This window comes from Prevotella pallens ATCC 700821 (genome assembly GCF_000220255.1).
In the GTDB taxonomy this organism is placed as follows: domain Bacteria; phylum Bacteroidota; class Bacteroidia; order Bacteroidales; family Bacteroidaceae; genus Prevotella; species Prevotella pallens.
In genome coordinates this window covers 2,035,010-2,092,680 of record NZ_GL982513.1, presented here as the reverse complement: position 1 = coordinate 2,092,680, position 57,671 = coordinate 2,035,010, and the positions used below count along the sequence as shown (strand labels likewise).

Sequence of the window (57,671 nt, the reverse complement as noted above, 5' to 3'; positions counted from 1 at the left end):
AACTGTTATATTTCTATCTATTTATTAGGGTGGGAAACTTTAGTGATTTAATTATACCCAACAAAATGAGAGGAGAAGGTATAAGACTTGGTGGTAACATTAAAGAAATATGAAAATGGACAGAAATAGTAAGGATAGAAGACTAAAATGTATGATTTGCTCTTTATGTGTCATATTAATAATATTTAGCTGTGCAGATAAAAAGAATAGATATGGCATAAATTTTAACAACCAAAGAAGTATTATAAAGTTACCTCTATTAGATTCTTCTTGGAAATACTCCCCCTCCTATACATCTGAGGGGGGTACTTGGGTTAATCCGCAAAAAAAGGACGGAGTACCTTGTTATTTTCAAAAGCGCAATTTAATAAAGAACAATAGGTTAATTTGGGAAAGTGATATATATTTGGGAGGCAAAACTTATATGACGATAGATGGAAGTATACGAGAATCTTTGACTGTTACATACTATTTCGAAAAAAAGAAATGGGAATACGTCTATCATACAGCTAAAAGAAATTACAATAGTAGTAACTGCCCTTCTCAAATTAAAAAAATATATAATAGTATTGATGTCGTAATATCAAAAAGCGAGGCGGACTCTATACTCTTCTCTTGGGGTTTATGATTGAGTTGGAAATTAAACAATCAAGGAAAAAAGAAAATCTGTTCTTTAGCGATTGCTAATTTACAAAGAAAATTCAACAAACTGTTATATTTCTATCTATTTATTGGGGTGGAAAACTTTAGTAAAGTAAAATATATCGAGCCGCTAATAGCTAATTTATACTTAATTGGGTTTATAAACTAAATACGCATTAATATAAGGTGTAATTATCTTGTTAGAATAAAATAAATATTTAACTTTGCAGGCGTAACTATTAACAATTAGAGAGATGAAACTCTCTTAAAACGAAACAATTAATCATTAACGTATGTAGTGATGAACTTAGTAAGAAAAAAGCTACAGCATAGCCTCCACAACAAACAATGTTTTATAGCTACATTGTTTTGTTTCTACGACTACAATGCAGCTACTACTGCTGACGTTCGTATTGTGTACATTACTAATTTACTTAATTCTTACGTTGCTGAAATGTTTGGCTTATACATTATTAATAAGAAAATAAAAGTAGAAATGGAAATGAAGAGAATTTATGTAAAACCACATGTGGAGCAACACAGAGTTTTAACAGAGAAACTTTTAACTAAGGACAGCGACCAGGGCGACCACGCAGAATCTAAACCGCATGACAATACATTGTGGGAACAAGATGAAGAATGGACAAATAAATTTGAAAATAAGTCTAAGCGAGGAAAGAATATTAAATAGCTAATTGCTTTTACCTTACGGTATTGCTACACCGTTTAAACTACATTTATATACTGTTGAAATGGTGTTTCGTAAGTGTAAATTCCGTGCACGTATATATCTACGAACGATGAAAGCGAGTAGTGAGAAAATTATAGTGCACTTGTATTTCTATGTTTTGTTTGGCTCTTTATAGGTTACAATTTACGAAGAGCTACGATGCCTAACACTGACAGATGTTATTAAATAGAACAAGCTGAAACCAGCCATATAGTATGTTTATATTTGTATTTTAAATACTACTTGACAGATTATTTCTTTCTGTTTTGTTTTGTATAGTCTTTATCTTTATGTATCTTTGCTAACACATAAACAAATAGAGAACGCAAGCAACGATAGACTTTGACATATAATATAAAGGATATATATATTAGCTGTTTTGCTGTTTCTTTATTCGAACCAATACATTTAATTTAACTTCTATAATTAAGAATATATGAACGAAAACGCAAAAACTAAGTATCCTGGACCAGCAGGAATGATACCTGTAACAAGTGGAAAGGCTGATGATGCAAATATATATAATCGAAATTATCTTGACTCAATACATGTAGAAATGCGAGTTATCGACTCAGTAGAGCCGTCTCTAAAGACTACTATCTTTGGTAAAGAATTTAGTTCGCCTATTATGATGCCAGCCTTCTCGCATCTTAACAAAGCACAAAAGAACGAGAAAAAGCCTATGCAAGAGTATGCTTATGCAGCAAAAGAACTGAACACTGTGAATTGGGTTGGAATGGAACCTAACGACGAGTATGCAGATATTGCAGCAGTGGGAGCGCAGACGGTGAGAATTATTAAACCATTTGCCGACCATAACATTATTCTTGAACAGATAAAATTTGCCATTGAGCATGGTGCCATTGCTGTGGGTATTGATATTGACCACGTTCCAGGTACCAACGGACGATATGATATAGTTGATGGTATTCCACTCGGACCTGTAACTCTCTCCGACTTAAAGCAATATGTAAAGGCTGCTGGAAGTGTTCCTTTTGTTGCAAAAGGAGTGCTTTCTGTTCAGGACGCACTAAAATGTAAAGATGCGGGCTGTGCAGCCATTGTAGTATCGCACCATCATGGGCGTATTCCTTTTGGTGTGGCACCTCTGATGGTTTTACCAAAAATTAAACGAGCTTTGATAGGTTACGTTATGTCGGTATTTGTTGATTGCGGAATAGATACGGGTTACGATGCCTACAAAGCATTAGCATTAGGGGCTGATGCTGTATCGGTGGGCAGAGGAATTTTGACACCTTTGTTACAGCAAGGTGCAACAGGCGTTAAGGAGAAAATAACGAAAATGAACGAACAACTATCTGAACTGATGCTATATACTGGTGTGAAAGACACTAAATCTTTCGATGCGTCTGTACTATATTTGTAATTCTAAGTATAGCAAAATATAAACCAGTTGTTAGAGTGTAGCATTATTACATATAGGTTGTATAATTGCTTCTTATTAGCTTTCGTTTTATTGTTGGCAGTTTAATAGCTTTTCTAACTTGTTGTGGCTTGCAATGCCTGCATTATAGAGGAAAATAATCTGCTAACAATAAAACAAAAGTTATCAATTCGCTAATAAATCAATTTTGGTATAGGAGTCTCCATAGAAAAGAGTATAATTGTAATGTGTTTCATTACAATATACTTAAATATGAAATGGCATATTGTTCCTAAGACACTTATACTAATGCCTAAATTGGAATATTATAGTGTGAAACGAATAATATTCCTCATCTGAATAAATATTATTCAACTATTATAACACAGCATCATAAAGGATACAATTTGCTATGATGTCTAAAACGCAACTGACAGATATCTGAAACGATTGCGACAGATATCTGAAACGATCGCGACAGATATCTAAGACAAAAGCATTAAAAAACTGACAGGTTTCTCTATGCTTTTCGGTATTCTATTTTTACAAGTGCGTACCAGTAAATACTGCTGATAATAGCCTTATCTATTTTTTACTGAACCAATATACGCACTTGTAAAACTGCACCATATTTTGTTTGATGTATTCTAACTACAGTGCTTCGTTATTGTTTTATCACTTTCTTACCATTAACAATATATATACCTTTCGATAGCTTTTCATATTCGTTCGTAAGCTTAATACCATTTATAGTGTATACGTTTTGTGCTGCAACAGTGTGAATAGAAGACGTTGCAATAGCAGTTGGGTCTTTCGTAATAACAACCTTGCTGTTTACCATCTCTCCGTTGAGTGCTACACAATGTAGCGATGAATCGAATGTTGCTCCCACAGGTTGAGTAATGTTACAGCCTATTAATACAAGTTCGGCAAGGTCTCTAATAGAACCTCCTTCGTTACCTTCAGCTGTTACAGACGAGTTTTTTATAATTAATTTTTCAGACGTTCCATCGCCTCCCGCAATGCCGTATGCTTTACTTTTGGCGTTTATGGTACAATTATCTATAGTGAGTTCGGTATTAAAAACAAATATGCCACAATCCTTTTCACTCTCTGCGTTAAGTGTTCCTCCGCCTGTAATGGTTGTAGGAGTCATAAGTGTAATAGCCGCTTTTTGTGCTTTCAGGTTGTTAGTACCAATTATTTTTATAGTAATACCATCAATTTTAGAGTATATAGCGTTAATGTTTCCACCTGTGTTTATAGTGGCATCTTGCAGCGTAAGCACTTTGTTTGTAGGGTCGTAGCAAACTTTTCCACTTACACCATCGAGCTTTGAAAGGTCGTTGCAGTTAGCAGAAGTAACTTTATTGCCCGCAATAGCAAGACCGTATGCCACAATTTCTGCATATCCTTTTAAAGGTAAAAACATAGCAATAAACGCTGTTAGAACTGCAATAGTGTTTTTTTTCTTCCATAAAATAGTCTTCATTGTGTTTAGACCTCCCCTTTAAACCCATATTGTTGGTAATGCCGTGTCGGAGGTGTGGGCATTTGGTTTTATAAACGTACTATGATTCTTATGTCATAGTAGATGTTGGATATATGCTTTCGCAAAAATAACATCTTTGAATTATAAATACAAATGTAACGTAATGTTTTTCATAATCTTAAGATATATTCTTTAAACATTACAGAGGTATTACAATACATTATGATTGTATTTATCGGTTAATAGTAGAGATTAAAAAAAATCACGTTGCAGAAAAATGAAGCAACGTGATTTTAGCGGAGTATATTTAAAATGTAATTTCAGCCGAACCGAAGCAACGGTTGTGATCTTTATCGTAGATAACGCAGAACTGTCCAGGTGCAACACCATGTATTTTGTCTTCAGAGTGTACAATAGCTTCTGTTGGTTCGCCCTCGTTGTTAGTAGAAAGCAATTCCAAATATCCCTTGTGGAACTCAGGCGTATGCCTAATTTTGAAACAAATGGATATCTGTTCGGTAGCTTCAACATTATTGTTACCAACTTCTGAGCAAGGTGTTTCTGTGAGCCAATGCAAGCCGTGCACCCTAAAGTCTTTTTTGTATGCCGTTTCGGGATCGTAGCCATGACTAACAAACAACACATTGGTGGTTACATCTTTCTTCACAACAAACCATGGTCCACCACCAAAGCCCAACCCTTTGCGTTGTCCAATGGTATGAAACCACAACCCTTTGTGCTGTCCTATTATCTTTCCAGTTTCTAATTCAACAACATCGCCCACCTGTTCACCAAGATAGCGACGCACATATTCGTTATAGTCTATATTTCCTAAGAAACAAATGCCTTGCGAATCTTTCCGTTTAGCGTTAATAAGATGTTCGCGTTCGGCAATCTCGCGCACCTCATTCTTTTCGTAATGTCCTATAGGAAATAAAGCTTTACGTAATTGCCAATCGTATATTTGTGCTAAGAAGTCAGTCTGATCTTTTACTGGGTCAGGACTTGTACAGAGCCATTTCTTTCCGTTAATCCATTTGGTTTGTGCGTAATGTCCAGTGGCAATAAGGTCGTAGTTGTGTCCACACTTCTCATCGAATGCACCAAACTTTATAAGCCGATTGCACATAACATCAGGATTAGGCGTAAAACCAGCACGCACTTTCTCCATAGTATATTTAGTTACTTGTCCCCAATACTCCTTATGACAGTCTATAACATTGAACTTACAACCAAAACGTTGTGCCACAGCTGTAGCCATTTCTACGTCTTCCTCTGAATTGCAATCCCATTCTTCCTTCTCTTCAGGGCCAATGCGAATGTAGAAGCAGTCGGGAGTTAGTCCTAACCGTGCAAATTCGTAAACAACAACCGAACTATCGACACCACCCGAAAGCAGTACTGCAATGTGTTTATTCTTTATTTCATTATAATTCATAATACTGCAAAGTTATTGCTTTTCATTATCATTAACAGCATAGCTGGCAATCTTTTTACGACTACCTACTTTCATTTTATCAAATCCAACGCCATAAACACCGTTTACAGCACTCTGCGATACAAATGCTTCAGGATCTATCTCGTCGATAACACTGAATATATCGTGTGTTTCAGAGCGTCGTGCAAGAACGAAAAGCATACCCAACTCTCTACCAGTGTAGAAACCACGAGCATCAATAAGTGTACAGCCACGTTCCACTTTACTATTTATGGCATTACCAATCTCTTCCCATTTGTCGGAAACAACAAAAAATTGAACGGAACCACGCATACCATTAACAACATAATCTACAACGGCAGACATAATGAAAAGTGTGATATAGCCATATATAATATTCTCCCAATTGTGCAGTACTAAGTAGCCAGATGTTATTATAATAAGGTCGCAAGCTAATATTATCTTACCCAATGATACATCGTGATGTTTGTTTATCATTGCCGCAACAACATCAGAACCACCAGTACTAGCATTATATTGTAAAGCTATTCCTGTGCCTAAACCCAACAAAGCGCCACCAATTACACTAGCAAGGAATGGATCGTTAGGGAAAAGAACACTGTTACCAGTCATTAAATGTTGGAAAATGCTACTACTAATAGTGAAAACTATGACAGAGAAAATTGTCCGAATACAAAATCGCCAACCAAGTACTTTTAATGCAACCAACAACAACGAAATGTTCAAAATGAAGTAAGTAACCTGTATAGGAATACCAGTACCCCAATAAAGCACAGACGAAAGACCAGCAATTCCACCAATAGGGACTTTATGGGTTAATACAAATGCACACCAGCCAAAACTTCCTATAGATACAGCGATGGCTATTATTAAGAAATTCCTAATCTCTTTAAAAATCTGTTTTTGTGTAATCTCGCTCATTTTTATAATCTTTTTTTTATTAAATCGCGACTTAAAAAACTAATGAATTGTTTCGCTTAACAAACACTATGTGGTTTTATTTTTATCCTGATATAACCCTAACACTATCTGTTGGATTATGCTTCGTATTCTGTAGGGTCGGTTAATCCTGCTTCTTGGAAAGCCTCTTTACGCTCAATGCAAGTGCCACATTTACCACAATGGCATTTGCCTCCTTTATAGCAGCTCCATGTTTCTGCATAGTTTATACCAAGTTTGTTTCCTATACGAACAATGTCTGCCTTTGTAATATTGGTAAATGCTGCTTCCACACGAGTATTGTTGAATGTTCCAGCTTGAGTTGCAGCTGTCATAGCATTAATAAACTCAGGGCGACAGTCGGGATAGATGGTGTGATCGCCTCCATGATTGGCAATGTAAATACGATTGAGATTGTGGCTTTCGGCTATTCCTGCAGCTATTGCAAGCATAATACCGTTACGAAATGGCACAACAGTAGACTTCATATTCTCTTCCTCGTAATGCCCCTCAGGTATATTCTCTGCTCCGTCCAAGAGCGAACTTTTGAAATATTGCTGCATAAACTGCAACGGAATAACAATGTGTTGTATACCTAAACGCTTACAATGCAAAGCAGCAAATGGCAACTCACGACTTGCGTGATTCTGTCCATAGTCGAATGAAACAGCTAAAGCAATAGTTGCAGCTTTGTCGTAGAGAAGTGTAATGGAATCGAGCCCGCCACTAACAATAATAATCGAATCTTTCATTTATATTTGTTTATTGGTGCAAAATTACAAAAAAGATTGCTTATAGTTTTCCTGATAAGATATTTTTTCGTATTTTTGCCATAGGAACGTATTCATTATAATAATATAAATATCAATCAAATGAAGATTAATGATTTCAATTTCGCAGGACATAAAGCTATTGTTCGCGTTGATTTTAATGTGCCATTGGACGAGAATGGCAATGTAACAGACGACACACGTATTCGTGGCGCTTTACCAACGCTGAAGAAGGTGCTTGCTGATGGTGGCGCACTCATTATGATGAGTCACATGGGAAAGCCTAAAGGTAAAGTGAAACCAGAACTTTCGTTAAGCCAAATTGTTAAGAATGTAAGCGATGCTTTAGGTGTTCCTGTGAAGTTTGCTAAAGATGCTGCTAATGCAGAGGCAGAAGTTGCAGCACTGAAACCTGGCGAAGCTCTGTTGTTAGAAAACCTTCGCTTCTATGCAGAGGAAGAAGGTAAGCCAGTAGGCGTAGAAAAAGGTACACCAGAATATGATGCTGCTAAGAAAGAAATGAAAACACGTCAGGCTGAGTTCGCAAAGAAGTTGGCTTCATACGCTGATGTTTACGTGAATGATGCTTTCGGTACAGCCCACCGTAAGCACGCTTCAACTGCTGTTATTGCCGACTACTTCGATGCCGACCACAAGATGTTAGGTTTCTTAATGGAGAAGGAAGTAACAGCTATTAATAATGTTTTAAAGAACGCTCAACACCCATTTACAGCAATTATTGGTGGTTCGAAAGTTAGTTCAAAACTTGGCGTCATTAAGAACCTGCTTGATAAGGTAGATAACCTTATTATTGGTGGTGGTATGGGCTTCACCTTCATTAAGGCACAAGGTGGAAAGATTGGCGATTCGCTACACGAAGACGACCTAATGCCTGAAGCTTTAAATATAATAAAGGCGGCAAAGGAAAAAGGTGTAAAACTTTCGCTCTCTACTGCAACCATCTGTGCACAACAGTTCTCTAACGATGCAGAACGTAAAGAGTTCCCTATTGACCAAATTCCTGACGGCTGGGAAGGCATGGACGCTGCTCCTGAAAGTCTTGAAGAATGGAAAAAGATTATTCTTAGCTCAAAAACAATTTTATGGAACGGACCTGTTGGCGTGTTCGAATTCGACAACTTTGCTCACGGTACTGGCGAAATTGCGAAATATGTTGCCGAAGCTACACAGAAGAATGGTGCTTTCTCTCTTGTAGGTGGTGGCGACTCGGTAGCTGCTGTAAACAAGTTTGGCTTGGCAGACAAGGTTTCTTATGTTTCAACAGGTGGCGGGGCAATGCTCGAAGCTATCGAAGGTAAAGTGTTACCAGGCGTTGCTGCTATTGAAAAATAAAATTTAGAATTAGGTAAAACAGAATATTTGCAGAAGCAAAGTAAATAAGAAACATAATATAGTCTCAATGGTAGAAATACTGTTGAGACTTTTTTATTAATTAAATACTATGAAATACAATAAATAATATTTGGTTGTCTGTTTATATTTATAACCTCAAAATATATTAAACACAATTGGCTATATACCATAACATTACCATATATGATTGTTGATACTGATGCATTCTATCATCTGTTGCATTCTTGACTAATATCTTGCTTGTCTTTTTAACTTGTTGTAGCACCTGATAATTTTATTATAAAACGCACATTTTATTGACCATTTTTAATGTATAATGTTATTTTGCAACGGACGCTCTGTTAAGAGTAGGGGAGCGATTAATTGTGATATCGTCTCTACAACTCATTGAAATGATATTGCATATATTTACTGTAGGTGGCGTAAATAATAAAGGTTGTAGTTTTTTGTGATATCTAAACCGCAACTGATAGATATCTGAGACGAGCGTTACAGATATCTGAAACAAACGTTACAGATATCTGAAACAAAAGACCAATATTTGACTAACTTTTTCTAAACATTTAAGATATTCCATTCAATTGGCAAATAACTTGTGAACGGTGTTTACAAAATCTTCGTCTATATTCTACAAAATCGGAAAAACTACACGCAAATGCTATTCGTTAAGGCGGTTAAAAGCCTTTGGCAGATAGTTGATTATATCGCTTGCAACAAGGCTCTCCTTTCCCAAATCGTTTGCAGCAAGGTCGCCAGCTAATCCATGCAGATACATTCCTACAGCACATGCATCTGCATTCTGATAGCCACGAGCCAATAAGGCAGTTATAATTCCAGAAAGCACATCACCACTACCAGCCGTTGCCATTCCACTATTCCCTGTAGAGTTAAAAAGAATATTTCCATTTGGCAGACAAAGCGCACTATAATGCCCTTTTAGTAATATAAAGGCATCAAGATTTTGAGCCAATTGTTGTGCTTGTTCCAATCGTTCATATTCACCAATAGAAGGCGTACCGTTCAGTCTGTCAAACTCTGCCGCATGTGGTGTCATTATTATTTTCTTTGGCAACTGTTGTAACCATGCTCTATGAGAAGCCAACATATTTAGTGCATCGGCATCTACCACAATAGGGCATTGTGTTCTACGTATTTGTGAAATCATAGCAATGGCAGTAATTTCTACTTGTCCTAATCCAGGACCAATGCCCAAGGCATCGAAATCTTCTACGCTTACAGGTTCAGAGAAGTAGGCATCTTCGTGGTCTATTTGCATTACAGCCTCTGGAACAGCAGTTTGCATAATATCGTAGTTCCGTTTAGGAGTGTGCACTACCACCTTTCCAACGCCAGAACGTAGACAAGCACGAGTGGCAAGCACTGCCGCCCCAGCCATACCATAGCTTCCTGCTATTATCAGTGCTTTACCCATAGTTCCTTTATGGGCAAAATCGCTACGCGAAAGCAACTTTGCACGTATGTCGTCTTCTTCCAGAATGGTGTATTGCGCACCTGTCTTAGAAATAAATTCTCTACTTAATCGTATATCGAGTACTTTCACACGACCCAGAAACTGTTGTGATTCGCTAAACAAGAACGACAATTTCTTTTGATGTAGCGTAAGTGTTAAGTCGGCTTTAATAATATTTGCGTTTACGTTTTGCGAGTTGTCTTCCGCTAAAAGTCCTGATGGAATATCTATACTCACAACTTTTGACGGGCTCTGGTTTATATATTTCACTAGCGATGCAAACCCACCAGCGAGAGGTTTATTCTGTCCAATGCCAAACAAACCATCAATAACCAGCGTTTCGGCATTAAGTTCGGGAGGGTCGAACGATACAGTTACTTCAGTAAAATCCTTGAAATGCTTTAAGTCTAATAGTCTATCTTTATTTAGAGTACAATTCTCTGATAGTTTATTAGATATATTAAACAAAATCACTTTCACCTGATAGCCTTCGTTATAAAGCAAACGAGCAACCGCCAATGCATCGCCACCATTGTTTCCTGGTCCGGCAAAAACAACCATAGGAGTATTATTACTCCATTCTTCCATTATAGAATGAGTTATAGCTTTGGCAGCCCTTTCCATCAAATCAATCGATCTTATGGGCTCGTGTTCTATTGTATATTGGTCAAGCTCACGTATCTGAGCACTCGTAAATATCTTCATAATAGTGGCAAATTTACAAAATAAATGCTAATCATATAAGATAGTTCGGTTTAAATTTAGTAATTTTGCGCTTAAATAACAGATTTATTACAATGAGTCGTGTAACAATTAAAGATAAAACATTTGAGATATCAATTCCAGAAACAACCATTCTCGAGAAAGTAAAAAGCGTAGCCGATAGAATAAATAAAGATATGGCTGGCAAGAATCCCCTATTTCTAGCGGTTCTCAATGGTTCGTTTATGTATGCTGCAGATTTGATGAAGTTTATTGATATTCCTTGTGAAATAAGCTTTGTAAAGGTAGCTTCTTATACAGGTACAGAATCGTCGGGGAAGATTACCGAAGTTATTGGTTTGAACGAAGATATTACAGGGCGCGAAGTAGTAATAGTAGAAGATATAGTAGACACTGGTAAAACTATGGAACGTATGTTGAAAGTACTTTGGGAGAAATCACCTGCAAACATTCATATCAGTACATTGCTGTTGAAACCAGGCAAGCTACAAGTGGCATTAAATATAAAGTATGCAGCAATGGAGATACCAAACGACTTTATTGTAGGGTATGGTTTAGACTACGACCAACAAGGGCGAAATTTAAGAGACATATATACTTTAGTACAAGAATAATGAAGAATATTGTAATTTTCGGTGCTCCCGGTGCAGGAAAAGGCACACAGAGCGACAAAATGATAGAGAAATACGGCTTTGAACATATTTCTACGGGCGATGTATTGCGCGCTGAAATTAAGAAAGGAACAGAGCTAGGTAAAATCGCAAAAGGGTATATCGACAATGGTCAGCTTATACCAGACGAACTAATGGTAGACATATTAGCTCATGTTTACGATAGTTTTGGCAAAGAACATAAAGGCGTTATTTTCGATGGCTTCCCTCGTACCATTCCACAAGCAGATGCATTGAAGGCTATGTTGGCTAAACGCGGACACAAAATAGCTGCTATGATAGAACTATTTGTACCAGAAGAAGAACTTATGAAGCGTCTTGTTCTGCGTGGGCAGCAAAGTGGACGTTCTGACGACAACGAAGAAACTATTAAGAAACGTCTAAATGTGTATCACACACAAACATCTCCACTGATTGATTGGTATAAGAAAGAAGACATTCACCACCATGTAGAAGGTCTTGGAACTATAGACGATATATTCGGTCGCATTGCTACTGTAATAGAAGAACTATAATATAAAAACGATGATAGGCTGTAAAGAGTATAGTTGTAAACACACTTTTACTCGCCGCCTATCATCGTTTTCATTTTATGAAATGTGTTATTGATTGGCATTCCAATCAACATTTATTTTAAAGACCACCCATCAATCTACATTTAAATCCATATAAAAGCTATGGCAGAAACAAACTTTGTTGATTACGTTAAGATATATTGCCGCTCTGGAAAAGGCGGTAAAGGCTCTATGCACTTGCGCCACGTAAAATATAATCCCAATGGTGGCCCTGACGGAGGCGATGGTGGAAAGGGCGGAAGCATTATACTTAGAGGTAATCACAATTATTGGACGTTACTTCACTTGCGCTATCAACGCCACATTTTTGCTGAACATGGAGGAAATGGAGGAAGAGACAAGTGTCACGGAAGCGATGGTAAGGATATCTACATCGATGTTCCTTGCGGCACAGTGGTGTATAACGCAGAAACAGGAAAATTTGTTTGCGATATATCTTACGATGGGCAAGAAGTAGTATTATTAAAAGGTGGACGTGGCGGATTAGGTAATTTCCAATTTCGTACGGCTACTAATCAGGCACCGCGCTATGCTCAACCTGGCGAACCGCTACAAGAAATGACAATCATTCTTGAACTTAAGCTTTTAGCAGACGTGGGGTTGGTTGGCTTTCCTAATGCAGGTAAGTCTACATTATTGTCGGCTTTATCGAGCGCAAAGCCTAAGATAGCTAACTATCCATTCACAACAATGGAACCTTCTCTGGGAATTGTGAGTTATCGCAACCACCAAAGCTTCGTTATGGCAGACATTCCTGGTATTATTGAAGGTGCAAGCGAAGGTAAAGGATTGGGCTTACGTTTCCTCAGACACATAGAGCGTAACTCGCTTTTGCTGTTTATGGTGCCAGGAGATACAGATGATATAAAAAAGGAATATGAGATATTATTGAACGAACTCCGCCAGTTTAATCCCGAGATGCTCAGTAAGCATAGAGTGTTAGCTGTTACAAAGAGCGATCTTTTAGACGACGAGTTAATAGAAATGCTCCGAGATACATTACCAACCGATTTGCCTGTGGTGTTTATTTCTGCTGTTACTGGTAGCGGAATAGAGGAATTAAAAGATTTGTTGTGGAAAGAGCTTAATGCAGAGAGCAACAAACTAAGCAACATTGTAACCGAAGACACGCTTGTACATCGCGATAAAGATATAGTGCGCCTTGAGGAGGAAATGCATGAAGAGGGAGCTGATGTAGTTGATATAGAGTCGTACAGCGAAGACGAAATAGACGATATAGATGAACTTAACGACTTTGAATACGTTGATGAATAAGCCTGAATTACACTTTTATGAACTTGCCAATAATGTTGTCGCTTTTTCATCTACACGCCACGGTGGTGTGAGCAAAGGCAATTATGCTGCTTTTAACATTAATAGATATTGTGGTGATTCACCAGACGCCATAGAGCAAAACCGCAAAAGCTTAGCCAACTGTTTAGAGATAGATGTAAACAAGCTTATAGTTCCACACCAAATACACAGTGATAGTTCGCGAATAATTGCCAACGAATATTTTAAGCTGCCTGCAAATATTCGTGAACAGATTATAGAAGGTGTTGATGCTGTGATGACAAATGAACTAAATGTTTGTATCGGAGTATCTACTGCTGATTGTATTCCTATTCTTTTATACGATACCAAGCACCACGCTGCAGCTGCAATACATGCTGGTTGGCGTGGAACGGTGAAGCATATAGTGCAGAAAACTATTAAAGAAATGGGCATTGTTTACCAAACCAAACCACAAGAATTGCAAGCAGTGATAGGTCCAGGCATATCTTTGCAGAACTTCGAAGTAGGCGATGAAGTGTACGAACAGTTTGCTAATGCTTGTTTCGATATGGAACGAATAGCCAAACGCTTTCGTGTTATACAACCTAAAGAGGAGGAACTTCCTTTGAAATGGCACTTAGACTTGAAGCTTTCTAATCGTATAGATATGGAAAGAATGGGTGTTCTGCCACAAAATATAATAGATGAAGGAATCTGTACCTACGATAATACAAACGATTATTTCTCTGCTCGTAAACTTGGAGTAGACTCTGGACGTATCTATAACGGAATTATATTGAAGTAAGACGATATCTCTTTTCTCATTTATACTATTGGTCTATTAAGACAGTAAAACTCTTCTTAGTTGTGTAGACCACAACTTAATAGAAAAAAGATAGAGAGCGTTATAATTAGAGTCTATTATTTACTCACAAATCAAATAGAAATATCTCAGATATCTGTCGTTCACGTCTTAGACGTCTGTCATACTCGTTTTAGACGTCTGAAACGCGCGTGATAGACGTCTGTTAGTTGCAGATTAGATATCATAGCAAATAGGCTCCTTTATGATGCTGTGTTATAATAGGCGAAAAGTATTTATTCAGGTGATGATTGTGCTGTTCTTTATTCTGCAATGTTTCGATTCAGATTCTATTATAAGCACCTGAACAGCAATATGTTATTCTTCGTTTAGTTATATTCGAGAGAGATTAATTATGCTTGTCCTCTTTTCTATCGAGCTTACACCGTTTCTATTATATGTCAAAAGTTTCGTTAGTATATATATAATATATATAAGGTGTAAGCAATAACTACACTAAGCTACTGAGTTGAGCTTTCAGTTCTTTTAATTGGTCGCGCACCGATATCAAACTCTCAAGCACCTTCTGACTTTTATCAGCTCCGCTACGATTTTCTTGCAACATTTTACGTGCCGCAGCAATTTTAAAGCCACGTACCTTCACTAAATTGTAGATAATCTTTATCTGTTCAATATCCTTATCAGTATATTGACGAACACGATTTCCAGTGGTTTTCGGACGTAGATGTGGAAATTCAGTTTCCCAATAGCGAAGTAAACTTTCTGACACACCAATCATCTGTGCCACTTCTTTTATAGAGTAATATAGTTTACGCAAATTATCTGTCATAGTTCAATCATTCATCAATTCGTTTGCAAAAATAGTGAAAAGTCAGTATCTTTGCAATACTTTTATATGAATTTTAGAAAATAAGTAGATGAAAATGATGACAGCGAATGAGATCCGCGACTCTTACAAGAAGTTCTTTGAGTCAAAAGGACACGTCATTGTACCGTCCGCACCAATGGTTATTAAGGACGATCCAACACTAATGTTTACTAACGCTGGTATGAACCAGTGGAAAGATATAATACTTGGGACGAAAGATCCAGAACCACGCCGCCGTACAGACTCACAAAAATGCTTACGCGTAAGTGGCAAACACAACGATTTAGAAGAAGTTGGACACGACACTTACCATCACACTATGTTTGAAATGCTCGGCAATTGGAGCTTTGGCGATTACTTTAAAGAAAAAGCAATCGACTATGCGTGGGAATATTTGGTAGATGTTTTGAAGTTAAATCCAGCCGATTTGTATGTTACTGTGTTCGAAGGTAGTCCTGAAGACGGTATTCCTCGCGATGAAGAAGCTGCCAAATATTGGGCTAAACACCTACCAACAGACCACATTATTGATGGAAACAAGCACGACAACTTCTGGGAAATGGGAGAGACAGGTCCGTGTGGTCCGTGTTCGGAGATACACGTAGATTCTCGCAGCAACGAAGAGAAAGCACAAATACCTGGACGTGAGCTTGTAAACAAAGATAATCCACAGGTAATTGAGATTTGGAACATTGTTTTTATGCAGTTCCAACGCAAGTCTGATGGTTCACTCTCACCCCTTTCAATGCACGTTATTGATACAGGAATGGGCTTCGAACGCCTTGTACGTATGTTGCAAGGAAAGAACTCTAACTACGATACCGATATATTCCAACCAACCATTAAGGAGATAGAACGCTTGAGTGGAAAGAAGTATGGCTTTACTACACCATCGGGCGAAAACGGAGAAGCGACGACTGAACAAGAGAAGATAGACATTGCAATGCGTGTTATTGCCGACCACATGCGTGCGGTTGCTTTTTCTATTGCCGACAGTCAGTTGCCTGGCAATGCAAAAGCAGGCTACGTTATCCGTCGTATCTTACGTCGTGCAGTGCGCTACGCCTATACATTCTTAGATCAAAAAGAGGCATTCATATATAAGTTGCTCAACACATTTATTCACGAGATGGGTGGCGCTTATCCAGAACTGACGGCTCAACGCGAACTTATAGCTCGTGTTATGAAGGAAGAAGAAGACTCTTTCTTGCGTACGTTAGAAAAAGGAATAAACCTTCTGACCACCGAAATGGACGAACTGAAAGCACAAGGCAAGACCGAACTAAGTGGAAAGGAGGCTTTCAGACTATTCGATACTTACGGTTTTCCGCTCGATTTAACAGAATTGATTTGTCGGGAACACGGTTTCAGTGTAGACGAGAAACAGTTTGAGGAAGAAATGGCACAACAAAAGGCACGTGCTCGCAATGCTGCAGCTGTAGAAAACAGCGACTGGGTAGTATTGCGCGAGGGCGAACAAGAGTTTGTTGGCTACGACTACACTGAATACGAATGCCACATTTTGCGTTACAGAAAGGTTACTCAGAAGAAAAATACTTTCTTTGAACTGGTGTTAGACCACACGCCTTTCTATGGCGAAATGGGTGGACAGGTTGGCGATCAAGGTGTATTGGTAACCGAAGACGAAACCATTGATATTGTGGACACGAAGCGAGAGAACAATCAAAGCATTCATATAGTAAAGCAATTGCCCAAGAACGTAGAGGCAGACTTTATGGCGTGTGTTGATACCGACAAGCGTGATGCTTCGGCTGCTAACCATACAGCAACCCACTTGTTAGACTATGCGTTGAAACAAGTATTGGGAGAGCATTGCGAACAGAAAGGTTCGTATGTTAGCCCAGACACTTTGCGCTTCGATTTCTCACACTTCCAGAAGGTAACCGATGACGAATTGCGTCAGGTTGAACGTCTTGTTAATGATATGATACGTCAAGACTTCCCATGTGGCGAGTATCGCGACACACCATTGGAGGAGGCGAAAGAAATGGGAGCAGTGGCACTGTTTGGCGAAAAATATGGCGATAAGGTACGTGTCATTAAATTTGGTCCATCGTGCGAGTTCTGTGGTGGTATTCACGCAACGTCTACAGGTCGTATAGGTTTCTTCAAGATAATTAGCGAAAGCAGCGTGGCTGCAGGCGTCCGCCGTATCGAGGCGCTTACAGGCAAACGATGCGAGGAGACAATATACCTGCTCGAAGATACTGTACGCGATTTGAAGGCGATGTTTAACAATGCGAAAGATTTGCGAGGTGTTGTTGAGAAGTATATTCAGGAGCACGATGTTATGAAGAAACAGATGGAGAACTTCCGCCAGCAAACCGTAGCTCGTCTTGCAAACAGTTTGATAGAGGGTGCTCAAACTGTGAATGGAGTGAAAGTGGTGAAAGCTGTGCTCCCAGTAGAACCAGCTTCGGCAAAAGACATTGTTTTTAAAGTGCGTGCTGCAATCCCTGAAAAGCTCCTCTGTGTATTGGGATCAACTTACGAGAACAAACCCTTACTTTCTATTATGTTGAGCGACGATATGGTGAAAGATTACGAATTGAATGCAGGTAAGATTATTCGCGAAGCTGCAAAACTTATTAAAGGTGGTGGCGGTGGACAACCTCACTATGCACAAGCTGGTGGAAAAGACGTTGAAGGCGTAACAGCAGCCGTATACAAAGCCATAGAATTAGCTAATCTACATTAATTTTCCATATATAATTATTTCAGAGTCTCGTTGTTTATGAATGAACAGCGAGACTTTTTTGTATCTATGCCTAAACCAATTTTCATACCACTTTAGTCTACCACAATTCTATAAAATAATGTTCACTGCAAAGTGTTTTAATGGTTTAATGGGAGAGAGATAGCGAAATTATAAGCAACACCTATTGGTTGTTTATCTGTTGAATAGAATACTTTATATATGTAGAAAAGGTAGTAAAATATAGTTCTTTTGTCTCAGACATCTGTAACGTTTGTCTCAGACATCTGTAACGTTCGTTTCAGATATCTATCAGTTGCAAATTAGATATCATAAAAAACTGCAACCTTTATGAGGTTATATTATAATGCCTAAAAGATGTTTATTCAGATGGCGATTATAATTTTTCTTATTCTGTAATATCCTGATTTATATGTTGCTATGAGTCTCTAAATAATAATATGTTCTTCAGAATTTTGTTATATAAGTATGGAAGTTGTTACAAGCTTTCTTTTTTACAAAGACCCCCTCACATCTTTTCTATTAAGCCGTTCTAATATAAATTGGACATTAGCGACTCAGCTCTAATGCCCAATTGAAATTTATATAGATCTTATCTACTATTTAATGAATATTCTGGTGTGTACTCCACACATTATAGGTATGTTTGTTTCTCTCTACGACTTGTTTTGTGGAGCAAGATTACTTTATTAATACAATGCGAAAGCCTGCATCGTCTAATCTACTATTGTGTTCGCTTCCTCCACGATAGGCACTGCGACACTGCATTGCGCGACTTGTCCAACTTCCTCCACGCAGTATGCGGTAGGTTCCGTTGTCAGGACCTTTGGGGTCAGTCTGTTCGCCTTGTGGATAGTCATCGTACCAATCGGCACACCATTCTTGTACATTTCCGTGCATATCGTAGAGACCCCAGCTGTTCGGTTCGCCTACAGTTCCAACAGCAACGGTTTTCTTTCTATACTCTCCTTGATCGTTGTTGTTGTATGGATAGTTGCCATCGTAGTTAGCATCGTTTGTGGTTATATTGTTTCCAGTATAAAATGGTGTGGTTGTTCCAGCCTTACAAGCATATTCCCATTCTGCTTCTGTAGGCAGACGGCAGCCTATCCATTGACAGAAAGCTGTAGCATCGTCCCAACTTACATCGATAACGGGCCTATTTTCGCGTCCCCATGTATAGTCGCTTGGCTTCTGACGTCCTGTTGCTTCGCAAAACTTGTCGTATTGTTCGAAAGTAATGGGGTATTTACTCATATAGAAATCTTTGGTTATTGTAACCTTGTGCTGTATTTCTCCTGATTCGCGTTGAGGTTCATCGTTCGGACTTCCCATTAAGAATGACCCCGCAGGAATCTTTACGAACTCAATGCCTAAATCTTTTGGTGTAACTGGTTGTGTGCTTGTTTTAAAGAAGGTTACGTCTTTTACCTTTTCTACAGCAATTGTGTCGAATGTTCCGTCGCTGTGTGCCACAACCATTTTCCAATTTTGAGCACAAACATTTGCGGCAAGCATAAAAGCTGCCATAGTGCAAAATAGAAGTTTCTTTTTCATAGTTCAAATGCTTTTAATTTTTATCTAGCGATAAAATAAGTGCATATCTTACCATCTACGATAAAATGTTGTTAATGTAATATTGTGATATAGCTGAATGGTGGTTGTACTAATTCTACCTTTGTTAAAGCAGAAAAGACCATTGTTTTTGTTTGTTTTGCCTTTATAGCAATTGTCTGTTAGTTGTTGTTATAGCTTTTAGTATTTTGTGTTTTGGCATTATTGCAGAAGAACCGTTTTGGGCGATATGTAGAAACAGAAGAATCCGATTCTTTGGAGTCTGTATTGACTTACCAAAGAATCGTTGTTCGTATTTATTTCTTCAACCATTTAAACGATTGTTTCCCCGTATTTACAATGTAAACCCCAGCAGGTTTGTTGCGCATATCTAGCTGAGCAGTTCCATCTTTGCCTATTTCTACAACGGCAACTCGGCGACCTTCGAGGGTAAACACTGTAATGCGACTTCCCACAGGATACTGTGTGAAATTAGCAATACCTTGTGTAAAGTCTGTTTGACCTTGCTTTGTGCTACTATTCTCTGTCTGTTTAATTCCTGCAGGATTGCGTTCTTCAAAGTGGTAATCCTTAATATCTTTCAACGCAAAGTTTAGTTGTTGATTTTTGTAAATCACAGCTAAGCTATCAGCGAAGTTCATTAGTTTCGGACTTTCTCCTAAGAAGAATATATTCTCGCCTCCATCTTGCAGTTTAACAACAATGCAAGTGGCTTGGTTCGCATCGTTTTGCAATGCCTGTTGTTTTTTTGTTGCGTAAGCAGAAGTAAATATGCTTCCCAACAACACGACAACTAAAGTAAGTAAAAGTTTTGTTTTGAGTTTCATATTGTTATATGTTTGTTATGATATGATGAATAGATGATAATAATAATCAAATTCTCTGTTCTTTGCAAAAATAAAGATTATAATCTGAATAGGCAAACTAATAGTTCTATTTTATTGTTTTTAACTAATATATTTAGTGTACACATACACTATACATAATGTATAATGGGTTCTACCACTATAGAAAATAAGTGTAGCGATTTTGAGAAAGAGGGCTACTGTTATGATTCTTAATTTTATATAATAGTGTCTTAAGCAACCTATTTCTGTTCAGTAACTTATTATACTTATAAGCGAAACATTGTAGCATAAAAGAATACCTAATCTTCATCTGAAAGAATATCTTTCAAGCATTATAATATGACCTTATAAAGGCTGTAGTTTTCTATTATATCTAAATAGAAAATAATAGATATCTAAGACGCAACTGACAGATATCTGAAACAAGCGTTACAGATATCTGAGACAAACGTTACAGATATCTGAAACAAACGTAATAGATATCTGAAACAAAAGTAGCTAATATATGGCATGTTTTATAAACATTTTAGCAGTTCTATTTACTTGATTTTTAAACAATGGTTGCTACTAATAATTTCTATACTTATATCCTACTGAATCAGTTTCTTTATTATACTCATTAGCCACAATTCTTCTCATATCTTCAGACTTTGTAATGCAACATTTTAATCGCAACATAATGTAACATAGCACGTCGTTTTGTACACCAAAAAAGACATAATAGTAGAGAATATAATTACCTATTATCAAATTATATTTCCGTTATAGCATAATCTTATTTTTATACGCAACAAACGCTATTACCAGAAATTAGATAATACGTACAAAATAATGATTTTATACGCATCTAAATATCATTATAACAGCATTCTATACAATGTGATGTTTGCTGCCTATACATAGAAATCAGTGCCTTTACAACTTCTGGAGCATATATACCAACGCTATTCCTTGAATGCACCTTTAATATTTTGTATATCATGTGTTTATACCTACAAATGCGCAATAAATAATAGGCAATTCTCTCATCTTATTCTTTTGGAACAATAACTCGCAATGCTTTTAGAAAGTAAGTTAGAAACCTTAATAAGTATTATACGACATTCTCTATTGATTTTACGTAGAGAATGTAATAGTAATAAACAAAAAAATGCTGAAATAGTTTTGGCATTTACGTCTTTTAATGTAACTTTGTGGCAATGAATACACAAAATTCGCAGAATATTAAAATGAGTGAAAACATCATCATTGTTGATGCCGATTATATCGACAAGGTGGCGTTCAACCTTATTGTAAACTTTGAGCGAATGCTCAATAGAAAGATTCCAGCAGCCGACTTTAGCCAATGGATTGTAGATGTTGCTCTTGACGGGCGGTTGAAGCCAGGCAATCACGAAACACAAGTAGTGCTCTTGCACGATAAGAATAAAGCTACGTTAGAAAACTTTGTACCTTCCGACTTTCAAAGAGAACTAGACAAACAGGCTTTCGCTGACGAAAAGCTGGGCGAATTTATAATTAACACTATCGCAACAGGTAGTGCTTTAGCAGAAAAAGACGATGTTTTGCTCGATGTGTTGCGCATTGCACTTAGCCACGATGAAGTACATCGCATTATGCTTGTGCCAAATGCAGAAGAAGGTAACATCTGTAGCGTTATCCGTAATACAGTGAAAGACGTGGACGATGAGCATAAACACATCACTCTATTTGCAATGATGCCTATGGAGGGAGGTAACTTTAAACAACAAATATTAGGCTATTCGTTAATGAATGCAATGGGGATAACATCGCAAGAAATAGATAAAAGTATAAGATAAAATAAATTATAAAATGGGAAGAGTACTTATGATTGGTGCAGGTGGAGTAGCCACCGTAGCCGCATTTAAGATAGTTCAGAACCAAGATGTATTCACCGACTTTATGATAGCAAGCCGGCGTAAGGAGAAATGCGATGAATTGGTGAAGTCTATTCACAACAAAGGTTATAAAGCCGATATTAAAACAGCACAGGTTGATGCCGATGATGTGGAACAATTAAAGGCACTTTTCAATTCGTTTAAACCAGAATTGGTGATAAATCTTGCGTTGCCATATCAAGACCTTACTATTATGGAAGCTTGTTTGGCATGTGGTTGCAACTATTTAGACACAGCTAACTACGAGCCAAAAGACGAAGCTCATTTTGAATACAGCTGGCAATGGGCTTACAAAGAAAAGTTTGAACAGGCAGGACTTACAGCTATTCTGGGTTGTGGCTTCGACCCCGGAGTATCGCAGGTATTTACAGCCTACGCAGCAAAACACTATTTCGACGAAATTCACTATCTCGACATTGTAGATTGCAATGCAGGCAATCATCATAAAGCCTTTGCAACAAACTTTAATCCAGAGATAAATATTCGCGAAATCACACAAAAAGGTTTATATTATGAGAATGGCGAATGGAAAGAAACAGAACCATTAGCCGTGCATCAAGACTTAACCTATCCTAATATAGGTGCACGCGATTCGTATTTAATGCACCACGAAGAATTAGAATCGCTAGTTAAGAATTACCCAACCATTAAACGTGCTCGCTTTTGGATGACCTTTGGTCAGCAATACCTTACTTATTTGGATTGCATACAGAATTTAGGAATGAGCCGTATTGATGAGATAGAATACGAAGCTCCACTTGCTGACGGATCAGGGAAGACTGCAAAAGTGAAGATTGTACCGCTTCAGTTCCTCAAAGCCGTACTACCCAACCCACAAGACTTAGGCGAAAATTACGAAGGAGAGACATCAATAGGTTGCCGTATTCGTGGTATTAAGGACGGAAAGGAACAGACTTATTACGTCTACAACAACTGTAAGCATCAAGCTGCATACGAAGAAACAGGTATGCAAGGCGTTAGTTACACAACAGGAGTGCCTGCAATGATTGGCGCAATGATGTTCTTTAAAGGTATTTGGCGTAAACCAGGTGTGTGGAATTTGGAAGATTTCGACCCAGACCCATTTATGGAACAGCTAAACAAGCAAGGTCTGCCTTGGCACGAGGTGTTCGGTGGCGACTTGGAATTATAGGATTTGAAATATTGAAGAAACGGAACAGTAAAACGATATGGCGTGTTCTTTAGACTTTATTGAGTTTGTTTGCCAACAGATAGAAGCTGTTGGAGCAATCAGATACCGCAAGATGTTTGGCGAATATATGATATACGCCAACGAAAAACCTGTCATCATAGCTTGCGACAATATAGCCTTCGTAAAGCAACACGAGGCAATTGAGACTTTAATGGCAGAAGCAGAAAAAGGCTATCCATACGAAGGTGCAAAAGAACACTACATTCTAGATGTATCAAGAGCAGACCACGCAGTAAAGGTTGTAGCCATCTTGGCAGAGGTGTTGCCCTATCCTAAGAAGCGAAAGAAGAAAGAATGAACAGCGGAAGTTGTGTACAATAAGCATGAATATCTATAAACTTCTGAATGTCTATCAGCGAATTAATAGCCCGAAAGTGAAGCTTTTGGGCATTTTAGCACTTCATTTGGGTAAACAGAGATATCTCAGTATCAATATAGATCCAGTAATGTCGTGCAACTTTCGCTGCAAGATGTGTTACTTCAGCGATGCCGAAGCAGCAAAAAATATGCACGGAAAGTTTACCACAGACGATTTAGAAGTTATAGCAAAAGCTTTGTTTCCACGTGCACTTCGTTTGCAAATTGGTTGTGGCGCCGAACCCACTATGTCGCAAAACTTGCTACAGTTGGTGAAATTGGGTAAGCAATATGGCGTGAAACACATCACAATCACTACCAATGGAAATCTGCTTACTTATGAGAAATTGCAAAAACTGGTGGAAAATGGTCTGACAGAGATAACTATTTCGGCACATGGGTTTACTAAGAACACTTACGAGAGTTTAATGACAAATGGTAAATTCACTTTGTTTACAACACTTATTGCTAATCTCTCACGAATAAGAGTAGACTTTCCCGATTTTCGTATTCGTTTGAATTATACCGTTAACACTGATAATGCAGCAGAACTGATACATATAAAAGATGTGTTCAAAGACACTAAGCCTAACGTGGTGCAAATTCGTCCGATACAGCGTATAGGAAAATCAACATATAACAACTTCTCATTACAGTCCATAAGAGGTAACTATAATCAATGGATTACACCTGTTGTAGACTACTGTAAACAGGAAGGTATAACATGTTTATATCCTACGCTAGCATCATTAGATACCATAGAAAGCATAAACAATACAGAAGAAAAAACTAACTCGTTAGCAGACTCGCTTCCTTATTTCTACATTGCTCCCTATGAAGGTTGGAAAAGAAAATTAGATCCTTATAATGAAAGCTTCGAAGACTATGCACACCGCACACATCGAACTCGTACCATTCTGGAAGCATTGGTAGGAATAGGTAACACAAAAGGCGAATGCTCTAAAACAAAGAGTTTAACTTATCAAGTAAAATAATATAAAGAAATATATGGCAAAAGACGAAGTACAGAATGCTGCAGAAGGTAAACTAAAGGCCTTACAAGCAGCAATGTCGAAAATAGAGAAAGACTTTGGTAAAGGTTCTATTATGCGAATGGGCGACGAACTTATAGAAGATGTCGATGTAATTCCTACTGGTAGCATAGGACTTAATATGGCATTGGGAGTAGGAGGATATCCACGCGGCCGCATTATAGAGATTTATGGACCAGAAAGTTCAGGTAAAACCACTCTTGCTATACATGCCATTGCCGAAGCGCAAAAGGCAGGAGGCATTGCGGCTTTTATAGATGCCGAACACGCTTTCGACCGCTTCTATGCGCAGAAGTTAGGTGTAGATGTTGATAATCTATGGATTTCGCAACCCGATAATGGTGAACAAGCCTTAGAAATAGCCGATCAGCTTATACGTTCATCGGCTATAGATATTCTTGTTGTAGATTCAGTGGCTGCACTTACGCCTAAAAAAGAGATAGAAGGCGATATGGGCGATTCGAATGTTGGATTACAAGCACGCCTTATGAGCCAAGCTTTGCGTAAACTAACTTCTACTATAAGCAAAACAAACACTTGCTGCATCTTTATTAATCAGCTACGCGAAAAGATAGGCGTAATGTTTGGACCATCGGAGACTACTACAGGTGGAAATGCGCTGAAGTTTTATAGTTCGGTGCGTTTAGACATTCGTCGTGCCTCGTCTATTAAAGATGGCGATGATATTATAGGTAACCACGTGCGAGTAAAAATTGCTAAGAATAAGGTAGCACCACCATTCCGTAAAGCCGAATTCGATATACTCTTTGGTGAAGGAATATCGAAAGTGGGCGAAATACTCGACTTAGGCGTAGAATTTGATATTATTCAGAAGAGTGGTAGCTGGTTTAGTTACGGAGGCACTAAATTGGCGCAAGGCAGAGATGCTACTAAAACAATGCTAAAAGATAATCCAGAACTTACAGAAGAAATTACAGGCTTAATACATCAGGCTATATTAGCACAGCAGCATTCATAATTTCTAAAGAACATATTGTAGAGCGAAGAAAGCAACAACACAATTAGCTTTCTTCGCTCTTTTTATATCTAAACCACAGTCAGTTCAGTATACTGCAACATCATTACACATAATAAATACCATAACTCTCTGTCAGCTTTCATTTTCTTGTGCTATCTTTATGGTATTTTACTTAATGTAGCCTCTGGAACGGCTGGTTCTATAAGAGTAAAATCGCTCTACAAGTACACCAAGGTTACGGCACTTGTACGTGCAAACAAAGGCTTGTTCTTGCCTATTACGGGTAGACGTACGTCCTCATCTCCTATGATAGGATTTAGAGATATGAACTATGGAGCAGGTGCATACGCACAGTATATGACCTCAACCTCCAATACAGCGAGTTCGTCGAGAGACTTCTTCTTCGGTCCAACCGAATGGAACTTGTCGCCAAATGGTAAGGCTCAGGCTAAGGCTATTCGCCCTGTTTGGATATCAGGTGAGGAAGATTCAAACCACAAGCCAATACTCGACCGGGATTATCTGAACCTTCAGCACACGTTAAAAATATGGTAAGACTATAAGGTAACACCACTTTGATATAGAAAATGGTATGCAGTTCGGCTGTATACCATTTTCTCTTTATATCCCCAAACCAACGGCAAACCATTTGCCGAAGTTAATAGAAAATTGCTTATTACATCGTAACATTCTGTTTAAATGCACATTCATTCAAAGTTATATACCGTTCTAACGATATTTACACAACAGTGCAATGGCATTTGTAGACTTATTAAACGATAGTTTACGACTTATTGTATTATATTATTTACGTGTAAGTAAAACTTTACTTACGTGTAAATAAAGTTCTACTTACGTGTAAATAAAGTTTTACTTACACGTAAATAAAACTCCCACACCTATATGTAATTGCTCTTGCAGATATAAGCGATATACAAATATGTTGAGAGAGAAAATTATGGCATTAGTGTGTTTGTATACTATTTTAAGCAAAATGGATAGTTAGAAACTAAATAAGCTTTGCCCCATAGCCTATTAGTTTGGTATAGATGAGCGAAAGCCACAGTTTTTTTAGTATTATAACAAAGCCATTTACAAGCAATATGTTTGTCCGCATAGAAAAGTGTCATAGCAACTGCCAACGTATAAAAGCTATCGCCATACACTTTGCAGCCAACAACAGTTTTACAAGCGGCATTAGTCATACCACACCAATGCACTTGTTTTTATTGCCTGCATCTGCTATTGCTCGCGTAAGAAAATAAAGAAATTCTATGCTGTTATAAATGTGTGGTATATAAACAAAAAGAGGATAATCGTTGCGATTATCCTCTTTTTGTTTGGTGATCCGCATGGGGCTCGAACCCATGACCCCAACATTAAAAGTGTTGTGCTCTACCAGCTGAGCTAGCGGATCTCCTCTTTACTTCGTTAAAGCGAGTGCAAAGGTAATAAGATTTTCTTATTATACCAAATAATTTATGGATTTTATTGAATGAATAGATAAATATTGGCTATATATGGGGTATATTGGAAGAATTAATAAGGTTTAAAGCAGCCCATCTGTTGCATCTAAAGTATAAAACTATATTACATTTTATTTTTGATATAAAAAAAATAGGTAGAATTGTAACACTATCGAATCAAATTACTATCTTTGCATTACATTTTGATAAGGTCAAATTTACGACCTCTAATAGAGATAACACTACATTATATATAAATGAAGAGAGTTTTTGGTATTACACTGCTCATAGCACTAATGCTATGTAGTTGCCACTCTAAGAAAGAGAATCAGGAAACGGCTGCCGTCTACAGTTCAACTACACCGTTGGTTACCGACATAAATCTTCCTGAAACCTATGTGGCAAACATTCAATCACTAAAGAACATAGAAGTACGTTCTCAACAAGAAGGTATTCTTCAGCAAGTTTACGTCAATGAAGGGCAATACGTTAAAGCAGGGCAACCGTTGTTCCGACTTGCCATTGTGGGTGCTGACGAAGAGATAGCCAAGTCGAAATCAGCCCAAGAACAGGCTCAAATAGAGCTACAAAACACAAGTAAGCTCACAGAAAATAATGTTATATCGCCCAATGCACGCCGTATGGCAAAGGCAAAATTACAGTCGGCAGTGGCAGACTATCGACTTGCTGTTCAGCGCAAACGCCTTTCAGTTATCCGTGCCCCCTTCTCAGGCGTCTTAGGTCGCATTCCTGAAAAGCTGGGAAGCTATATTCAGCAAGATGATTTGCTTACAACACTATCGGACAACACACAGATGCAAGTATATTTCAATATCTCTGAGACGGATTATCTTGACTTCCAAGAACACCCCGAACGTTATATGCAGCTACCATTGAAGCTGATTTTGGCGAATGGAAGCACATTTCCAGCACGTGGAAAGATTGCTGATATATCTGGACAGTTCGACAGTGCGTCGGGTACAATATCTGTTCGTTCGCTCTTTACGAATGCACATAATCTGCTGCGCAATGGCCAGACAGGCACTATTCAGTTACTCTTACAGAAGAAAAATGCCATTGTTATTCCACAAGAGGCTGTTTATGAGCTACAAGATAGGAAATATGTTTTCGTTGTAGACAAGAATAATGTTGTTCATCAAAGACAGATACAAATAGCTGCAGAACTAACAGGAATATACATTGTTAGCTCAGGTTTAACAGTCAGCGACCACTATCTAACGGACGGGATACAGAAGGTAAACGATGGCGACCACGTTCGTACACGCTTCGTATCACCTCGCGAATCAATTAAGTTGAACAAAATAGGCATTTAAAAGATGTTTAAGATTTTCATTCGACGTCCGGTTCTATCTATTGTGATAGCACTGGTTATTGCCTTTATTGGTATTCTCTCACTGTTTAATCTCCCCATTACACAGTTTCCTTCTATCTCTCCACCGAAGGTAAATGTTATTGCCAACTATCCGGGAGCAAACAATGAATTGCTTATTAAATCGGTTATCATTCCATTGGAGCAGGCGCTAAACGGTGTGCCGGGAATGAAATACATTGAAAGTGATGCAGGAAATGATGGTGAAGCCGAGATAAACGTTGTATTCAAATTGGGTACAGACCCTAATGTTGATGCCGTAAATGTGCAAAACCGTGTGTCGGCAGCAACAAACAAGTTGCCACCAGAGGTAATTCGTGAGGGTGTTAAAATATCGCGCGAAGAGCCTAATATTCTAATGTATATCAATCTTTATAGTGATGATCCTAACGTTAATCAGGACTTTCTGTTTAACTATTTCGATATAAACATATCTCCTGAGCTGTTACGCGTTGATGGTGTAGGCGACCTTGATATATTGGGTACACGTAGTTATGCTATGCGTGTGTGGCTACATCCGGATAAGATGATATCTTACGGGCTGTCGACTGACGATGTGAGTGATGCTTTGGAAGATCAGAACATAGAGGTTTCACCAGGCAAGTTAGGCGAGAGTGGTGGTACACGGCCGCAGGTTAAGGAGTATGTTTTGAAGTATCCAGGACGTTATACCACGACAGAAGAGTATGGAAACATCATCATTAAAAGTAATGCCAACGGGCAGACGGTTCGTTTGAAGGATATTGCCGATATTCATTTGGGTAGTGAAGTGTATGATATTTATTCTACTCTTAACGGTCGTCCATCAGCAGCTGTAACCCTGAAACAAGCTTACGGAAGTAATGCAAGCAACGTTATCAAACAAGTAAAGCAGGCAATGACACACCTCCAGAAGGATATGCCGAAAGGTATGCACTACGAGATTAGCTATGATATTAGCCGCTTTCTTGATGCAAGTATAGAGAAAGTAATACACACGCTGTTTGAAGCTTTCATACTTGTAGCCATCGTTGTGTTCATATTCTTGGGCGATTGGAGGTCGGCGGTTATACCTATTATGGCAGTACCTGTGTCCCTTTTAGGTAGTTTCATTGCTATGTTGGCATTCAACATCACACTCAATATGATTTCACTCTTTGCCCTTGTTATGGCTATTGGTATTGTTGTTGATGATGCCATAGTGGTAATAGAGGCAGTAAATGTAGAAATATCGCGCAATAAACTGTTGCCAGTTGAGGCTACAGAGAAAGCTATGAAAGAAATCAGTGGTGCCATTATTGCTATATCTTTGGTTATGGCTTCAGTGTTTATACCTGTTGCTTTTATGGGAGGACCAGAGGGAATGTTCTACAGACAGTTCTCTATAACAATGGCATCTAGTATTCTTTTCTCAGGATTCGTAGCCCTTACACTTACTCCTGCGCTGTGCGCTTTAATCTTAACTAAGGAACAAGAGAACCATGTTAAGCTGGGTTGGCTGGGCAGAATGCTGCAAAGTTTTAATAAGCAGTTCAATGTTGGCAGTAAGAAATATGCCCATGTATTACAACACACAGTGAAGCATAAGCTACTAACGATGGGCATTGTACTCGTATTTTGCGCCTTAGCTTATTGGGTAAATATGGGCTTACCGTCAGGATTTATCCCACAAGAAGACCAGGGAATGATATATGCTGTTATTGAAACACCACCGGGTTCGACGATAGAACGTACCAATGAAGTGGCGCATCAGTTGCTGAAAATTGCAGAAAAAGAAGATGGTGTAGAGAGTGTTTCTTCATTAGCAGGCTTTGAAATACTATCCGAAGGCACCAGTGCAAACTCTGGAAGTTGTCTTATAAACCTAAAAGATTGGAAACACAGGAAGCGCACTGCAAAGGAAATTATTCGTGATTTGGAAGATAAATGTAAAGCTATTACAACTGCAAACATCGACTTTTTCGAACCACCATCAATTCCTGGATATGGTGCAGCGAGTGGTTTTGAGATGCGATTGCTTGATAAAACAGGTAACAACGACTACCATCAGATGGAGAAAGTGAGCAAAGATTTCGTGCGAGAGGTTAACAAACGACCCGAAATTGGCAATGCTTTCACATTCTATTCAGCCAGTTTTCCACAGTATATGCTCAATGTTAATGATGCATTGGCACTCCAAAAGGGTGTAGAGCCAGGCAAAGCACTCAACAGTTTGTCTGTACTTGTGGGCTCAGACTACCAAACTGGTTTTATAAAGTTTGGCAAACCGTATAAGGTAATTGTACAGGCAGCACCACAATATCGTGCCTTTCCTGAAGATCTTCTGCATCTTTACACGAAGAACGATGCAGGGCAAATGGTGCCGTATGCCGACTTTATGACCCTCAGTAAGACCTATGGAATGAGCGAGATTACACGCCATAACCTCTATAACTCGTCAGAAGTAACGGGTGCACCAGCCCCTGGATATTCCAGTGGACAAGCTTTGAAAGCAATACAAGAGGTTGCAGAGAAGTCTCTTCCTAAGGGTTACGACTACGATTGGGCTGGCATATCTAAAGATGAGGTAGACCAGGGTAATACAGCCATCATCATTTTTATTGTTTGTTTGGTGTTTGTTTATCTCATTTTGGCTGCTCAATATGAAAACTTCCTCCTTCCTTTGCCTGTTATTATCTTCCTACCTGTGGGTATTTTCGGTGCTTTCCTTTTACTGAAACTATGCGGATTGGAGAACAATATCTATGCGCAGATAGCTTTAGTGATGCTCATTGGTTTACTGGGAAAGAACGCTGTGTTGATGGTAGAGTACTCTGTACAACGCAAAAACTTGGGTCAGACTATAGCACAGGCAGCCATTGAAGGTGCAGTAGCACGTTTCCGGCCTATTCTTATGACGAGTATTGCTTTCATAGCGGGCCTTATTCCACTTGTGTTTGCATCGGGTGCTGGTGCAATTGGTAACCGAACGATTGGTACAGCTGCCGTAGGAGGTATGTTAATTGGTACGATGGGAGGATTAATCGTCATTCCCGGACTTTATTATATCTTTGCCTCTATGGCTGACAAGATTGTGAATTATCAGAAAGAAAAGCCTTTGAGCGAAGAGAAAGACAAACGATATCACAAAGAATCTATTGAAAATAAAGCAGATGACAACGCATAAACTAAGCATATTCACTGTTCTTACAGCTATCTCGTTGCTGACGCTGATGGCATGTAAAACGCCTCAAGCAACACTGCCTAAGGACAACATAAAAGCAACATTGCCAACAACAACTGCCGATACGGTAACCACTGTATATGTGTGGCGCGACTTTTTCAAAGATCCGGCACTGTGTGCTCTCATAGATACAGCACTCAATAACAATCAAGACCTGAAGATAACACTACAGGAAATGGCAATTGCTAAGAGTGCTATCACCGCCAAACGTGGACAAATGTTGCCCACTGTAACAGCTAATGCAGCTATTGGGGTGTCGAAAGTGGGACGCTATACAAGCGAAGGGGCTGGTAATGTAGGAACAGAACTCACACCAGGACATAACATTCCGACCGTAGTTCCTGATATAGCACCGAACCTTCAGCTCGATTGGAGTATTGATCTTTGGAAGCAACTAAACAGCAGTAAGCGTGCTGCAGTTGAACGTTACCTTGCTACAGCAGAAGGACAACGCATATTAAAAAGTCAGTTGGTAGCCGATATTGCAGAGAATTACTATGCTTTAGTGGCGTTAGATAATAAGCTTAACATCACGTTAAAGTATATAGAACTACAGAAAAAGGCTGTCCAGATAGCCCGCATTCAGAAGGAAGCAGATGCAGATACACAGTTGGCTGTAGAGAAATTTGAAGCTGAACTAGCCAAAGCATCGGCTAATGAGTATCAGTTAAGACAGTCAATAACAGAAACTGAGAATAGTCTGAATCTTCTTCTTGGGCGATTTCCTACACCGATTGAACGCAATAAAGATGCCATCAACCATCAGTCGTTGCCCACATTACAAGCTATTCCAGCCCGTCTTCTATTGCAACGTCCCGACATTCTTCGTGCCGAACATGAGCTGCAAGCTGCCAAATGGGACGTGGAAGCTGCTCGAAGAGCTTTCCTTCCCTCGCTCAATCTGTCGGCTACATTAGGCTTAGATGCCTTCAGTCCAAAGTATCTTCTGCGTCTTCCGGAGTCTGTAGCATTTGGCGTTTTGGGTGGATTGACAGCTCCATTAATTAATAAGAAAGCCATACAGACGAACTTCGATCAAGCCAATGCTATGCAGTTGGAGGCTCTTTATAACTATGACAAGGCATTGCTCACGGCATATAGTGATATGAGTACGCTACAGTCGCGTGCACATAACCTGTCGCAATATCAGGCATTGAAGAACAAACAAGTGCAATCTTTAACTCGTGCAGTAACGACTGCTCAACAACTTTATGCTTACAATCGTGCCACATACCTGGAGGTGTTAGACAGTGAGCGTGAGCAGTTGGACTGTCAGACGGAGCTTATCGACACACAACTCCAGCAGATTTCTACACTGATTGATGCCTATCGAGGCTTTTTCTATTAAAGTATAATATGGTTGTGGTATACATCTAAATATGCCCACAAAGTTATAGATATCTAACACGTTCGTTTCAGATATCTGTCGTGTTCGTTTCAGATATCTGTCACGTTCGTTTCAGATATCTGTCGCATTCGTTTCAGATATCTGTTTTGGGTACACCAGTAAATAGCTACACTCTATTTCTAAAACAGCGCATAACTAATCTATTAATCTCAATTAAGTTATTAGAATATTGGTATATTTTGTTTTATTGTTATGTAGATTGATTATCCTTATAATGAGGGCGTAGCAAACCACATAAACTTGTAAAGAACATTAATACCATTGGCATTACAATGAACAATAAATAGGAAGCAATTATATTAACACGATATAATGATACTACAATATAATTGCAGGTTTGAGTAAAAAATAACGAACCAACACTTATCGCAAGTATTGGTTCGTTTCCTATAAATTTTGTGAACTACTTATTTAAATCTATCTTTAACTTATATTTGTGTTAAAGCACTTTTCCGCGCCAAGTTACACCTACATTAACTTGAGACATCTTGTCTTGTACCACGCCTTCTGGGTTAGTGTTTTTACCAAATGCGTAGCTGTAATAGCCGTGTATTCTTATATTCTTCTCTTTTAGCGGATAGTATTCTACACCTGCACCAATGCGAGTGAGTTCTGTTCCATCGTGTAACGCTACATCAGCATCTGTTCCTGCATGATTCACTTCGTAACTTGCTTTTGCAAAAACGTTTACTTTCTCAGTAGGCTGATATGATAACTGACCAATAATAGAACAATCTTTACCAATGAAACCTTGTCCTGATGCAGCACGGTTCCAATAATCTAACTCTAATTGAAGGTTGTTTGTGAAATGGAATTTGTTGCCTAACGAAATATAATTTATGAATTTATGTGGAGCATATTCCGACATATTTGCCGACCAAAATGTTTCCCATATACCATGTCGTCCGTTCCATAAAATATTATAGGCATACATTTCAGCTGCTTTACCAGTTTTGTTCTCGTATATTTTTTGATACGGACTTTGGCAAATCTGTGTTAAGAAAGTATCGTTTCCACTATTTGTTGTATATTCGCCAATTAACCCCCATTGGTAACAAGGGAAGTTATAACAAAACTCAGATAAGAAATAACAATCAATAGGCGCTGGTAATAACTCGTAGCCTGCCACCAGTACAATATATTTTCCCGCCATAAATGCTACGTTCTTGTTAGGTTTATATTTTAAGTAAAGCCAATCGGTGGAATTAAAAAAGTTGTAGTCCTTATTAATCCCATTCAATCGATTACGAAATGCATAGGAAAACTTAGGTGAAATATCACCTTTTAAAATAACATTCACTACATATCCTTTAAAACCACTCTCGTCCTTAATATGCTTTCCATCTATGTTTGTACGCATATAATCAGCTCTTGCTTCAAATTGCAGGCTAACTGGTTTTGTTTCTTGCGCCATAGTAATAGTGGAAATCCACAATAACATAAGTGAAATTATATTTCTAATATTCATAATATGTTTGTTATCGGTCGTGTTTATATCTTTTCTTTTGTAAAGAGACAGCATATTGTTACACTGTCTCTTTACTCTGATATAAAACTATAGTATTAATTACTTTTAATGTGTATTTAATGTTTAGTCTTCTTATGTTTATTCCATAATCCACGCACTTCGCTCACAGTATCGGTAGTGCAGAACGAGTCTATTTTCTCTTTTCCAAGGAATGCCATAAGGTTTGATAACTCTTCGTTGTTTAGTATAATCTCTAACTGTACACTCTTCTGATGGCTGAAACCACCAATAACTTCGTGCATCGTAATACCACGATGAAGTGTATTGAGAACATAATCTTGAATGCGCTCGTGGTCTTTTGAAATAACAAAAACACGATTCTTCTTATTCATTCCCATCATAAAATGGTTCAAAATAAGTCCGTTCATCCATGTACCAATAAGACCTATTATTACCAGGTCTGGAGTATTAATGGCAAAAGCTGTACAGCAGATAGCTCCACCAGCAACAGTTACCGATGTTCCTAGATTGATGCCAGTGTATTTATTGATAATCTTTGCCAGAATATCAAGCCCACTAGTAGAAGCGTTAATACTGAAAAGAATACTTTGCGAGGCACTCAATACCAAAACAAAACATAACAAATCAAACCACGGATTAGTTACTATCCCATGACTTGCAAGATGTTGTGTAAACATAGATTCGCTCATAGGAAAGATAGTACCAATGAAATCTACCATCGGACCAAGTATGAGTGCAGTGTAAACCGTTTTAGCTCCGAATTCATTCCCTATTAAAATGAACGACAGAACCAATAGGACAGCATTAATGATGAAGATAACATTACCAACAGAAATGAATGGTAAGAGTTTTGAAATTACGATAGAAAGACCTGTGATAGAACCTACAATAAGTTTACTTGGGATAAGGAAGAAGTAGACACCAAGGGCTGCAACAAACATACCAAGTGTCATAATAATCAGTTCCACCCAAAACTTCTTAGTTTTTAACAGCTCTCCAACCTTCGAAAGACCATTACTAATAGCTGCTGCTGAGAATGGGTTTACCTTCTTAGAAATTTGATTCATAATTAAAATCGATTTAAGTTAGATTGTTCTTATATTTTTTGTTTTCTCTAATTGATGCATGTGCCTTTCAATTTCTTAGGGGTAGCAAGATAAGGCAACTGTAAATGCGGTACAAAATTACATTATTTAAATGAGATAACAAATATTTAGTAGTAAAAATAAAGCTCTACTTGTAATTTTTCACTGTTTTCATGTTTATAAGCCAGTAATAGCCTATATAAAGAGCAGTCATTCGGTTTATTTCTATTATTCATCTTAGCTTTCTTCTTTTGATTTTAGAGATACAAGGGCTGTATATTCTCTTTATTGAATATTGACATTTAGACAGTAGGAATAAGGTTATTTGGGGCTAATTACACCTTATTATATAGAAGAACTTCATATCACAATATAACAACTGTCTTATTGTTCTGTTCAGCTTAATGTTACTTTGTTTTGTAACAAACAATAGTGAGTGTGTTTTTTGAGATAATTTATAATCTATAATGCGAATAAATATATTGCTTTTAAATTGTAATCTATGTGTTGTTAGTTATGCTATAAAACTGAAATAAAAGCCACAAAACGTATTTATAAAGCTTGTTATTATGATACTTATAAATAAATGGTTTCAATTTGTAAGTAAACTCTTTCGTTGCTTTTGAATAAATAACGCAATAACGTGAGTTAGTGCTGTAGAGTGTATATAAAAAATAAAGGGACAATGATCTTCGCATCGTCCCTTGTTATCTGTGTGTTTTTTATATGTCAAAATATTTATCCGTAGATAATCTTTCCGTTCTCATCTTTATATTCGTCTCCAATACCTTTTTCATAGGTTGTCATTGCACGAAGACTCATACCAATGTTAGAGAAGCCGCCATCGTGATAGAGATTTTGCATTGTAACTTTCTTTGTTAAGTCTGAGAACATAACAATACAGTAGTCTGCACATTCGGCAGCAGAAGCATTACCAAGTGGCGCCATACGGTTAGCAAAGTCGTACAATTTATCCATTCCCTTTACGCCCTGACCAGCAGTAGTCATTGTAGGAGATTGTGATATTGTGTTGATACGTACATTCTTCTCGCGACCGTATATGTAACCGAAGCTACGTGCAATACTTTCTAGTAATGCTTTTGCGTCTGCCATATCGTTGTAACCAAAGAATGTACGTTGCGCAGCGATGTACGATAGAGCTAGAATAGAACCATAGTCGCTTATGGCATCAAGTTTCTTAGCACTCTGAATCATTTTATGAAATGATACAGCCGATATATCAAGCGTTGTATTCAACATATTATAATCCAGATCGTCGTATGTGCGATGTTTGCGAACGTTTGGAGACATACCAATAGAGTGGAGTACAAAGTCAATTTTTCCACCTAGAATTTCCATTGAACGCTTAAATACATTCTCTAAATCTTCTACATTTGTAGCATCAGCTGCAATTACTTCGCAATTCAGTTTCTCTGCTAATGAATTAACAGTACCCATTCTAACGGCTATAGGAGTGTTGGAAAGTGTTATTGATGCTCCTTCTTCTACAGCTCGTTCTGCAACTTTCCATGCAATTGACTGCTCGTTGAGTGCACCGAAAATAATGCCTCTTTTACCTTTTAATAAGTTATAACTCATATTATTATCCTTCTAAATTGGGTTCAAAGGTAATAATTATTGTTGAAAAACTAACCTATTATATTGTTAAATAGACTTTCTTTGTGTAATCTGCTACATCTGCCACCTTTTATTTAGAAGCTGTCAAGTGGAATTTAATTGTTGAGCTACTTTACTGTTTTGTGTATGAAACTAAAAGATAGTTGATGGTTGTTGTTAATGATACACTAACATATTTTGTACATCTCAAAGTGTTTACTATAAAAAATAGCCGAAACTTCTGCATATATAAAGAATTGCGTAAAGTTTGATTTTTTGTTGATACTAATCTGTTTCAGTGCATCAATATATTTCTTGATAATCCTCGTCAGACCACTAACTTTTATCTCTACAATATTGTTTTACTTCTTCTGATAATATAACTCAAATGTTTTTTTTATTCAATCGGTTCATTAAACCGTAATATGGTTATATCTTGTTAATACCATTTATTTTCTATTGGTATCTTTGATTTACCTTATAATCTAGAATAGTTTGCTACACATTCGTTATAAAATAAATCTATCTATTTAACAACGGACAAAGTTTGCCTATACTCTACAGACTAGTTTGGAGCTAATTCTCTTTCAATAGATTGAGCATCTCTTCTTGTGTGATGACGTGAGCCATATCGGCTCCTTCAAGAAGCGAATCTGCAAGGTTGCGCTTTGTTTTGTGTAGACGAAGTATCTTCTCTTCAATGGTATGCTGACTGATGAGATGGTAAACCGTAACATCTTGTTGTTGTCCTATTCGGTAGGCACGGTCGGTTGCTTGCTGTTCTATAGCAGGGTTCCACCACGGATCAAGATGTATAACATAGTTTGCCCCTGTTAGATTAAGTCCCAATCCGCCTGCTTTCAGGCTGATGAGGAAGAATGGACACTTACCTGTTTGGAAGTCTTTTACAAGTTGTTCGCGCTTTGTCATTGGTGTATTTCCATCTAAATAGAGGAAAGGTAGTTTTGCCTTTTCCATTGCTTTGCGCACTTCATCAAGATAGCTTGTGAACTGACTGAAAACCAATGCTCGGTTGCCACTGTCGTTAAGTCCTTCTGCTAAATCAAGGAAGGTTAGTAATTTGCTACCAGGTATTTTCCAATTGCTATCTACCAGCGAACAGCTACATGCCATCTGGCGTAATCGAGTAATCTCAGAAAGCGTACTAACGTTGAGCGATTTATCGGCAAGTACAGCAGCCTCAACTTGCCTACGACGTACTTCGTACATAGTCATTTCGTCTGACGACAGTTCTACAGGTATATATATGTCGTTCTTTGTGGGCAATTCTTCTATTACTTCGCTCTTAGTACGACGTAGTAAGAATGGTGAGATAAGGCGGCGAAGCTGACTTTGTCGTTCTTTATCGTTGTTTCCCGCAATAGGTTGTATAAACTTTCGTTTAAACTGTTCAGCACTACCCAATAGACCTGGATTAATGAATTGAAAGAGATTCCACAGTTCGGCAAGATGGTTTTGAATGGGTGTACCTGTCAATATAACCTTTCGGTGAGCCTGTAACAACATAGCAGCTTTCGACATTTTAGTGTTGGCATTCTTTATGGTATGCGCCTCGTCGAGACAAACCACATTCCATTCGCGTTTTGTAAGTTCTTCTTGTTGTGTGTTTAATAGTGCGTAGGTGGCAATAACAACATCGCCAGACTGTGCATCTTTTATAGCCTTTGAACGGTCGTCGCTCTGGTTAAGCACTATAACATTCAGTGTAGGCGAGAAACGTTTCAGTTCGTTGCGCCAATTAGGTACTACCGATGCAGGTGCAATAACAAGCGAGGCTCCTTCTTTGCTTTGTTCTAAAAGCAATGTTATGGTTTGCAACGTTTTGCCCAGTCCCATATCGTCTGCCAAGCAAACGCCAGCTCCCCATGCTGTTACTTTAGACATCCATTCAAAACCTTCCTCCTGATAGTCGCGCAGTTGTGCTTGAAGTGTTTTTGGAATGCATGGCGTTGTCTTACTACTTTCTTCTATGCGTTGGCGTAGTTCGTTTATAGCCGAATTGCTTTTAAGGTTTAACGACTTGTCGTTGAGCACTTCGCCCAATATAGATACTGCCGATGGAGTCATTTGCAAGTGCGAACGGTTCTCAGAACTTACGGTGTCGAGGCGTTTTAAGATGCGTGTTAGCTGACTGCTTAACGTTATATATTCGTTGTCGCCAATGCGAATATATTTTTGCTTGTTACTCTGTCGCATTAGTTCGAGCAACTTCTGGAGCGACACAACCTGTCCATCGCTAATTTGCACATTACCTTCTATCTCGAACCAGCCACCTTTCTTTGTGAACGATATATTTGCCGAACTGCTGTTTATACTTGGATAATAGTTTAGCTTATATCCTTCAGGCCATTCCATTGTGCAAATGTTTGAATTGTTTTTACACCACTGCATAAATGGTAGCATCTGCTCTATAGAAAGTGTTATAGAATCGTTAATGGTGGTGGGCAACCATTCGTCGCCTTCATCGCAGACTTCTGCTTCTATTAGACCTTCGGATATTTGTTTTAGGTTATTCTTCTCTTTCTTCAAACTTCGCACTAGTTGCACTTTCTTTCCATCTTTTTCGGCTATGGTTGTAATATTACCATGCCCTGGCGAAAAGATAAGTGTATCGGTGGCGCGTACTATGGCACTTATATTGAATACATTTATATTGTTGGGCGTAATGCAGAGTGTTATGACTGGAGGAATATCTATGTGGTCTATGTTGTTTAACTCTTCTACCATATTAGAGTGTATCTCTGTTTTTCCACCTAACATTGTAATTAGTTTTACGAGTAGTGGTTCGGCTTCAACAGGGTATTCCTTTTGTAGGAGTATTTCCTTATAGGTTTTTAGTTCGAATGCCGAAGGAATGATTATTGAGTAATCGGTTTCGGAGTTCTTCTTAGTGTATTGTATTATTCCGTTTCTCTCGAGTATTGGCTCTATGTTGCTAGACACGTTAAAGGTACCATTTTTTGTCTTGTCTATTATAAGGCACGGTTTCTCTTCGTGTATAGATACTGGTTGCATAGTGTTGTTTAGCATTATATAGACGTGGTCGCAACCTGTTAGTAAATGCAGATAATCGTTTATACCTAAAGAGTAGTCCCATGCACAAATCTCAGTTATTAGCTTGTGGTCTGTTTTGTCTAATTCGGCAATATCTAATGCTTTTAGTTTACTGATGGATAGTTCTTTGCCCACTGACCAATTACCATTTTTGAGTTTTCTTTTAAGAATAGGCACTATGGTGGAGTAGCGCAAAAGATAGATTAACATATTCTCGCTCATATCTTTGTCGGCGGTAGTAGCCGATATGTTTGATTGTATGAGACTTTCTAACCGCATTTTCCAAGGCTCTGTAAACTTTAAGCTATGAAACAACGATTTGCCTCCGAATTTTCTTTCTAATTCTGCTGCTTCCTCACTATTTTTTGCAACTTGCATTTCGTTCCTCAGGTAAGCCCATCTTGGCTCTTCGCTCACATTCTTTTTATTTTCAGTGAGTGTTCCCAACCGTTGATATATCATTTTGCTAAGCTTAAATATAGCACTATTACGGTTATAGCACTCCAAAAGGTATTGTTCTCTCATTATTATATCAACCTTATCGCAGAAGAATTGTTTAAATGGTGCAACTAAAAAATAGCATGAGTTTAAGCACGAAATATAGTTTTTGCTCGCTGACTTACATTTACTTAGAGAGGCTATCTTTTTTAATGCTTCTGGGGTATTCGTCAGGAGCATAGTCAATACATAATAGTAGTTACTTATTGGGTAATAAAATACACCTTTTTCAAGCGAACTCTTATTGTTTATAGTCATTATTTTGACATATAGTTTATAAGCCTTTTCATAGTTCCCTCTGTAAAGTTCCTGAATAGCTATAATTTGTAGAGTAAGCAGATTGGTTGTAGTTGTGTTTAAGTCGGTGTATACATTTCCAGTTGCAAGGAAATAGAAAAATGCAAATACATCTAATACCGATGTATAGATGTTGGTATATGTTTTATTACTATTACGACTAAGTATCAACTCTTTTAGGTATTCCCAATTTATATCTTTGTCTTCATAAAAAGCAAATTGTAGCTTATTTCTTACTGAAGTATTAAAAATATCTTGCGGCATCTTGTCGAATACCTTCTTGTATTTTGCTTGGTCTATCAGGTCAAAAATATCTTTGAATAGAGGGTGATTTATATCTAAGTGTGTGTGTACAGCCTCTGGAAACTCTATATGGTCAATTATCCCAATTAGTTCGCACACAACACGTTTTGGCTTGTTTACAACGTGTTCTTGCTTAAAGAGACTTCTAATATGTTTCAGCAACGTATGGTTTTGTGGTTCGAATAGTTCGAAAATGGATGGGAATAGTAGCTTATGATGTAAGCTATATTCAATTGCCCCTTTGTGTTTATATGATTTTTTTTCGTTTAATAGCCCTTTCAACGAAAGTTCTTTAAATGCATTCGCTGCAAGTTCTGCAGGCATTAGCTTTGCACCTAATTTTAATATATTTGCTTTATTTTCACTATATCCTTCGAAATATGCCAACAACATTGCTAAGGCTTGTTCGTGCGACAATAACGAGTTGAAGTCTATCATAATGGGTTACATATAGTATTATAAAATTTATTGCCGTGTTTTATTAGGCATACACAAAGTTACGATTTATTGCTTAATGCACAAAACTATTCATACTATTTTGTAGTTTGCGGTATATTATTATGGTAGTTTGCGAATGCCAATTGTTATTTCGTTGCAAATGCAATGCATCAACTTTTGCAATATAACATTATATTATAGTTGCTACGATAGCCACCAATGGAGGCAATGTGTAGATGCTCTAATTCCATACTAAAGTGAGACGATAGTTTCAGATATCTGAAACTCAACTGACAGATATCTGAAACTTAACTGACAGATATCTGAAACTTAACTGACAGATATCTGAAACGAGAGCGACAGATATCTAAAACGAACGCCCCTTATATATGAGGCGATGAAGACTCTATTTTTTTTAAAACCTATGAGATAATTTTAATTGTGCTGCGAACAAACTGTAAACGTAGACGGCAACTTATTGTACTAAACCGACATAATAGCCATAACGAATTGGTAGTGTGTAAATGTGGGTGCAATAAATATTAGCCTACATAATGCTACGTTTGCTATCGTGTTAAACTAAGCTTTAAACTGATTCCAAAATCGTGTGTTGTTGTAGGGAAACTGCTTGACGATAACAATGGTGTATTTATTTGAATGTCGTAGTAGACACTTGCCGTAATAAATCGGCTAAGTGTATAATCGCCTAAGAAAGATGCTTTAAAGGCGGTGTTTCCACTTGATGCAGCAGACGTGAGCGAGGCTATATCGCGCGTAATAGCGGCTTGTTTGCGATAGCTTAGATCGAGGCGGAGATTCAAATCGCGGTTTATGCCACCATTGTTTCTATTGTTTGTGCTCTGTGTATTTCCACTTTGCTGATTTTGTTGGCTGCTATTTTTCTTAATGTTTCTTACCAATCTGGTGTTTCTACCACCAAATAGGTTTATGTTGTTAATGCGATAGCCCAAACCAATAACCCAGTCTTTCGATGTTGCTTCGTTTACTTGCACACTTGTCATAGAGAGCGACAAGACACGTGTCTGACGATATTCCAAACGGGCAGTCAGATTATTCTCTAATGTAACATCTATACCAAGCAGTGGAGCGAACGCTTCGTTAATGCTTACTTGCGCTATATTATACATAGAGCTTGGCATTGGTGCTCCCGACGTTGCATCTTTAATAAATCCTAAACCGTTCATATATTCTTGCCACGTACTAAAGCTTTGGTACGATCCGATAGCAAAAATACTCTTATAAGCGTGGTTTATGTTTACGCTTTTAAAAATGTTTTGGAAGAAAGGCAAACGCGAAAGACCACTGTAACGAATGGTCCAGTTGGGTAGCATACTTTTTAGTTTAGGGAATATGTTTAGTCCGTTGCCACCCATACTTGTATATGCGTTTAAGAAGGCAGGTATCATAACATCGGCACTATATTTATTAACAGCACCCACACTGGGGTTAAATCGTCCTCCGCCCATCGACATTGGATAGGCTGCACCTATATATTGTGCTTCTACACGGTTGCGATAGGTATCGAGCGATTTAACAAATTTGTCGAAACTGGCACTGTAGTATCCGTTGTTAGCATTGCCCATACTTTCGAAAGCAGTTCCTATAGATATTGTTGTCATTGTTAAGGTTCCGCTTTGTGTGGTAGGAATGCCAGCGTACATATATTGAATGCTCTTTGAAACCGTTTCGGTGCGGCTGGCATTTAAGTCTATTTTCAGGTCGCGAATAGGTTCGAGCGTTGCACGGAGTTGTAAATCCTCCGTTTTGTTTGTAGTAGCAGGCGTAGCAATACTGTCTGACACAAGAAGCCATCTGTTGTCTCTAGCCTTTCCAATATAGTCGTCGTCAATAACGCCAAATGCAAAGTCGAGTCCTGGAGCCATAATGCCGCCCTGTCGAGTTTGTCCGAAAGCATCGCCTATAGTAGGCATAAAGCCAGGTAGCGACATAGAGTATTGGTTGCGATACGACAAGCTAACTGTTCGTACCATCATTAAGGCACGTGCCACACATTGTGCTGTTTTGTACCAACCTTTATTGTCGAGAGGTTCTTTAGGAGTAACTGTGAGTTTTAACCGCAGAACAGAGTCGGTTTTGTTGTATAACTTAACTTTGTTCTCGTCCATCTTCTTCCATTTTAGTTTCACAGCATGTCCGTTAATATCTTTCAGCGATACAACAATACGTTTCGTCTTCTTTGCGTGTGCTACAACAATAGCGGTATCGGCAGGTATTGTAACTTCTTTTTCAAAGCTTTTTGCATTCTTTGGCAGCGCTTTCTTTTTGTTGTCTTCGTTTTCTTTCTTATTCTTCGTATTTCTTCCTAACTCTTTATTCAACTCTTCGCTAAAGGCGCTTGCGTCTACACGTCCACGACTATCGAGAGAGCTATTTCTACTAAGACTTGGACGCGACTTATTGAACCTTTCGTTTGTCTTTTTTAAGAAAGGAATATGGTTGTAGAGACGTTCTAAGTTGAACGAACCATTTATATTCAGTGTCCTATTGTTCGTAATAATATTACCCAACGACTCTCCGCTCTCTAAGCGTGTTCCACGAACCCATGTATATGTGGAATTGTAGGTAGCATCAGAGTTAATCCAATCGAATATTGGAATCATATTTAGAGGTAACTGATAAGAAAGCGTGAAGTTTTGTTGATAGTCTAACGGTGTACCAAAGTGTTTTAAACTAGTCCACACAGAATCTTTCCACGCTTGATATTGGTCGGCATAGAGGTCTTTATTTATAGGTGTGTATGGCTCTTCAATTTCAGCGTGTGTAGCACTCTGGAAGTTTATGTGTAGATTGCGTGTTAAGTCCCACCGTACAGAGAAATCTCTGTTCCATAAGAATTGCTCACTAAAGGTTAATGGCAATCTGTTCATAGTGGTTGATTCCATATCACGTTCTTGCAACTCGTAATAGTTTCGCGTTATTTCGGAATTAAAAGCAATGTTTTGTGGTAGCCAATTTACTTCGAAACGTTTAAGAATATCGAACCATTTCGATTTACTCTTTATGATGCGTTTGAGTGGAGATAGCGACTTGTATACCGGTGTCCAATTGTAGTTTATAGCACCACGCCAGTTGTCTTCATTCTCATACACTGTAGTTTCGCCCGTAGTGTGCGAATGAGAATGGCTGTAAGAAAACGAGAAGTTGGCAGGGTCGTAAGGCATTGGGTGGCGTTTGTTTTGTATTCCAACCCGCATATTTGATAGCGAAAAGTTCGTAGTGGTGCGCTTTGTAACTGCTATCGACTCAATAGAGTCGCGTTCGTGTTGGTTTGCAGCACCATCAAGAGCAGCATCTAACAGCATATCTGTATCAAGTGGATTGTACTTCGGACGGCTTTCACTCTTCGTTACACTATAGTATAAAGGTGCAGAAACTTTCGCCTTATCTGGGAAGAACTTACCTAATTCAAGACTTGTTGTAAGAGTAACGTCAGTATTTGTTTCCTTTTTACGTGCGTTTACACCTTGCTCCAAACCACCAAACCCATCGGTACTGTGGCTGGCATTAATATCTACTGTTCCAAAGTCAGATAGTTGAATGTTGAGTTGTCCACGTGCTGCCCAACCTCCTTCGTTGTTAAATTCGAGCAAACGCATTTCGTTCACCCATACTTCACCACTTTTCTCACTGCTCGAAAGGTTACGTACACCTATAATCATTGTCTTTATTTCGCCCAATGTAGGATTACCCATTATGCTGACACGATTTGAAGGACGCTTTTCATCGTACATAGAGAACTCTCGGTTGTAGCTTGCTGTTCCGTTTCCACGTCCAATGTTGCGTTTCTTCTTTACATCTGTAAATATCGAAATAGGAACATCAAGCATATTGTCTACTGGCCAAACCGCTTCACAATCTTGTCGCGAATACTTATCGTATTGCTTTTCAGGAGTAAGTTTTAATGGTATCTCGTATTCGTAGTAGTTGTTCTTATAGTCGGACCCCAATCGAACGAACACTGCCAATTGGTTATCAGAAAGGTTGGTAACATTTGGTTTGAGCGCATTGGCGTGTACAAACATTTGTAAGTGCTTGTATTGACGAATATCGAGCGTAGTATTTTTATAGACAGCCTTTGACTCTTTATAGCCTAAGTTCTGTACGGTCATAGCTAATGCTTGCTCGTTGCTTTGTACTAATTGTGGTTGTGATGGGTCTTGCTCGCGCGAAATACCTGGAGGAAGTACGTAGTTTACTGGTGTTTTGTCGTTATTTTCCTCTATGCTTACTGCGCCAACAGACATTGTGCCCGATGTTGATACTGAATTGGTAAGGTTTTGTTGGTATTGGCGCCATTCTCCACGTACAAGATCAAACGTACCAAAACGTAGCACGATAGGTTTTTCGAAATTTGTAAGGAACATACGCATAAAGCGAATACTTGTAAAATCGCTAATACCACCCATGCGTTTCTGATATTCTCGCACTGGAATACGGAATTGATACCACGTTTCTGGTGCTCCTCCTCCTTTACGTAATGGTGCAACAGTTTCTCGTTTATCAACAATGTAGTTTTGTCCAACTACTAAATCTTGTGGTCTGATGCTTATTTTGTATTGGTAATATTTCTCATATTCGTTGAGCGTATAATCTTGATTGATGTCTTCTATATCTGGTCCCGACTTGTACGACGTGTCATAACGTTCGTTGCGGTTATCGTTATCTGGCGAGTTCCCTTGTGGGTTGTTTATATATTTGTAGCGTTGAAGTATAGGCGCTTGTATTCTGTCCCAATCTGAACCACGAAAATAGTGGTAGTTGTCGTTAGCAGGGTCTGCCCAAATAGAATCGAATACTGCCTGATTGGTGTGGCTACGAGCGTATGTTAAGAATGCTTGATAAGAAGGGAAATTACGCTCTTCTTCATCGTTCAGACCATTCAAACCAACGTCTTGCAATGCACGACTCCCCTTTGTGGTTGCAAAGGCGTATGTTATGGTGGTTTGTGTTGGTATTTTGCCCCATTGCGTAGTTGTCCATGCCTGGCTACCATCTACAGGCATACCACTTTCATAAAACTTCTTACCATCGTGCAATATATCTTCAGACACTTCACCAAGGTTTATGTAGAAATCGCCACCATATAAGTTGGCATCTGTTTGTTTATTTGAATAGATGAATGGGTCGAGTAACCAGAACTCAATATATTCGATGTTCGCCATTTCGAAGTCATTTGTATCGAGCTTACGCATCATACCTCCCCACTTTTGACGTGGATTGGGTAAGCGCCCATTGATGTCGAGTGTTGGACTAAAGTTGTATGGTCCACGTTCGGTAGGGTAGTAAGCAAGATTGAGCACTGACAATGTGGGTGTTGAACCGTTGTAGTTGCTTTGTTCACGGTTAGGGAAGAGTTCGCGTGTATAAACCTCTCTCACGTAGAAGTTAGATAATTGTTCTAGATCGCTCTTGATGTGGGCTGGTGTAAGTGAACTACTTTGTCGTGTAAATAGTGGGTCTATGTTGTACCACGCTAGCAAACTGCGATTATATCCACTGCTAAGTGTTGTTTTATCTGTTGATTCGGAGAAATCAGAGGGTACACTTGATATTACCCAACTGGTTGGTTGGCTTATGTCTATTGTGTTCTTTGTATTTTCGAAGTCGTCTAAATACGATGCATGGTCTTGTGTGCCGTGGCTCTGACCAGCAATTAGTTGTGCAAACTCTGCAGAGAACGAAATATGCGAAGGTTGTGTTAGATGCAGGAATGGTATTTTATCGAGCATATTCGTGAGCCACTGACTTTCTTTCTTCCAGCTCATGTTCAATCCCCAAATGGTGTTATTGAGTGGCTCGGCACCCATATTTACCTTTGTTGTGAGAGCTTGTTCGGATAGGTGCATAAACGTACCACCTATCATAAAGTTTTTAGAGAAGTCGTATTCCCAATTTAATCCGAACATTGTTTTACGTTGTTGTCCGTAGTCGCTTTGACTTTCCAACGAAACGTTTACCGCTGTACCGGCGTCTATAATGCTTTGATTTAAAATTGTAACCTCGCCTGCATTGTAATCGACGCTATAATCTGAGCCTTCAACCAGACGTACTCCACCTGCAGTTACCACTACCGAACCTTGCGGAACGTTGTATGCTCCTAACGAAATAACATTAGCACTTGTGCCACGATATTGTCCAACGAGCAAGTATTTGTCTTTCTCTGCAATTTGTTTCGCTACCGTTTTGGTAGAATCGTATAATTCTGTGAAGGCATACTTATTAGCCTTTGCTGCTGGAACTCCTTTCGACACTAAATAGTTGTACATATATTCGCCGAATGGTTCTGTAACGGGAAAGAACACACGACCGTTTGAAATGGTGTATCCTTCTACATAATCGTAATATCCATTTGGGTGCGGATTATTGTTGTTGTCTAAACGATCAGCACCTAACAGTCTTATAATTGGCTGGCTTTTTACTTGTGGCTCTGGTATGTAGGGTAGATAAACGCCGGCGGTATCGCTCTGATACTTTACATCTAAACGGAACTTATCGCGCTCAACTGTAGAGGCAAGGTAGTACACGTTCTTCATCATTAGGTTCCAGTTTGCTTGCTTTGGATTGCTGCTGGTATTTTTTAATGACTTTACAAACAGTGCTTCTGAGACATCGGTTCGATCGCTCGAAAACTCTCCAACTTGATGGGTAACTCCTCCTGATGTATATTCGTAGGCAATGGCAAGCACTTGATCGGTTTGCAAACCTGTACGTAACGACACGTAGCCTAGTGCTTGATTTACAGTATATTCGGAGCTATTGAGCAGGCGAGCGTTCGACAGTTTCTCGTAGTCTACTCCTCCTATCATACCTAAACCGTCTAATACTGTATTTACTTGGTCTATGTTGCGTGCTTGTGGGTGACCTTGTGCTATGGTGCTGTACTCGGTATTAGCGTTGTTAGATGGAGTGTTGCCTGTTCCACTTCCCCATAAATCGGTGCGGCTGATTTTTGAGTTTTCGCCTAAATCGCTTAGTGCTATAATGTTTCGTGTATTGGTAGTTGTACCAGTCTTATTGGTAACCCAAATCTCTACGCGATTTATGGTGATGCCCGTTGTTAGGTTAGGCAACGTTTTCATAGCATCGTTATAGTGCTCGCGGAATGTATGTGCTAAGAAGAAGTGGCGATTCTCTTCGTAGTCAGCTGCGTCTATCTCGAACGGAGTAAGCTGTTTTCCTCCCCTTGAACTTACGCTTTTGTTTGCCGATTTTTTCTGCGATAGCACTGTTTGCAGCTTCAACTTTCCAAACTGCATATCGGTTCTGATACCAAAGAGCGATGATGCTCCTTGTACGAGCGAATTGTTAGATGGAAACGATACGTTGCCACCTTCTACAAGTTTTATTATTTCGTCTTCCTTTCCCTCGTAACGCAGCTTGAAGTTTTGTGCATCAAAATCGAATGTGGCATCGGTGTTGTAGTTTAGGTTCATATTCACCTTGTCGCCCACCTTTCCATTCACATTCAAATTTATCTTTTCATCGAAGTTCATCGTTGTCATCTTACGATTTCTGATGGGTAACGATGGGTTGTCTATATTCTTCAGCGTAGCCCCAAAGCGTAGTTCGGCTGTTCCTTGTGTTCTTACACGTACTCCGCCGGGACCAAATATCTTCTCGGCAGGACCAAGTGCAAAGTGCATATCTGTGAAGTCGAACTTCTCTTTGCCCTTCTTTTCCAGTATCTCTTTGTTTTTTTGGCGGTAATAGTCGGCAAAGCTACGTTTCTCGCTCCATGCTCTATACTCGTCGGGAGTCATCATAATAGGTGTAGTAATATAGGTATCGCCTATTTTGTTACCTATTATATACATATTTAGCGAGTCGTTATATTCTACACTTTGTTTCAGGTTTTCGGGGCGGGCTAAGTCGTACGACCCTTGCTGCAAATCGTTATATGTAATGGGGGTAGTGCGTTGCACTTTCCAGCGTGGGTGCAATAGCGAGTCGGGTATGTCTTCGTTTTCTAGTTCAACGTCTAATGCTTTTACCTTCTTCGTGGTGTCTGGTGGCGCAATTAGGCTTTGTAGCACGTTTGTAAATGGCAAACTATTTACAAGCGAGTGCCCCAATGCTAACAAGCTAATGCCTGCGAGCAGTAGAAGAATAGGTAATATGTATTTTCTTTGATTCATTAGCGATGACTTTGCATAGCCTTTCTTATCGGAATGTGTTGTGCGATGGAAACGAATGTGCTACGTCTTTTCTTTATTTTATTTGCTTTAATGCTAATTTTACAACTTGCTCTACGGGTAATTCTGGTTGTTCTGTTAATATAGAAACAACAACTTTGGCAGATGGGGCAGGTGAGAAACCTAACATAGTGAGTGCTCCAACTGCTTCGTCTTTCACAGCATTGTTTACATTAGATGTGTTAGATTGATTGTTTACGTGTAGTTCGTCGGCAATGCCGCTTTGCACAATCTTATCTTTCAGGTCTACAATAATGCGCTGAGCTGTTTTTAGTCCGATGCCTTTTACAGTCTTTAGCATCTTGTCGTCGCCATTGGCTATTACATTGCAGAGTTCTGCTGTTGTGAGCGATGATAATATCATACGTGCAGTGTTCGCTCCTACCCCAGATACTGTTATGAGTAGTCGGTAGAGTGAGCGTTCTTGTTTGGTGGCAAAGCCATATAGTGTGTAATTATCGTCGCGTCCGCCAGTCATAATGGCTTCGTGTACGTATAGTTTTATGTTTTTCTTGCCTTGAACTGTGCTATAAGTGTTTAGCGAGATATTCAGTCCGTAGCCTACGCCGTGTGCTTCAACAACCGCTAATGCTGGCGAAAGGTCGGTTAGTTCACCTTTTATATATTCTATCATAAAAAACTTCTTTTGCTTTCCTGCCCTAACAGGTTTTTGTATATACATTTTGATAAACGGACAGGACCGTTGTTTATTGCATTATACACCGAAAAAGCATATTTTTATATCAAAAGAAAGATGTGTGTTAGAGAGAAGTGCTACTGAAAATATAGCACTGCTCCATAAATAATGTTGTGAATATACATACTGATTTCAAAGGAATTATGCTCTTGTTAAATTGCTAAACACAAAAATATTGACTCAATAAAGAAGAAGTGAAGATATTTTAGGAAGGTGGACGATAGTAATGATTTCCATTCTGATATAACAAAACTCTGAGAAATATATTGTTAATCAGGTATTTGTAATAGCACTTAAAATGCGACAATATATAATACTGGTATGCATAATAATCATCTGAATTAATATCTTTTAAGTAGTATAATATCGAATAATAAAGGAGGCTTTTTTTTGTGATATCTAATTCGCAACTGACAGATATCTGAGACGCAACTGACAGATATCTGAGACGCACGCGACAGATATCTGAAAAAAAGAGTGTCTAACATCTGATTAATTTTTATAAAATATCTGAGAGCTTAATTTGGAATATGAGTACCAGTAAACACTGTTAATACTTCTCCCATCTATATTCTATTAAGCCCAGATATTGCAGAAACAGAAAAACAAATGCTATTTAGCCACACATAGATATATAGATATAATGTGCAATGCGTGTTTACAATATTTTAAGGGCGGCGATATAAGCAAATGGGGAGAGATGGATACAAATGCGAAACTTTAGTAGTGTTATATTGGTGCTTAACTCGATACAACAGAACCATTTATGCATAAAAAATTCTATTTAGTAAGTATTGTAAGTAAACAATAGCTCGCTAAATAGAATTTTTTACGATATGAATAATGGCTCTCTATGTAAGTGCTTGTTAAATAGTAGTTAAGGTGTGTAAACTTAAAAATCGTAAGCTACCTTTATAGCTTTGTCGCGCGATAGTTGTCCTGGATTTGTGCCAGGTTCTCCTTCTGGTACTTCACGGTGATAGAAAGAGTAGAATTGAATCCAGAAATCTAATATTTTTCCATTTTCATCGTGAAAAGACATCGGGATAGTTGGAAATACATTGTGTCCACGGTGATCGATGTACGATTTCTGCACCAGTTCGCTGCAATATATTTCCTTGTCATCGGGCATATAAAAATGATCGTAAGGTCTACCCAAATAGTTTAATGCTCGTTTCATAGAAGCCCTCATATCGCAATCGGCAATTACTCTTCCAATAGCAACGAGCGGTTTGCCTTCTTTTCCTTTCGTACGTTCAAGAAATTTAGCTAAAGGTGTAAGTACAACCCCTTTACTGATAGCTTCTAATGCATAATCGGTACTGTCGGTATGATGAAATATAGCTACATGGTCAATCTTCAGTCCGTCAATACCTTGTGTAGCATCGGTAATAGGATTACTCTCTTCTTTAACAACAAACATTAAGTCGCCTTCATGTAAGTTCTGTAACGATATATTTTCCTCTTGAATAGATTCAGCAGAACAGCCGGTTAGGAGAATCAGCGATAATAAGATAAGGTTTGATAAGGTTTTCTTTAGCTTCATAATAATTGTGTTTATGTGTATTATTGATTTAAGTTCTTACTAAAAAGGCGACCATCTGTTTGTTGATAGTCGCCTTTTGGTTTTATTTTTAGAATTCTGCATTCTTTGGTGTACGTGCAAATGGAATTACATCGCGAATGTTTTGCATTCCAGTAACGAAGAGAATTAGACGTTCGAAACCGAGACCGAATCCACCGTGTGGACACGTTCCATACTTACGAGTGTCGAGATACCAATCGTAAACTTCTTCTTTCATACCACGAATGTGTATTTCTTCGAGCAGCTTATCGTAGCTTTCTTCACGAACAGAACCTCCGATAATTTCGCCAATGCGTGGGAAGAGTACGTCAGTACCTTGCATAGTTTTTCCGTCAGCATTCTTCTTCATATAGAACGACTTTATCTGACTTGGATAGTCGGTCATAATTACCGGACGTTTAAAGTGTTCTTCCACTAGGTAGCGTTCGTGTTCACTACTTAAGTCCATTCCCCATTCGGTTATAGGGAATTCAAATTTTATTCCATCTTCTTGTGCTTTCTTCAATATATTAAAGCCTTCTGTGTAGGTAAGACGCACGAAAGTTTCTTTTAACACACCTTCGAGACGAGCAATAAGTTCCTTATCTATCATTTGGTTGAGAAACTCAAGATCGTCCTTACAGTGTTCTAACGCCCAACGAACACAGTATTTAATGAAGTCTTCTTCTAAGTCCATCAACTCTTGTTGGTCTATAAAAGCCACTTCTGGCTCTACCATCCAAAACTCAGCTAAGTGTCTTGGTGTATTAGAGTTCTCTGCGCGGAATGTAGGACCAAATGTATAGATGGCTCCAAGTGATGTTGCTCCGAGCTCGCCCTCCAATTGTCCAGAAACAGTGAGATGCGTTTTTTTGCCAAAGAAGTCGGCACTGTAATCAACTTCATTCGATTTTGCCACACGGTCTAAATCGAGCGTGGTAACTTGAAACATATTTCCCGCACCTTCAGCATCGCTACCTGTAATAAGCGGTGTATGGAAATAGTAGAAACCATGCTCGTGGAAATACTGGTGAATTGCCATTGCCATGTTATGACGAATGCGAAAAACAGCTCCGAATGTATTTGTGCGAAGGCGTAAGTGAGCGTACTTACGCATATACTCAAAGCTCTGCCCCTTCTTTTGCATAGGGTAATCGCTTGGACAAAGACCATAAATTTCAATCTCTTTACACTGAATTTCAGATGTTTGTCCCTTACCCTGGCTCTCTACAAGTGTACCTATTACACTGATACATGCGCCTGTTGTTATGTTTTTGAGTATGTCTGCATTTATTGTAGATGGGTCTACAACCACCTGGATATTCTTAATGGTAGAACCGTCGTTCAACGCAATGAAATCGACAGCTTTACTGTTACGATGAGAACGTACCCACCCTCTAACGTTAATATCATTTCCAAAGTCGGTGCAACTTAAAGCATCGACGACTTTCGTTCTTTTCATTGTTATTTCTTTATTACGAAAAATCCTCATACACAATATGCTTCATATAGCAGTTGTGTACGAGGAGTTTGTTCTTTTATTATTCAAAAGCTCCCATACGAAGCATATCTACCTCTTGTTCGGTGAGATAACGCCAATCGCCTCTGCGGAGATTTTTCTTTGTAAGACCAGCAAATTGAACACGGTCGAGCTTTACAACACGGTAGCCAAGACTTTCAAAGATACGACGAACAATGCGATTCTTGCCACTATGTATTTCTATTCCTACTTGACTTTGATCGCGATCGTCAGCATATTCAATAGCATCAGCCTTTATTTCTCCATCTTCGAGCTGAATACCATCAGATATTTGCTGAAGTGTCTGTGGAGTTACTGGCTTATCTAAGAATACATGGTAAACCTTCTTCTTTAAGAATTTAGGGTGTGTAAGCTTGCTTGCTATATCACCATCGTTAGTTAGCAACAATACACCTGTTGTATTACGGTCGAGTCGTCCTACTGGATATATGCGTTCAGGACAAATACCTTTAACAAGGTCCATAACAGTTTTACGTTGTTGTGGATCATCGCTTGTAGTTACATAATCCTTAGGCTTATTTAAGAGAACATATACTTTCTTTTCGAGTCTAACTGGTTGGTCTTTGAATTTAACCTCGTCAGAACGCAAAATTTTTGTTCCCAACTCTTTAACAACTTCACCATTTACAGTTACAGCACCTGCTTGTATGTATTCATCGGCTTCACGGCGTGAACAAACACCTGCATTAGCAAGATACTTATTTAAGCGCAATGGCTCATTTGGATCTATATTCTCTTCTTTGTATTCTATACGTTTTTTGAATGAATATTTTGCATTTGGATCATAGTCGGCATTGTGCTGACGATATCCACCTTGCTGTCCATATCCACCTTGACGGTTTTGATATCCGCCTTGACGGTTTTGGTATCCACCCTGACGATTGTTATTGTATCCCCCTTGATGGTTGTTGTTATATCCACCACGGTTGTTATATCCACCTTGACGGTTTTGATATCCACCACGGTTTTGATATCCACCACGATTCTGATATCCGCCATCTTCACCATTATTATAGCGTGGACGGTATGAATTCTGTGTTGGGCGACTTTGATAACCGCCTTCTTCACCTTCATTCATATTGTAATGTGGGCGATATCCACCACGATTTTGGTAATTGTTTGGTCGGTTTTGATACCCATTACGATTCTGATAACCGCCATCTTCACCATTATTATTATAGCGTGGTCGGTAGCTTCCTTGTTGCTGACGACTTTGATAGCTATTGCCATAATTGTTGGTACGTGGTCGATAGTTTGTTTTACGATCAGCTAAACCGCCTCCTTGTAGATTAGAACCGAAGCCTTCAGGACGAAATCCTTCCTCTTTGTTGTCTTCACGGTTTATTCCATAGGCACGTTGTGCTTGAATACGAGGACGTTGTGGACGTCCTGTGCTGTGGTAGCTTCTTTCATAATAACTTCCTTGTTCGGTAGTTGAACTGTTTTCTCTGATGTCTTCAGCTTGTCCAGATTGATTTTCTTTCTTCTCGAATTCTTCTGCCATAATTTGAATTTCTTTTGTTTTGAATAATACTTAACCTCACGGTCGAAAACTAACTATATTTGTGTTTAAGTTTTGTTTCTAATTCCGTTGTATATATATAATGTGCAATTTATTAATATCTTATTTGTTTATATGCCGGTATAATTGAGTGGTGTGATAGCCATTAATTCAGCCTTCACCTTGTCGCTCACATTCAATGTTTGAATAAAATCGTGAATAGTCTCAGCCGTCATGTGAGCATTTGTACGTGTTAATACTTTTAAAGCTTCGTATGGATGTGGATAAGCCTCACGACGCAGTATAGTTTGTATAGCTTCTGCTACTACAGCCCATGTATTTTCTAAGTCGGCATTTAGCTTTTCTTGATTCAATATGAGTTTGCGAAGACCTTTTAATGTACTTTGGATAGATATAATGCTATGTCCAAACGGTACGCCAATGTTGCGCAATACTGTAGAATCGGTTAAGTCGCGTTGTAAACGGCTTACAGGGAGTTTCTGTGCGAGGAACTGTAATATGGCATTTGCTATTCCAAGATTGCCTTCGCTGTTTTCAAAGTCTATTGGATTTACCTTATGCGGCATTGCGCTTGAACCTACTTCGCCTGCTTTGATTTTTTGTTTAAAATATTCCATAGATATGTACAGCCAGAAGTCTCGGTCTAAATCAATTATAATTGTATTGATTCTGCGCATTGCATCAAATATGCTTCCAAGATGGTCGTAGTTACTTATCTGAGTTGTCCATTGTTCACGCTGCAAGCCCAAATAATTATTTACGAACTTATTGCCGAATGTTTTCCAGTCGTATTCTGGATAAGCTATATGGTGTGCATTAAAGTTTCCTGTTGCACCACCGAACTTTGCAGTAAGTTTACAAGTTTTTAAACCTGCAAGCTGTTCTTGCAAGCGATATACAAAAACTTCTATCTCTTTACCTAACCGAGTAGGAGAGGCTGGTTGTCCATGTGTTTTAGCTAACATAGGAACATCTTTCCATTCTTCGGCATATTGTTGGAGTTGTGCAATAAGTTCTTCTACTTGTGGATAATAGACCTCTTTCAATGCTTCAAGCATCGATAAAGGTACACTCGTATTGTTGATGTCTTGTGATGTAAGACCAAAGTGTATAAACTCTTTATACGCGTCAAGTCCGCCAATCTTGTCGAACTCTTCTTTTATAAAATATTCAACGGCTTTTACATCGTGGTTCGTAATACTTTCTATTTCCTTTACCCTTGCTGCATCTTCTTCTGTAAAGTTCTTATAGATGTTGCGCAAGTTCTCGAACACCTGTTTATTGAACGTAGCTAATTGTGGTAAAGGTAGTTCACACAAAGATATGAAGTATTCAATTTCTACACGTACTCTATATCGTATGAGTGCGAATTCTGAGAAATAATCTGCGAGTTTCGCAGTTTTGCCTCTATAACGTCCATCAACTGGCGATATGGCTGTTAAAATATCAAGAACCATAAAACTATTTTTAATTTACTTGCAAATTTAGTATTTAAAATTGAGACGGGAGCAATAAATCGCTATAATCTTTGTAATTTAAAGGTTAAAGGTTGCTTATAAAAACAAAAAAGCTCCACAACTAAAAAGTTGTAAAGCTCTATATTTATGCTGTGGGCGTTGACGGATTCGAACCGCCGACCCTCTGCTTGTAAGGCAGATGCTCTAAACCAACTGAGCTAAACGCCCTTTAAAAAACTCCCCGCAACCCCGAAAGACTACAGGGAACACCCCTGTGGGCGTTGACGGATTCGAACCGCCGACCCTCTGCTTGTAAGGCAGATGCTCTAAACCAACTGAGCTAAACGCCCTTACTTATCGTAAGCGGGTGCAAAGGTATATATAAATAATTTAACTACCAAATTTTTAATTCGTTTTTATTTGTTGCTTTAAAAAATAATGACAGTACACTTTTTTCTTTATATTCTTTCAATAAAGATAATATACCTATTATTTAATATAAATTTCATAGAT

At 38.5% G+C, this 57,671-nt stretch carries 36 protein-coding genes and 3 tRNA genes; 18 read left to right on the top strand and 21 right to left on the bottom strand.

Features of this window, described 5'->3' with window-relative positions; all coding sequences use genetic code 11:
• The first annotated feature begins 943 nt into the window (after nucleotides 1-943).
• Entirely contained in the window at nucleotides 944-1,333 is a 390-nt protein-coding gene (locus HMPREF9144_RS08175; protein ID WP_006045484.1) for a hypothetical protein, read from the top strand.
• 475 nt (nucleotides 1,334-1,808) lie between these two features.
• Complete coding sequence (locus HMPREF9144_RS08170) at nucleotides 1,809-2,759, top strand: FMN-dependent dehydrogenase (protein WP_006045483.1); 951 nt, start codon at nucleotides 1,809-1,811, stop codon at nucleotides 2,757-2,759.
• A 661-nt stretch (nucleotides 2,760-3,420) separates the two neighbouring features.
• On the opposite strand, the gene HMPREF9144_RS08165 is transcribed toward HMPREF9144_RS08170, so the two are convergent.
• The 4 genes from HMPREF9144_RS08165 to queC all read right to left on the bottom strand — a co-directional run bounded on the left by HMPREF9144_RS08165 (nucleotide 3,421) and on the right by queC (nucleotide 7,398).
• Nucleotides 3,421-4,248 carry a hypothetical protein gene (locus HMPREF9144_RS08165; RefSeq protein WP_006045482.1) on the bottom strand — a complete coding sequence of 276 codons (828 nt, stop codon included), beginning with the start codon at nucleotides 4,246-4,248 and terminating at the stop codon, nucleotides 3,421-3,423.
• Between the two features lie 307 nt (nucleotides 4,249-4,555).
• Nucleotides 4,556-5,686: a tRNA 2-thiouridine(34) synthase MnmA gene (mnmA, locus tag HMPREF9144_RS08160; RefSeq protein WP_006045481.1), complete on the bottom strand. Its 1,131-nt coding sequence runs from the start codon at nucleotides 5,684-5,686 to the stop codon at nucleotides 4,556-4,558.
• A 12-nt stretch (nucleotides 5,687-5,698) separates the two neighbouring features.
• The gene (locus tag HMPREF9144_RS08155) at nucleotides 5,699-6,628 is read right to left on the bottom strand and encodes a YitT family protein (RefSeq protein ID WP_006045480.1); all 930 of its coding nucleotides are present in this window, start codon (nucleotides 6,626-6,628) and stop codon (nucleotides 5,699-5,701) included.
• 116 nt (nucleotides 6,629-6,744) lie between these two features.
• On the bottom strand, nucleotides 6,745-7,398 hold the full coding sequence (gene queC, locus HMPREF9144_RS08150; protein WP_006045479.1) for a 7-cyano-7-deazaguanine synthase QueC: 654 nt from the start codon (nucleotides 7,396-7,398) through the stop codon (nucleotides 6,745-6,747).
• A gap of 120 nt (nucleotides 7,399-7,518) precedes the next feature.
• Here queC and HMPREF9144_RS08145 point away from each other — a divergent pair, with 120 nt between their 5' ends.
• A complete protein-coding gene (locus HMPREF9144_RS08145; RefSeq protein WP_006045478.1) occupies nucleotides 7,519-8,769 on the top strand; it encodes a phosphoglycerate kinase in 1,251 nt (416 codons plus the stop codon).
• A gap of 679 nt (nucleotides 8,770-9,448) precedes the next feature.
• On the opposite strand, the gene HMPREF9144_RS08140 is transcribed toward HMPREF9144_RS08145, so the two are convergent.
• Nucleotides 9,449-10,966 (bottom strand): bifunctional ADP-dependent NAD(P)H-hydrate dehydratase/NAD(P)H-hydrate epimerase, encoded by a 1,518-nt coding sequence (locus tag HMPREF9144_RS08140; protein ID WP_006045477.1) that lies wholly within the window; start codon nucleotides 10,964-10,966, stop codon nucleotides 9,449-9,451.
• A 92-nt stretch (nucleotides 10,967-11,058) separates the two neighbouring features.
• On the opposite strand from HMPREF9144_RS08140, the gene hpt reads away from it, so the two are divergent.
• The 4 genes from hpt (at nucleotide 11,059) to pgeF (ending at nucleotide 14,310) form a co-directional block, all read left to right on the top strand.
• Entirely contained in the window at nucleotides 11,059-11,598 is a 540-nt protein-coding gene (gene hpt / locus HMPREF9144_RS08135; protein WP_006045476.1) for a hypoxanthine phosphoribosyltransferase, read from the top strand.
• A complete protein-coding gene (locus tag HMPREF9144_RS08130) occupies nucleotides 11,598-12,170 on the top strand; it encodes an adenylate kinase (protein WP_006045475.1) in 573 nt (190 codons plus the stop codon). The genes hpt and HMPREF9144_RS08130 overlap by 1 nt, the downstream gene beginning before the upstream one ends.
• A 162-nt stretch (nucleotides 12,171-12,332) precedes the next feature.
• The gene (gene obgE / locus HMPREF9144_RS08125; RefSeq protein ID WP_006045474.1) at nucleotides 12,333-13,505 is read left to right on the top strand and encodes a GTPase ObgE; all 1,173 of its coding nucleotides are present in this window, start codon (nucleotides 12,333-12,335) and stop codon (nucleotides 13,503-13,505) included.
• On the top strand, nucleotides 13,498-14,310 hold the full coding sequence (pgeF, locus tag HMPREF9144_RS08120; RefSeq protein WP_006045473.1) for a peptidoglycan editing factor PgeF: 813 nt from the start codon (nucleotides 13,498-13,500) through the stop codon (nucleotides 14,308-14,310). Before obgE ends, pgeF begins: the two co-directional genes overlap by 8 nt.
• 508 nt (nucleotides 14,311-14,818) lie before the next feature.
• Here the strand turns inward: pgeF and HMPREF9144_RS08115 are convergent.
• Nucleotides 14,819-15,157: a MerR family transcriptional regulator gene (locus HMPREF9144_RS08115; protein ID WP_006045472.1), complete on the bottom strand. Its 339-nt coding sequence runs from the start codon at nucleotides 15,155-15,157 to the stop codon at nucleotides 14,819-14,821.
• A 94-nt stretch (nucleotides 15,158-15,251) separates the two neighbouring features.
• Here HMPREF9144_RS08115 and alaS point away from each other — a divergent pair, with 94 nt between their 5' ends.
• Nucleotides 15,252-17,915 (top strand): alanine--tRNA ligase, encoded by a 2,664-nt coding sequence (gene alaS / locus HMPREF9144_RS08110; protein WP_174262605.1) that lies wholly within the window; start codon nucleotides 15,252-15,254, stop codon nucleotides 17,913-17,915.
• A 699-nt stretch (nucleotides 17,916-18,614) separates the two neighbouring features.
• Here alaS and HMPREF9144_RS08105 read toward each other — a convergent pair.
• Both HMPREF9144_RS08105 and HMPREF9144_RS08100 read right to left on the bottom strand, forming a co-directional pair.
• Nucleotides 18,615-19,490 carry a formylglycine-generating enzyme family protein gene (locus HMPREF9144_RS08105; protein ID WP_006045470.1) on the bottom strand — a complete coding sequence of 292 codons (876 nt, stop codon included), beginning with the start codon at nucleotides 19,488-19,490 and terminating at the stop codon, nucleotides 18,615-18,617.
• A gap of 314 nt (nucleotides 19,491-19,804) precedes the next feature.
• Nucleotides 19,805-20,335: a T9SS type A sorting domain-containing protein gene (locus tag HMPREF9144_RS08100; protein WP_006045469.1), complete on the bottom strand. Its 531-nt coding sequence runs from the start codon at nucleotides 20,333-20,335 to the stop codon at nucleotides 19,805-19,807.
• A 1,220-nt stretch (nucleotides 20,336-21,555) separates the two neighbouring features.
• On the opposite strand from HMPREF9144_RS08100, the gene HMPREF9144_RS08095 reads away from it, so the two are divergent.
• The 7 genes from HMPREF9144_RS08095 (at nucleotide 21,556) to HMPREF9144_RS13285 (ending at nucleotide 27,141) form a co-directional block, all read left to right on the top strand.
• Nucleotides 21,556-22,176 (top strand): DUF6621 family protein, encoded by a 621-nt coding sequence (locus HMPREF9144_RS08095; protein ID WP_006045465.1) that lies wholly within the window; start codon nucleotides 21,556-21,558, stop codon nucleotides 22,174-22,176.
• Nucleotides 22,177-22,189: 13 nt separating this feature from the next.
• The gene (locus tag HMPREF9144_RS08090) at nucleotides 22,190-23,428 is read left to right on the top strand and encodes a saccharopine dehydrogenase family protein (RefSeq protein ID WP_006045464.1); all 1,239 of its coding nucleotides are present in this window, start codon (nucleotides 22,190-22,192) and stop codon (nucleotides 23,426-23,428) included.
• A gap of 37 nt (nucleotides 23,429-23,465) precedes the next feature.
• Complete coding sequence (locus HMPREF9144_RS08085; RefSeq protein ID WP_006045463.1) at nucleotides 23,466-23,786, top strand: transcriptional regulator; 321 nt, start codon at nucleotides 23,466-23,468, stop codon at nucleotides 23,784-23,786.
• A gap of 25 nt (nucleotides 23,787-23,811) precedes the next feature.
• Nucleotides 23,812-24,840, top strand: coding sequence for a radical SAM protein (locus HMPREF9144_RS08080; RefSeq protein WP_006045462.1), 1,029 nt, complete (start codon nucleotides 23,812-23,814; stop codon nucleotides 24,838-24,840).
• 13 nt (nucleotides 24,841-24,853) lie between these two features.
• Complete coding sequence (gene recA / locus HMPREF9144_RS08075; protein ID WP_006045461.1) at nucleotides 24,854-25,876, top strand: recombinase RecA; 1,023 nt, start codon at nucleotides 24,854-24,856, stop codon at nucleotides 25,874-25,876.
• Nucleotides 25,877-26,023: 147 nt separating this feature from the next.
• Nucleotides 26,024-26,431 (top strand): hypothetical protein, encoded by a 408-nt coding sequence (locus HMPREF9144_RS08070; RefSeq protein ID WP_040595425.1) that lies wholly within the window; start codon nucleotides 26,024-26,026, stop codon nucleotides 26,429-26,431.
• 548 nt (nucleotides 26,432-26,979) lie between these two features.
• Nucleotides 26,980-27,141 carry a hypothetical protein gene (locus tag HMPREF9144_RS13285; protein ID WP_156792522.1) on the top strand — a complete coding sequence of 54 codons (162 nt, stop codon included), beginning with the start codon at nucleotides 26,980-26,982 and terminating at the stop codon, nucleotides 27,139-27,141.
• 76 nt (nucleotides 27,142-27,217) lie between these two features.
• Here HMPREF9144_RS13285 and HMPREF9144_RS08060 read toward each other — a convergent pair.
• Nucleotides 27,218-27,293: transfer RNA gene (locus HMPREF9144_RS08060), tRNA-Lys, on the bottom strand.
• Between the two features lie 306 nt (nucleotides 27,294-27,599).
• Between HMPREF9144_RS08060 and HMPREF9144_RS08055 the strand changes: the two genes are divergently transcribed.
• From HMPREF9144_RS08055 to HMPREF9144_RS08045, 3 genes are read left to right on the top strand one after another with little or no spacing between them, the layout of a single operon-like run.
• Complete coding sequence (locus HMPREF9144_RS08055) at nucleotides 27,600-28,676, top strand: efflux RND transporter periplasmic adaptor subunit (protein WP_006045458.1); 1,077 nt, start codon at nucleotides 27,600-27,602, stop codon at nucleotides 28,674-28,676.
• Between the two features lie 3 nt (nucleotides 28,677-28,679).
• Nucleotides 28,680-31,877: an efflux RND transporter permease subunit gene (locus HMPREF9144_RS08050; RefSeq protein ID WP_006045457.1), complete on the top strand. Its 3,198-nt coding sequence runs from the start codon at nucleotides 28,680-28,682 to the stop codon at nucleotides 31,875-31,877.
• Nucleotides 31,864-33,282, top strand: coding sequence for a TolC family protein (locus HMPREF9144_RS08045; RefSeq protein ID WP_006045456.1), 1,419 nt, complete (start codon nucleotides 31,864-31,866; stop codon nucleotides 33,280-33,282). Before HMPREF9144_RS08050 ends, HMPREF9144_RS08045 begins: the two co-directional genes overlap by 14 nt.
• 499 nt (nucleotides 33,283-33,781) lie before the next feature.
• On the opposite strand, the gene HMPREF9144_RS08040 is transcribed toward HMPREF9144_RS08045, so the two are convergent.
• From HMPREF9144_RS08040 to HMPREF9144_RS07985, 12 genes are all read right to left on the bottom strand, one after another.
• Nucleotides 33,782-34,810 carry a porin family protein gene (locus HMPREF9144_RS08040; RefSeq protein WP_040595663.1) on the bottom strand — a complete coding sequence of 343 codons (1,029 nt, stop codon included), beginning with the start codon at nucleotides 34,808-34,810 and terminating at the stop codon, nucleotides 33,782-33,784.
• A gap of 116 nt (nucleotides 34,811-34,926) precedes the next feature.
• On the bottom strand, nucleotides 34,927-35,898 hold the full coding sequence (locus HMPREF9144_RS08035) for a YitT family protein (protein ID WP_006045454.1): 972 nt from the start codon (nucleotides 35,896-35,898) through the stop codon (nucleotides 34,927-34,929).
• Nucleotides 35,899-36,654: 756 nt separating this feature from the next.
• Nucleotides 36,655-37,515 (bottom strand): enoyl-ACP reductase FabI, encoded by an 861-nt coding sequence (locus tag HMPREF9144_RS08030; protein WP_006045453.1) that lies wholly within the window; start codon nucleotides 37,513-37,515, stop codon nucleotides 36,655-36,657.
• A gap of 594 nt (nucleotides 37,516-38,109) precedes the next feature.
• A complete protein-coding gene (locus tag HMPREF9144_RS08025) occupies nucleotides 38,110-42,144 on the bottom strand; it encodes a DEAD/DEAH box helicase (RefSeq protein WP_006045452.1) in 4,035 nt (1,344 codons plus the stop codon).
• A 566-nt stretch (nucleotides 42,145-42,710) separates the two neighbouring features.
• Complete coding sequence (sov, locus tag HMPREF9144_RS08020; RefSeq protein WP_006045450.1) at nucleotides 42,711-50,321, bottom strand: T9SS outer membrane translocon Sov/SprA; 7,611 nt, start codon at nucleotides 50,319-50,321, stop codon at nucleotides 42,711-42,713.
• Between the two features lie 73 nt (nucleotides 50,322-50,394).
• On the bottom strand, nucleotides 50,395-51,012 hold the full coding sequence (ruvA, locus tag HMPREF9144_RS08015; RefSeq protein ID WP_040595662.1) for a Holliday junction branch migration protein RuvA: 618 nt from the start codon (nucleotides 51,010-51,012) through the stop codon (nucleotides 50,395-50,397).
• Between the two features lie 955 nt (nucleotides 51,013-51,967).
• A complete protein-coding gene (locus tag HMPREF9144_RS08010; RefSeq protein WP_006045447.1) occupies nucleotides 51,968-52,621 on the bottom strand; it encodes a YiiX/YebB-like N1pC/P60 family cysteine hydrolase in 654 nt (217 codons plus the stop codon).
• A gap of 88 nt (nucleotides 52,622-52,709) precedes the next feature.
• Nucleotides 52,710-54,101: an asparagine--tRNA ligase gene (gene asnS / locus HMPREF9144_RS08005; protein WP_040595661.1), complete on the bottom strand. Its 1,392-nt coding sequence runs from the start codon at nucleotides 54,099-54,101 to the stop codon at nucleotides 52,710-52,712.
• Nucleotides 54,102-54,180: 79 nt separating this feature from the next.
• Nucleotides 54,181-55,683 (bottom strand): pseudouridine synthase, encoded by a 1,503-nt coding sequence (locus HMPREF9144_RS08000; RefSeq protein ID WP_006045445.1) that lies wholly within the window; start codon nucleotides 55,681-55,683, stop codon nucleotides 54,181-54,183.
• Between the two features lie 128 nt (nucleotides 55,684-55,811).
• Nucleotides 55,812-57,158, bottom strand: coding sequence for an adenylosuccinate lyase (purB, locus tag HMPREF9144_RS07995; RefSeq protein ID WP_006045444.1), 1,347 nt, complete (start codon nucleotides 57,156-57,158; stop codon nucleotides 55,812-55,814).
• A 153-nt stretch (nucleotides 57,159-57,311) separates the two neighbouring features.
• Nucleotides 57,312-57,386: transfer RNA gene (locus HMPREF9144_RS07990), tRNA-Val, on the bottom strand.
• 47 nt (nucleotides 57,387-57,433) lie between these two features.
• Nucleotides 57,434-57,508, bottom strand: a tRNA-Val gene (locus HMPREF9144_RS07985).
• Between the last annotated feature and the right edge of the window lie 163 nt (nucleotides 57,509-57,671).

Excerpts from the sequence above, each read along its gene's own strand:
- HMPREF9144_RS08175 (WP_006045484.1), top strand. The coding sequence starts at position 944 with ATGAACTTAGTAAGAAAAAAGCTACAGCATAGCCTCCACAACAAACAA.
- HMPREF9144_RS08170 (WP_006045483.1), top strand. The coding sequence starts at position 1,809 with ATGAACGAAAACGCAAAAACTAAGTATCCTGGACCAGCAGGAATGATA.
- HMPREF9144_RS08165 (WP_006045482.1), bottom strand. The coding sequence starts at position 4,248 with ATGAAGACTATTTTATGGAAGAAAAAAAACACTATTGCAGTTCTAACA.
- mnmA (WP_006045481.1), bottom strand. The coding sequence starts at position 5,686 with ATGAATTATAATGAAATAAAGAATAAACACATTGCAGTACTGCTTTCG.
- HMPREF9144_RS08155 (WP_006045480.1), bottom strand. The coding sequence starts at position 6,628 with ATGAGCGAGATTACACAAAAACAGATTTTTAAAGAGATTAGGAATTTC.
- queC (WP_006045479.1), bottom strand. The coding sequence starts at position 7,398 with ATGAAAGATTCGATTATTATTGTTAGTGGCGGGCTCGATTCCATTACA.
- HMPREF9144_RS08145 (WP_006045478.1), top strand. The coding sequence starts at position 7,519 with ATGAAGATTAATGATTTCAATTTCGCAGGACATAAAGCTATTGTTCGC.
- HMPREF9144_RS08140 (WP_006045477.1), bottom strand. The coding sequence starts at position 10,966 with ATGAAGATATTTACGAGTGCTCAGATACGTGAGCTTGACCAATATACA.
- hpt (WP_006045476.1), top strand. The coding sequence starts at position 11,059 with ATGAGTCGTGTAACAATTAAAGATAAAACATTTGAGATATCAATTCCA.
- HMPREF9144_RS08130 (WP_006045475.1), top strand. The coding sequence starts at position 11,598 with ATGAAGAATATTGTAATTTTCGGTGCTCCCGGTGCAGGAAAAGGCACA.
- obgE (WP_006045474.1), top strand. The coding sequence starts at position 12,333 with ATGGCAGAAACAAACTTTGTTGATTACGTTAAGATATATTGCCGCTCT.
- pgeF (WP_006045473.1), top strand. The coding sequence starts at position 13,498 with ATGAATAAGCCTGAATTACACTTTTATGAACTTGCCAATAATGTTGTC.
- HMPREF9144_RS08115 (WP_006045472.1), bottom strand. The coding sequence starts at position 15,157 with ATGACAGATAATTTGCGTAAACTATATTACTCTATAAAAGAAGTGGCA.
- alaS (WP_174262605.1), top strand. The coding sequence starts at position 15,252 with ATGATGACAGCGAATGAGATCCGCGACTCTTACAAGAAGTTCTTTGAG.
- HMPREF9144_RS08105 (WP_006045470.1), bottom strand. The coding sequence starts at position 19,490 with ATGAAAAAGAAACTTCTATTTTGCACTATGGCAGCTTTTATGCTTGCC.
- HMPREF9144_RS08100 (WP_006045469.1), bottom strand. The coding sequence starts at position 20,335 with ATGAAACTCAAAACAAAACTTTTACTTACTTTAGTTGTCGTGTTGTTG.
- HMPREF9144_RS08095 (WP_006045465.1), top strand. The coding sequence starts at position 21,556 with ATGAATACACAAAATTCGCAGAATATTAAAATGAGTGAAAACATCATC.
- HMPREF9144_RS08090 (WP_006045464.1), top strand. The coding sequence starts at position 22,190 with ATGGGAAGAGTACTTATGATTGGTGCAGGTGGAGTAGCCACCGTAGCC.
- HMPREF9144_RS08085 (WP_006045463.1), top strand. The coding sequence starts at position 23,466 with ATGGCGTGTTCTTTAGACTTTATTGAGTTTGTTTGCCAACAGATAGAA.
- HMPREF9144_RS08080 (WP_006045462.1), top strand. The coding sequence starts at position 23,812 with ATGAATATCTATAAACTTCTGAATGTCTATCAGCGAATTAATAGCCCG.
- recA (WP_006045461.1), top strand. The coding sequence starts at position 24,854 with ATGGCAAAAGACGAAGTACAGAATGCTGCAGAAGGTAAACTAAAGGCC.
- HMPREF9144_RS13285 (WP_156792522.1), top strand. The coding sequence starts at position 26,980 with ATGTTTGTCCGCATAGAAAAGTGTCATAGCAACTGCCAACGTATAAAA.
- HMPREF9144_RS08055 (WP_006045458.1), top strand. The coding sequence starts at position 27,600 with ATGAAGAGAGTTTTTGGTATTACACTGCTCATAGCACTAATGCTATGT.
- HMPREF9144_RS08050 (WP_006045457.1), top strand. The coding sequence starts at position 28,680 with ATGTTTAAGATTTTCATTCGACGTCCGGTTCTATCTATTGTGATAGCA.
- HMPREF9144_RS08045 (WP_006045456.1), top strand. The coding sequence starts at position 31,864 with ATGACAACGCATAAACTAAGCATATTCACTGTTCTTACAGCTATCTCG.
- HMPREF9144_RS08040 (WP_040595663.1), bottom strand. The coding sequence starts at position 34,810 with ATGAATATTAGAAATATAATTTCACTTATGTTATTGTGGATTTCCACT.
- HMPREF9144_RS08035 (WP_006045454.1), bottom strand. The coding sequence starts at position 35,898 with ATGAATCAAATTTCTAAGAAGGTAAACCCATTCTCAGCAGCAGCTATT.
- HMPREF9144_RS08030 (WP_006045453.1), bottom strand. The coding sequence starts at position 37,515 with ATGAGTTATAACTTATTAAAAGGTAAAAGAGGCATTATTTTCGGTGCA.
- HMPREF9144_RS08025 (WP_006045452.1), bottom strand. The coding sequence starts at position 42,144 with ATGATAGACTTCAACTCGTTATTGTCGCACGAACAAGCCTTAGCAATG.
- sov (WP_006045450.1), bottom strand. The coding sequence starts at position 50,321 with ATGAATCAAAGAAAATACATATTACCTATTCTTCTACTGCTCGCAGGC.
- ruvA (WP_040595662.1), bottom strand. The coding sequence starts at position 51,012 with ATGATAGAATATATAAAAGGTGAACTAACCGACCTTTCGCCAGCATTA.
- HMPREF9144_RS08010 (WP_006045447.1), bottom strand. The coding sequence starts at position 52,621 with ATGAAGCTAAAGAAAACCTTATCAAACCTTATCTTATTATCGCTGATT.
- asnS (WP_040595661.1), bottom strand. The coding sequence starts at position 54,101 with ATGAAAAGAACGAAAGTCGTCGATGCTTTAAGTTGCACCGACTTTGGA.
- HMPREF9144_RS08000 (WP_006045445.1), bottom strand. The coding sequence starts at position 55,683 with ATGGCAGAAGAATTCGAGAAGAAAGAAAATCAATCTGGACAAGCTGAA.
- purB (WP_006045444.1), bottom strand. The coding sequence starts at position 57,158 with ATGGTTCTTGATATTTTAACAGCCATATCGCCAGTTGATGGACGTTAT.